Raw genomic sequence first — 55,732 nt, 5'->3', positions numbered from 1 at the left:
TACGGATGGGGCCATGGCGACCTCCGATCGGACCCGACCCGAGCTTTCAGAGTTCCTGCGTGCGCATCGCGAGCGGCTGACGCCCGAGGATGCCGGCTTACCCTCCGGCAAGCGTCGGCGTACGGCCGGCCTCAGGCGCGAGGAGGTTGCCGCGCTCGCCGGGGTGGGCCTGACTTGGTACACATGGCTCGAGCAGGGTCGCAATATCGGCGTCTCCTCCGGTTTCCTCGACAATCTCGCCAGGGTGCTGAAGCTCGATGGCGCCGAGCGACGGCATCTCTTCCTGCTCGCCCAGGAGCGCCCACCGGCCGAGCCGGGAAAGACATGGTGCACGGTTCCGTCTCTCGTGAACCGGCTGATGGGCGACCTCGCCCCACATGCGGCCTATATTCTCAACCTGCGCTGGGACGTGCTGGCCTATAACGAAGCGGCCGAAGCCCTGTTCCGGTTCGGCAGCCAGCCTTCAAACCGGCGCAACCTGCTGTGGATGCTGTTCTGCGATCAGCACCTCGCCGATACGCTTGTGGATTGGGAAAACCAGGCGCAAGCCATGCTGGCGAGCTTTCGCCGGGATTTTGCAGGCGCGCGCGGCGATGCGGACATGCGCGCCCTGGTCGCGGAACTGGAAGATGTCTCGCCGGAATTCAAGACATGGTGGCGCAGCCCGGACGTCCACGCACCCTGCACCGGCACGCGCACGCTTCGCGTCGGTGGCCACCCCGTCACCTTCGAACACACGTCGCTCACCGTCGATGGCGGACGGCATCTGAGATTGGTGGTCTATGCCGCCCTTGCCGCTCAAACCTCCAACGAACGGACCGAGTGCCTGCCTGCATTGGAGCAGAGCTGAGCGCTTCGCGCCCTCTGCGAAGCGTCGGTCGCGAACCAAGCCGCGGGCATGGTTTCCCGTCGGGCGAATGGACGGTTCAATATCCGTTTCTGTTTCCGCTGCGGGGATCGTCGGCCAGCTTCTCGCGATAGATCTCGCCTTCTCTTGCCCTGGCGCGCCAGKGCCGCGCCCTTTGAAGCGCAATTTCGTAGGCGGGGTCGTTCCGGTCCAGCGTTGCCATAGCTAGCCCAGGCTCCGGGGATGGCGACGATTGCGCGGCCCATGCCCCGTCCGGTCCAATGATGCCGGCGGGGCCTTTGGCGGCGTCCTGCGCGGGGGTAGCAGCAGCGATCCAGATGCAGTTCAGGCCGGCAGGGAAGGCCGTATGATGCGAACAGAACCCCATCGACGCCGAGACGCTCATAGTCGCTGAAGATCTCGGGGAACTGCGATTCGATGCAGATCGCACAGCCAAACCTGTAGCCATCGACGTCGACCATGACCGGCTCCGTTCCAGGCGTGTACCAGCCAGCAAGTTCGGTATTCGAGAGAAACCTCTTGTCGTATCGGGTGAGCAGGGCGCCGGTATCAGAGAAGACGTAGAGACTGTTGTGCGGCGGATATCCCCGACCGAGCCGATGGGGCCCGCCGACGACCGCGACGATGCGGAGCTGCCCGCACAGTTCAGCGATAGCGCGAAGCTCGGCCTCCTGAATGGCCCAATCGAAGGCCTGCCAATCCCCCTGTTTCAGGATCTGGCTCTTTGCGTAGCCTGACAGCGCCCCTTCGCAGAAATTGATCAGGCGAGCCCCCTCGCCCGCCGCACGCGCAATCATCGCGCGGATGGCGCTGCCATTGGCGGCGATGTCGGGGGAAACAACGGTTTGTGCGGCCGCTATCCTCAACACTCGCGCCCCCTTCCGTCTCGTCCCATAGACTTCGCAAGATGTGAAGCGGAGTGAAACCGCTTACCGCAGGGAGTGCAGTCCTGTGGCGCTTGCATCATGATGCCGGAACCCGGGCTGAGGTCAGCACCTGCCAAACCACACCGCGACGGAGCTCATGCCCGTGCTGAAATCGATCATCAGCTCTGTATGGCGCGTGCAGCTCCGCCCGAGCCTCGCCGTCCTGCTCGGCATGAGCGTGCTCGTCGGGCTCAATGAAATGACCGCACGGCACACCGGCGTCGTTGCATTCCTGCTGCTAAAGCATCGGCCCGAAAAGTGGATTGCGGTTTTCGGGAAAGCCGATGCAAACACAAAGGGTTAGATCATCGGTCCGGATATGATTTCCGGCMCGATGATCTAGCTGGCCTCGCAGGCGGACTGGCCTTTGTCTGCTGGGTTGCTCGCGGACCGCGCAATGACGACCGCCGCTGACACTGCCCTCCAATGGACAGCATCGGCGGCGGCCACTCTCTGCGCCGGCTAGTTCTTGGGCGTCAGCTTGCGCATGACGTCATCGAGGTTGAAGCTCGCCGGCTTCTGCCGGATCGGGAACTCCTTGAAGCTTTCCAGCCATTTCCCGACGACCGCCTGCGATGGGACCACGACGAAGGAACGATCGAAGAACCATTTCTCGTATTCCATCGAGGTGTCGCCGCGCTCGAAGGGGTCGGCCCGCAGGTTGAACAGTTTTGGCGCCCGCAGATTGGTGAACTCCCTGCGCCAGACGTCGATGCCCTCGTGCTCCTGCGCCTTGAACACGACCTTCCAGTCGGCGACCCGCACCGCCACCAGTTCGCCGTCGTCGTTCCAGTAAAGGAAATCGCGGCGCGGGGAATCCTTGGCGCTGCCGGTGAAGAACGGCATCAGGTTGTAGCCGTCGAGATGCACCTTGAAGCTCTTGCCGTTGGCCTGGTGCCCCTTCATGCATTTGGCGACCACATCCGGCTCTCCGCCCGCGGCGCAGAAGGTCGGGATCAGGTCGTAATGCGAGAACGCCTCGTTGTAGATCGTGCCGGGCTTGATCACGCCGGGCCAGCGAATGAGGGTCGGCACGCGATAGCCGCCTTCCCAATTGGTCGCCTTTTCCCCGCGGAACGGGGTCGAGCCGCCATCCGGCCAGGTCATCACCTCGGCGCCGTTGTCGCTGGTATAGACGACGATGGTGTTCTGGGTGATGCCGAGATCGTCGAGCTTCTTCAGGAGCTGGCCGATATGCCCGTCATGCTCGACCATGCCATCGGGATAGATGCCCTTGCCGGTCTTGCCCTCGGATTCCGGCTTCAGATGCGTGTTGACGTGCATCCGGGTCGAGTTGAAGTAGCAGAGCCACGGCTTCTGGGCCTTGTTCTGCCGGTCGATGAAGTCGATCGCCGCCGCCGTCGTCTCGTCATCGATGGTTTCCATCCGCTTCTTGGTCAGCGGCCCGGTATCCTCGATCTTGCCGTCGGCCGACGAGCGGATGACGCCGCGCGGTCCAAAGCGCTTCCTGAATTCCGGATCCTTGGGGTAGTCGGGGTTCTCCGGCTCTTCCTCGGCGTTGAGGTGGTAGAGATTGCCGAAGAACTCGTCGAAGCCGTGATTGGTCGGCAGGTGTTCGTCCTTGTCGCCGAGATGGTTCTTTCCGAACTGGCCGCTGACATAGCCGAGCGGCTTCAGCAGTTCGGCGACCGTCGGATCCTGCGGCTGCAGGCCGATATCGGCGCCGGGCAGGCCGACCTTGGTGAGGCCGGTACGGATCGGCGACTGGCCGGTGATGAAGGCGGCACGCCCGGCCGTGCAGCTTTGTTCCCCGTACCAGTCGGTGAACATCGCGCCTTCATTGCCGATGCGGTCGATATTCGGCGTGCGATAGCCCATCATGCCGCGGTGATAGATGCTCGGATTGAACCAGCCGATATCGTCGCCCATGATCATCAGGATATTGGGCTTGCGTCCGGAGGCCGGCGCCGGCGCGGGCTGCTGGGCCTGCGCTGTCTGGATCGTCGGGGCGGATGCAAGGCCCGACGCGGCAAGCGCGGTGCCGCCAAGAAGAATGCGTCTGCGAATAAGGTCCGGTCCATCGGTCGCCATGGTTTCCTCCTTGGTCAGGCAGAGAAACTCAGGCTAGTGCCGCATCGCCCGGGAGGCCAATCGGTATTTGCGCAAAGCTTGCGTGAGCGGGAACGGCCGGTCTGGACGGCCTTGGCGGATGGCCGCCCTCAGCACATCCAGTCGGTCACGCTGCGCGCATCGTGCTCGGCAGCCTCTGTGGTGGCAAAGAGTCCCGATCGCCCCTTGCCCGCGCCAGCCCACCATGACCAGGAGCCGTTCACGTCCACCTCGTGCCGAAGTGCCGCATGCTCGTAGGAATAGAGGCCGTCGGGACGTCGAAACAGCCAAAGGCAATGTAGCCCGTCCGCGCTCAAGACCTGGCTCACGAGGACATCGGGCTTTCGCCTCCACGCATCGCGTAGCCCGAGCAGCGCCCGCGCAACCCGTGTCGCCGGGACGCTCGCGGGAGCCAGCCCCATCATCTCGCTCTCGATCAGCAGGAGATGGGCCAGGATCTCGGCTTCGGACGCCGTCGTGCTCCGCACCAGCGCAATGAGGCCGGGCACATAGCTGTCATATTCATCGGCCGGCCCTTCCGCGCCGAGCCCGATCGGGTCCCAGATGTGGCGGAGCACATGTCCCACCTGCTCCGTCAGAGCCTTGTCGTCGGTTGCCGTGGCCTGCTCGCTCATCATCCGCGCATCGAACCCTCGATGCGCGCCGCCCGCAAGCGACACATCCCCACGCCCCGCATCATTTTGACCCCGAGCCGCAATCGAGCACCGCAGGAGGCAGGGCATCCGGGTCGCTGTTTTCAGCCTCAGCCGAGCTTCGCCGCCGACAGCGGCTCCATCAACTCGATGCGGTTCCCGAACGGGTCGTCCACATACATGCGGTCATATCCGTCCAAGGGCTGGTCCTCGGCCACGTGGTAGCCGCGCGCCTTCAGCGTGGTGACCAGCGCTGCGAGATCGCTCACGATGAAGGCCGGGTGCGCTTTGCGGGCTGGCTTGAAATCGGCGTCCACTCCCAAATGGACCTTCAACGCCCCCTGTTCGAACCAGCATCCGCGCCGGCCGGCGAGATGAGCGGGCTTGGCGACTTCGCTGATGCCGAGAATGTCCGCATAGAAGGCGCGCGCCTCGCTTTCGCCGCCGGCTGGCATGGCGAGTTGCACGTGGTCGAGGCGCGTAATGGTCATTGTCGCAGTTTAGTTTCGGCAGGGGCCGGAATCCACCGACGGAGAAAGCGCGACAAACCGCCTGTGCCGTGGCCAAGGCTATCGGGCGGCCCCGAGCAGTCACTATGCCCCCAACCCGTCCAATGCGGCGGCGAGATCGCCATAGCTGCCGACGATGCGATCGGCCCCCGCCATCCCCAGACGGTCGCCATGATTGCCGGCGCAGTGAGCGCCAGCGGTGAAGCCGATGACCTGCATGCCGGCGGCCTTGCCCGCCATGACGCCGTTGACGCTGTCCTCGACAACCACGCACTCACCGGGCTGCACGCCCATCGCGGCTGCGGCATGGAGAAACAGGTCGGGCGCGGGCTTCCCGTTCGCGACCATGTCCGAGGAGAAGATATGCGGATCGAACAGGCCGATCAGGCCGGTCTGCTGCAGCTTCCAGCGCAGCCGCGCGGACGGCGTGCTCGATGCGACGCAACGGCGCGCCTCGATGCCATCGATGGTCTGCCGGGCGTCCGGAAGGGCGGCCAGATGCACCTCTATGCGTGCCGTCGTGTGGTCATCCAGCCGCACGAAGAAATCGGATGGCAGGGGCGCGCTGCGCTGCTCCGCGATGATCGACTGGAGCCTTGCCTGCCACATCGGCGGGGACAGCCCCATGAACGTGTCCGTATAGACATCGCGTTCGAGGACGACGCCGACCGAGGCCAGGAACTCAAGCTCGGCAGCGAGATAGACCTCCTCGCTGTTCACAAGCACGCCGTCGCAATCGAAGATGATGAGCGTCATCGAGGGCCGTCCGGTTTCAGGCGATGTCCTCGCTAAAGCATCGCCCCGAAATGTGCATTGCGATTTTCGAGAAGGCCGATGCAACCATGGAAGGCTCGATCGGCCGCATTCCAGGACGAGCAGGTCCATCGGCCGGTTGACGGCGCTTCCCCCGCTGCCCCACAGCACCGGCATGAACGCAGAACCCCGCCCCCTGCCCGAGCCGTTCGATGCCGGGCTTCTCGCCGTCGGCGATGGAACCGAAATCTACTGGGAAATCTCGGGCAACCCCGACGGCAAGCCCGCCTTGTACCTGCATGGCGGCCCGGGCAGCGGGCTCCGCTCGGGCAGCTATCGCCGCCATTTCGACCCGGAACGCTACTGCATCATCGGGATCGACCAGCGCGGCTGCGGACGAAGCCGCCCCCTCGCCTCGGACGCTCCCGGCGAATTGCACCGAAATACGACGCAGGCGCTGATCGGGGATATCGAGGCCGTCAGGACGCATCTCGGTATCGCGTCCTGGCTCGTCTCGGGCGTCTCCTGGGGCTCGACGCTGGCGCTGGCCTATGCGCAGGCGCATCCCGGCAGGGTCTCCGAACTGGTGCTGGTCGCGGTCACCACGACCAGCCGCGAGGAGGTCGACTGGATCACCGAAGGCGTCGGGCGCCTGTTTCCCGAAGCCTGGCAACGTTTCGAGCGGGATTCGGGCCGGCGCCCCGGCGAGCGCGTCGTCGAAGCCTATGCCAGGCGGCTGGCCACCTGCGGCCTCCAGGAGCGCGTGCTCGCAGCCCGCGCCTGGAACACATGGGAAGCGACCCATATCTCGCTCGACCCGGGCTGGGAGCCGCCGAGCCAACCGCCCGACGACGAACGCGGCCTGGCGTTTGCGACGCTCGTCACGCATTACTGGGCCCATGACGGGTTTCTGCGGAATGGGCAGGAGATCCTGCGCCGTATCGCCGAGATCGCCGATATTCCCGCCGTTCTCATCCATGGCCGTCGCGATGTCAGCGGACCCGCGATCACCCCCTGGAACCTGCACCAGCGCTGGCCGGCCAGTCGCCTGGTCATCGTCGAGGCCGAAGGGCATGGCGGGCCACAATGCTACGAGCAGATGCGCCTCGCGCTCGATGCATTCGCGCAGGGTCGGTGACGGGCGCGGCAACCCTGCCCCGTCCATCTGCTTTCTGGTGCGTGAAGGCCTGTGGCTACGCGGCGGCCGCGTCTCCTACTGGATATGCGCCGCGTTCAATTGCGGCCAATGGCGCTCGGCCTTGGCGATAAACCCTGCGGGATCGCCGAGCCAGGTCTTCCGGACATCGCGATCGTAGTTGAGGTAGAGCGTGCCATCGACGATGGACCAGGCCTCCGGCTCGATCTTCACGAGATAGCCCCGCGAGGTGCCATAGGCGCAGAAGCCGCCATAGGCCGGCAGGTAGCGCGCCGGATCGGCTTCGAGCAAGGCCTTGTGCTCGGCGCTGGCGAAGCGCCAGGTGGCGCCGTGAAGGGCGACGGAAAATTCCGGCCTGCCCAGCCTCGGGCCGCCATCGTGGAAATAGGCGACGGGATCGTAGCCGCGGATCGCGAGCCCGTCCGGTGAGCCGAGCGTGTTGACCGGGCGGGGCATATCGGCCCGGACACCCGATGCTGCGAGCACCGCGCCAGCGAGCAGGATGAAGCTGCGCCTGCCGAGCATGGCGCGTCTCCCGTCCCTCTCGCCGTTCGCGACGAGCGCGCGTCCTGTGCCGAGATCGTCTTCGGCCGCCCCCGTGCTGCGGACCGGTGACATCGTTTCGTGGTGCATCTCGTCTCTCCGGCGCAGCCGCCCCAGGCGGCTTTGGGGAGAGATCGCTCGGCGGGGCGATTTGGTTACACCGTCACGCAGACGTGAGCGCCTGGCCGGGACGGAGATGAGTGCCGACACAACCATCGCCAGGCACAGCCCTGGGTCGCAGCTTCGACCATCGCGGCGTGGAAGGATCGGGTGCGCCCATTGTTCCCGCGGCACATGGAAACGGCCAGCCTCCACCCCAGAACTCTCTCGGCCCTTTCGTGATCTGCGCGCCCCCCTTCGCAGAAATCCCGCCGGAGCCGCCGAGCAGCTTTGTTTACAGTCCTGCGCTACGTCCCCAGCACCGCGATACGAGGAGATGGAATTGAGTTTTTCCAGGGTGGCAAAGGCCGTTGGTTCGGTGAGTTTCCTTTTGGGCATCCTGATTGCGGCCGCAAGCGTGCGATTCCCGGACCTGTTTCAAGACATGGGGCCCATTCAACACATCGGCGCAGCAAGCTTCTTCTTCGCAGGCGCGTTTGTCGCGATGCAAACGCTCGTCAAGCGAATGGAGGGCGGACATTCCGACGATGCGTCGCTCGCAGCGAGCTTGAAGGAGCTATCTGGGTCATTGCTCTATTCGCTTTTCGGCCTGACCGTTACGGCGATGTCGGTCTGGACGTCATTTGCGCAATAGGTTGGTTGTAGTTTCCGGTCCAATGACCGGTTTCATCTGGGAGCCCGCGCCGCCCTCGGTTTCAAAGAACAGAGCGTGGCGTGGTGCAGGAACTCAGAAGAGGAAAACCGGAATCCGCGAATACGACGCCCCCCATCTCCGGTGTCAGTTGAGCGCAACGGTACCGACAGCACTTCATGAGACCATATCGTGCACCTGATTGACGTGGACCTTCATGTCACGATGCCATGCTCACCCGGTTTCTCCTCCTGCCTTGCCCGCGAGCCGCGATGATCAACACCCGATATGCCCTTGTCATCGCGTCAGTTGCGGTTCTCTCGGGATGCATCGGGGAGACAATGTTCAGTGTCGAACTGCATCGAGAGAGCGACAACGCCAAGGCGACCTGCATGAGCAGCGTCTACTCGCCGGGCTTGTTGTTCGCGGAACGAAGCCAGATACGAGATGTTTCACGCTGCGTAACGGCTTGCCTGAACAAGGGTTTCACCGTCGCTCAGCGTCCCCAGGGCATCTCGATTGACACTCTCGCACCTGACGCAGTCGCGGAGGATGATTGCGCCCATCATGCGCAAGCGATAGCGGCCGGTTCGGCCCCTGGGCGGAAGGGCGGCGATTCCGGCGCCCCAACCCGCCCTCGCCGTCTCAGTCAATGACGAGTGCGCTGCAGCACAAAATCTTTCGCGACTGCGAGGTACTGTCATTCCTTGCGGCCTCTACTGTCGTGCCGGCTCGCTCGTGCAACTTAGGGAAGACATCTCCGGGCCGCTTGTCGCAAGCTCCGCTCACAGAACGCGTGCCTGGTTTGCCGCTCTCGCCGGTTTTATTTCACTCGACGAGAGGTCTGCCAGCAAAGACACGCAGTGCCGAAGTCTTGGCATCATCAAGTTAACATTTGTTAATGCTCTGTTCACAGAGATTTAATCCAAGATTGAATCCCACATTGAGGCGGCAATTTGCGTATTTGATGAATTTCGCAGGAAATCAGATCACGGTTATTTGCATGAACATTTCAGCTTCGCGACGGTAATATGGATACGAAGTCGGATTTCAACCCGGCCTCGTGCTTTGGAACGCAGGAGATCAGTCATGATCACTTACAGGATTGCCCTTGTCGGAGGCCTTCTCGCGCTGTTCGGGATGGCCAACACGGCGCAGGCCTACGAGTTCGGCCCCGAAAGCATCATCCACGAGCAGTACGAGAACCCGCTCGCCCTGCAGGAGCAGCAGCAGTATCGCGCCTATCATGAGCACATGAAGGAGCTGCGTGAGCATCAATATTACGCACCGGCGATGCGGCGCCATCACAGCTGAGAGGCAAGCACCTCTCGGAGGCAGGGGCCGCCCCAGCGGCCCCTCTTTTTTGGATGCCGGCTCTACGCCGGTGCCGAAGCGCGCGAGCCGGCCGCCGGCAATCAGGGCGCGGCGTGGCCGGCTCCTCCCTCCCCGCCAAGCTCGACCCAGTAGCCCGGCTGATAGGGCAGCGGCAGGAAGCGCTCGTGGAGTTCGCGCAGCGTGGCTTCGGGATCGAGATCCGGGAACAGATCGGGATGGAGCCAGCGGGCGATCCTCTGGATCGCCACGAACTGATAGGGATTGTTGTAGAACTGATGCCAGATCGCGTGGACGCGCCCGCTCTTCACCGCGGCCGTATGGGCGAAGGCCGGGCGTTTCGCGAGATTGGCGAGTTTTCGCTTCGCCTCCGCGAGGTCCGCGCCTGGCCCGAGCCCGACCCAGGCGCCGCCCGGCGCCAGCGCGCTCCAATTGCCGCCGGTCGCGATCACCACATCGGGATTCATGGCGATGATCGTTTCGGGGTTCACCGTGCCGAAGGTGCTGGGCAGCAGGAGGCTGCCGAGATTCCGCCCACCGGCGACCTCGACCATTCTGCCGAAATTCTCCGGCCCGAACGTCATGCAGCAATCGTCGGAATAGCCGGGTATCCGGTCGACCATGACGAGCGGCCGCCTGAGATCGGCCACCCCGGCCAGGCGATCGGTGACGCGCGCGATCTCGCGAGAGCGAAAGGCGATGAGTTCCTCGGCGATCTCCGAGCGGCCGAACAGGCGGCCCATCAGCCGGAGCGACGGTTCCGTGTTCACGAAGGGCGCATGGCGGAAATCGACATAGACCACGGGAATGCCGACGGAAGCGAGCTTTTCGACAAGCTTCGTCTCCGCGCTCGCGATCTGGGCCTCGACATTGAGGAACAGCACATCGGGCTTCAGGGCGATCACCGTCTCGATATCGAGATTACCCTCGCTCATGGCCCCGAGCGCCGGCAGCGCCGCAATAATGGGATAGCGCTCGAGATAAGCGCGGTAGCTGTCCGGATCGGCCTTTTGCAAATCGTCGCGCCAGGCGACGATGCGGCGGAACGGCGCCTCCCGGTCGAGGGCGGCGCCGGCGTGGATCTGCCGCCCCTCACCCAGGATCACGCGCTGGACCGGAACCGCCACCGTGACGACGCGCCCGAGCACATCGGTCACGGAGACCTGCTCGGCCGATGCCGGCACGGCACTCGTGATCACCACGAGTACCAGGGCGAGGCAGTGCAGGAGCGCCGCGAGCCCCTGCCCGCATGCGCCGATACCGGGGCGCCGATCGAGTTCGCCGCGACCCGCCATTACAGGTCGACCGACATCGAGAGCCGGAAGGTGCGCGGCGCACCCGCATAGAACGTCCCGAACGAGGCGACGCTCGACCAGTATCTGGTGTCGGCGACGTTCTGGACGGTGGCGCGGAAGGTCGTCTTGCGCCCGGCGATCTCGGTTGCGTAGCGCGCGCCGAGATCGACCCTTGTCCAGTCGGGCAGCGACTGGGTGTTGGCCGTATTGATGAACTGCTTGCCGGTGTGGATCAGCGCGCCCGTCAGGGTCAGCCCCTTCACCCAGGGCAGATCCCATTCGGCGCCGAGATTGAGCTGCATCGAGGGAACGCCGATCGGCCGGTTGCCGAGATTGGCCGCGAGCGCCGGCTTCGTCAGTTCTCCATCCAGCAGGGTGGCGCCGCCAAGCAGCCGAAGCTCGGGGGTGATTTCCCCGTAAACATTGAGCTCGAGACCGCGCACGCGCTGCTCCCCGCTCACCGAAAAGACTCCGCTGCCGCTCAGCTCGGCACTCGGCTTGGTGATCTGGAAGGCGCTGATGCCGGCGCCGAACGTGCCGAACTGCGCCTTCACGCCCGCCTCGTACTGCTTTGCCCGATAGGGCGCGAAGGCCTCGCCGGCATTGGTCGCATTGGTCGGCGCGATATCGCCGCGGCTCAGCCCTTCGACATAATTCGCATAGAGCGAGACGTTGCTCAGCGGACGCAGCACGAGTCCGACCACCGGGGTCGTGGCCTGCTCGTCATAGGACGAGGTCACGGCGCCGGTCGTGGTCGAGTAATTGTTCGTCTCCACCGATTGGCGGCGCACCCCCAGCGTCAGCAGGACGCGCTCGTCCAGGATGGAGAGCGTATCGGCCAGCGCAACGCTCGTGAGATCGCTGTCCGAGGTTCGCGCGCGGGGGACGCGGGTCGCATATTGTGGTTGGGTCAGGACGGGGGCGTAGATGTTCGAACTCACGGGCCGGCCGGCGGTCAATGCCCGCTCGATCTCGTCGTGATAATAGGACGCCTGGAAGGTCAGCTCATGCTTGATGAAGCCCGTCTCGAAGCGGGCCCGGAGGCCGCCATCATAGGTCTGCCGGCCGATCGCCAGATCGAGATATTGCGGGGTGTAGGTGACATCGCCTCGGCCGTTCAGGATCGTCGGCAAGGGCGAGTTGCCGAAGAACCGGTCGACATGGGATTGCGAGCCGCCGACATTGGCGAAAACCGTCACATTATCAGTGAGATCGTACTCGTTCTTCAACAGCACCGAGCCGTCGTCGATCCGTGAATGCTCCCAGGGCTGGATCACGTTGCGCCGCCCGCTCGGGGCCGCCGGCACCGCAACGCCGGGGCTGGCCAGGAAGGGTCGCGTGGGCGCGTCCCAGTAATCGCGCTGCGCCAGGACATAGAGCCAGCTGCGGAAGCGCTCGCCCTGGTAGTCGAGCGCGAGCGAGCCGATGCCCGTGCCGTTGTACTGCCGGTCGACGGCGGTATCGCCGCCGCGCAAGCTGCCATTGACCCGGACACCGAACTCGCGGCCCGCGCCATAGCGCCGGGCGACGTCGAATGTGGCGCCGCCATAGGCTTTTGACGCGAACTCCGCGCCGATCCGGGTGAGATCGCCCTCCGCCCGCTTCGGCACGATGTTGATGATCCCACCGATACCGCCATTCGGGGCGATGCCGCCGAGAGCCGCCGCGGGCCCCCTCAGGACCTCGATCCGCTCGGCATAATCGGTGAAGACGCGATAGTTCGGGGCAACGCCGAAGACGCCGTCAAAAGCGATCTCACCATTATTGCCTTCCGAGATCGGAAAGCCGCGAATGTTGAAGGAATCCACGATTCCGCCCGACGGGTGCGAACTGCGCACCGAGGGATCGAGGATCAGCGCATCGGCGACCGTCGCCGCCTGCAGGTTCCGGATCAGGGCTGCCGTGTAGCTCGTCATGTTGAACGGCGACTTCAGGGTCTGCGTATTGCCGAGCAGGCCGAGCCTGGCCCCTTCCGCCACCTGGCCGCCGGCAAAGGGGGGCGGGACCTCGCTCTTCGTGCCCTGCCCGTCCACGACGATCTCGTCGAGCTGCACGCGCGTCGGCGCGGCGCCCTGAGCCAGGGCGCCCGTTGCGCCCAGGCCGAACATCCCCATGCCCAGCAGCGCCGGGACCACGCGGCTCACCATTGGATCGCTTCGAAGCTTCATCACGCCCTCATGAAAATTCAAAAACATGCCGCATCGAACAATAGCGGCGTGGTTCATGGGGCTTCGTATCGATCAATCCTTATTAACCGTCAACAACACGGGAATGATGTACAAACATACATTTTAAACATCATTCGTAGTGTCGATTATTACTTTCGACTAATTCAAATATGACTTCGACATCAGGAAATAAATCTGACCAGACAACCACTTGGCGCGAGCCCATTTCAGCCCAAAACGGATCATGCACACCGGCGCAGGCCCCGGCTCGCGCCGGCCGGGCACTCGCACCGGATTCCCGAGGGCCAGTCGATTTCAATTTTTGCAGGCCGCCCGGACAAAATCAGAGGCAGCCGACCGACGGGAGGGCGGCAGCGTCAGGCCGCGTAGAGACGGACGAGATCGCGCGCCGACGAGATTTCGTCGCAGATCCATTCGTCGACCAGCTTGACCTCGCGCCGGCGCCGCATGTCGGGCGGACGGACGAGGTAATAGGAGGCGCCGGTCGGCACCGCCTTGCGCAGCGGCACGACCAGCCTGCCGGCCTGGATCGCCTCATGGGCCAGCACGACATCGGTCATGGCGACCCCGAGCCCGGCTTCGGCGGCGCTGAGCGCCATGTCGAGGGCGTCGAAATCGAGGCCGCTGCGCGGATCGAGATTCGTCCCCGATTTCTCCGTCCAGGTCGCCCAGTCCTGTCGATCCGGCAAGGGGTGGAGCAGCGTCGCCTGGGCGAGGTCAGTCTCGCTGGCCTGGCGCCCGGCGAGATAGCCCGGTGCGCAGACCGGGAGGATCCATTCCGCATAGAGCTCGGTCGTGTAGTCGCGCGGCCAGTTGCCGACGCCATAGCGGATGCCGAGATCGGCATCGGTATCGTTCAGCGTCATGTCGTTCAGGCGCGTCTGGACATTCACCTTGATCAGCGGGTGCCGCTCCTGGAAGGAGCGCAGCCGCGGCAGCAGCCAGCGCAGCGCGAAGGTCGGCAGCACCTTGATGGTCACGGCTTCGCGGTCGTTCTGGAACGGGTTCACCGCATTGGCGATATGATCGAACGCCTCCTTGACGCTGACCGCGAGACGCTGGCCCGCATCGGTGATCTCCAGGCCATTGTGAGTGCGCAGGAAGAGCTGGGCGCCGAGCTGCTCCTCCAGGATGCGGACCTGGCGGCTCACCGCGCTCTCGCTGACATGCAGAGCGAGTGCGGCCTTCTTGATGCTGAGCTCGGCCGCCACGATTTCGAAGCAGCGCAGCGCATTCAATGAGGGGAGCCTGCGGGTCAAAGCGACCTCCTGCTATGTGTCCGGGTCGCGGAGCCGGCCGCTGCCGGCCGCGCCAGAAGGCGTCACCACGCCCCGGCGACGTCTTCAGCTGATCTCCATGCGCGGGTCGAGGGCATCCCTCAGGCCATCACCAACGAAATTGAAGCTCGTCACCGCCAGTGTAATGGCGAGACCGGGCATGATGGCAAGCCAGGGCGCGCTCGACAGGTAGATCTGCGCGTTGTTGAGCATATTGCCCCAGCTCGCGTTGGGCGGCTGGATGCCGTAGCCGAGAAAGCTGACATAGGATTCGAGCAGGATCGCCTTGGCGACATTGAGCGTCGCTGCGACCACGATCGACGCGACCGCATTGGGCAGGAGGTTGCGCCACATGATCCGCAGGCTCGACGCCCCCATCGCCCTGGCGGCGACCGCGTAATCCTGGTCGCGCAGCGCCCTGATCTGCGCCTCGACGATGCGCGCGACATTCATCCAGGATGTCGCCGCGATCAGCAGCGTCATCGAGAGCAGGCCGGGCTTGACCAGTGCGGCCAGCGCCAGGAGCAGGAAGATCGTCGGAAAGCACAGGATCGCATCGACGAAGCGCATCAGGAGCGAGCCGATGATGCCGCCGTAATAGCCTGCGATCATCCCGACCCCGGTCCCTGCCGCGATCGCGATCGCCATGGCGGTGAAGCCGATCGCGAGCGAGATCCGCCCGCCCATCATCAGCCGGGCGAGGATGTCGCGGCCGAGTTCATCGGTGCCGAGGACATGGGCGCCGGACAGCGGCGGCGCGAAACGATGCATCACATCGATATGGGTGTCGTCGAAGGGCAGGAGATAGGGTCCGAGGAAGGAGCCGAGTACCAGGATCGCGATCGTCACGGCTCCGGCCATGGCGAGCTTGTGGCGCCGGAAGCGGCTCCAGGCGCTCTTGTGCTCGCTTCCCGCGCGGGTGTCGGCCAGGTCGATCAGGCTTGCTGCGTCGGTCATGGCTCACCCCATCCGGATGCGCGGATCAGCCACCGCGTAGAGCATGTCGGCCAGCAGCGACCCGAGCAGGACCATCACGGCCGAGAACATCAGGATGCCCATGACCACGGGATAGTCGCGGTATTCCACGGAATCGAGGAAGAGCCGCCCCATTCCCGGCCAGGTGAAGACCGTCTCGGTCACCAGCGCGCCACCGAGCAGCGTCGGGAACTGCAGGCCGGCAAGGGTGATGAGCGGCAGCAGCGCATTGCGCATCGCATGGCCGCGCAGCACCGCCTGCTCCGGCAGCCCCTTGGCGCGGGCGGTGCGGATATAGTCCTGGCCGATCACGTCGAGCATGGCCGAGCGCATGAAGCGGGCCCAGATCGCGGTCTCGACCAACGCCAGCACGAGCGCCGGCGCTATGAGATGATGCGCGACATCGAGGAAGGAGCCGTCGCCGATGGTCTGGCGATTGCCGGCCGGCAGCCAGCCGAGCTGGACCGAGAACAGGTAGATCGCGATCAGCCCGAACCAGAAGGTCGGGATCGAGAGCGCCACCATCGCGCCCACCGTCGCCACCATGTCGAAGATGGAATAGCGCCGGATCGCGCCCAGGATGCCGATCCAGCAGCCGAGCGCGATGGCAATCAGCGTCGAGACCGCCATCAGCTCGAAGGTGGCGCGCAGATGCGAGCCGATGACGCTCCAGACCGGGCTGTTGTCGCGGAAGGAGCGGCCCCAGTCGCCGCTCAGCATGCGCAGCAGCCAGTCCCAGTACTGCACCGGCAAGGGCCGATCGAGCCCAAGCTGGCGGGCGATGCGGTCGAGATCCTCCTGCGACATCTGGGCGGACTGGGCGAATTGCGACATCGGCCCGCCCGGCGCCAGATAGAGGATCGCAAAGCCGATCATCGAGACGATGGTCAGCAGGATCAGGGACTGCCAGAGCCGCCTCAGGAGAAAGGGGATCATCAGTGCCCGCTCACGAAGCCCAGAACCAGCTGCGCATGTTCCAGCAATTCGACGAGCAGTTGATATTGGCGGCGAAGCCCTGCAGCCCGTCCTTGATGCCTTCGGCCATCACCGTCTGGTAGATCGGCAGCAGGACGAGATCGTCGCGGATGATCTTCTGGATCTTGCCATAGGTCGCCTTGCGCTCAGCCTGGTCGAACTGGCTCGCGCCCTCGGCCAGCAGCCGGTCGATCTCGGGGTTCTGGTACTGATAGGTGTTCAGGCCGCTGCCGGCCTTGGCCGGGATCGCCCTGCTGCTGAAGCGCGGCGTCACGTCCGGATCGTTGCCGAGCATGAAGTTGGAGCCGACCATCACGGATTCGAATTTCGACTTCTGCCAGAACTCGCCCCAGATCACCGCTCCCGGCATGTTGTTGATGCGCATGGCCACGCCGAGCGCCCGCCAATCCTGCATCAGGAGCTGCTGCGACTGTTCGCGGCCGGGATTGCCGACCGTGGTCGAGTTGGCGAATTCGAGACGCGCGCCGTTCTTCTGCCGGATGCCGTCGGAGCCGCGGGCCCAGCCGCCGGCATCGAGCAGCGCGTTGGCTTTGGCGGGATCATGGCGCTGCGCCGGCAGGCTTGAATCATAGGCCCAGGATTGCTGCGGCAGGAAGGACTCGGTCGGCACCGGCAGGCCGTAATACAAGGCCTCGATCCGCGCCTGCTTGTTCATGCCGAGATAGAGCGCTTCCCGGACCGCCTTGTCGGCGAAGGGCGCGAATTCGAGGTTGAGCGCGATATGCTCGATGAAGGCGGTCGGCGACAGCGAGAGCTTGCGGCCGCGCAAGCCCTGCGCCTCCTTGACGAAATGGGCGGAGATGCCGCTGAGCCCGAGATAGTCGATCTGCCCGGTCCGGAACTGGGTGTAGAGCATCGTCAGGTCGGGGATGTATTTGAAGACGACGCGCTCGAGATAGGGGCCCTCGCCGTGATGGGCCGGGTTGGCCTGGAGCAGCAGGTGGTCGCCGGCGACACGCTCGCCCCAGCGGAAGGCGCCGGTGCCGACGGGCGCGCTGTTGAACGGCGCCGTATTCGGATCCTGCGCCTTTTCCAGGATGTGCCTGGGCACGATGAAGGTCAGCGCCAGGATCGAGAGATAGGGCGAATAAGCGCTTTCCATGCGCCAGTGGATCTCGTCGGGGGCGACGACGACGATATCCCTGACGAGGCTGTGGCCGACGCGGTTGCGGACCCTGAAGCCGGGGGTATTGATCAGGTCGAGCGTGTATTTGACGTCCTCGGCGGTGAACGGCGTACCGTCATGCCATTTCACGTCCCGGCGCAGCTTGATCTTCCAGATCAGCCCGTCGGCGGAAAGCCCGCCATTGCCGACGCTCGGAACCTCGGTCGCGAGATCGGCGACGAGCCTGCCCTGCGGATCGATCGACCAGAGCGGGTTGAAAAGCTGCCACCAGACGCCCTGGTCGACCTCGCTGCCGGGCATCAGCGGATTGAAGACGGTCGGTTCCTGCGAAATCCCCGCGATCACCTGGCCACGCGGCTTTTGCGGCGGCACCAATGGACGGGCCTGCGCCTGGGCCGCGTCGAGCCCGCCGAGCAGCGAGGCCGCTCCGGCGCCGAGGCCAAGGCCCAGAAGTTCACGGCGGCTGACGCCGCTGCCTGCCTTGCTATCGATCATCGCTTCTATCCCCTTTTATCGGCGCGGGCTGTGTTCAGCCTCGAATGATCGCCGGCTCCTGCCGGCATAGGCCTGGATCACGTCTTCTGCGGTCAGGAAAGGCCGTCAAAACGCTGAATACATGATAAAATACAATATCTTAGAGCGTCTTTCTCGTGAGAAACCGTCGCCACTTTTCGCAGCACGCTCTAGGCAGCTCGCTGCAGCCCATCCCGCATCGGTGAAAGATCCGCGGCGATGAGGCCGAGTGCGGAAAGGTTCGCCGGAAGGCTGCTTCCGGCCATGATCGCGGCGATCGCCTGCCCCATGGCCGGAGAGGTCAGGATGCCGCAGCCGCCCTGCCCCGCCAGCCAGTAGAAGCCCGGCGCGTCCGGCCGCGTGCCGGCCACCGGGTTCTTGTCGGCGACGAAGCTGCGCAGGCCCGCCCACTGGCTGAGCGGCCGACCGACCCGCAAGAGCGTATCCTGCTCGATATTCTCGATCGCCTGCGCGACATCCATGTCGTCGGGATAGACATCGCCCGGCTCCGTCGGCACCGCGTCGGCGAGGCTTCCCATCAGGCAGCCGGTTTCCGGCTTCACATACCAGCCGTAGCCGACATTGCTGACATGCGGCCAATCATGCGTGTCGAAGCCGGGCTGCAGCGCGAAGGTAAAGGCGGTCCGCCGGTGCGGCACCACACCCAGCGCGCCAAGTCCTGCCAGCCGCGTGACCTCGTCGATCCAGGCGCCGGCGGCATTGAGCAGCAGCGGGGCGCGCAGCTCGCGATCGCCCAGGCGCACGCTCCAGAACTCGCCCTCGCGGCAGATCGACTGGACATCGGCGTTGGTCAGCAGCGAGGCGCCATTGCCTTTCGCACCGCGCAAATAGCCCTGCAGCAGCGCATTGACGTCGATATCCATCGCATCGGGCTCATAGACCCCGGCATCGACCTTGTCGGCGACCAGCGCCGGGAAATGCGCGAGCGCGGCGCGACCGCCGAGATACTCGGCACGGGCGCCGACGGAGTGGAGATTGTCGCGCAGGCGGATGAGCGCCGCCTCCTGCCCCGCCTGCGCCACCGTCAGGCAGCCGCGCGGCGTCATGATCGGGTGATCGGTGAAGCCCTCGGGCGGCGTCTCCAGGAAGGCGCGGCTCGCCTGCGCCATCTTGCGCATCGTCGCGGCGCTGATCCCGACGGTGAACTGGGCCGCGGTGCGGCCGGAGCTGTGATAGCTGAAATGCTCCTCACGCTCGATCACGGCGACCGAGCCATGGGCGGAGAGGAAATAGGCCGCTGACGCGCCCGCTATCCCGCCGCCGATGATGATGACGTCAACCTGCATCGGCCGAACGCTTCCCTGCACTGCTGCCCGGCAACCGACGACCGGTTGCGCTGATCTGAAGGAGGGCACCGGGACGCCGGCTTGTCGATTTCAATAATTGGAGGTCGAGGGCTGAAAAACTGGGACCGCCCTCGCCCGATTTCCCGCCCCAAGTTCCCGGACCGAATTTCTGGCCCTCCGCCTCCAATAATTGAAATCGACAAGGCGCCCGTCGCCGCGCTCCCTCTTGGCGCAAGGCAACGTCATGCGAAAGCGATCATGAGCGACACCAGACCATCAGCGGGCGGCCGGCGCCTGATTTCCTCGGGCAGCGAATTCGAACAGACCTATAGCTACAGCCGGGCCGTGGTCGTCGGGCCCAATGTCATGCTGTCGGGCACCACGGGCTATGACTATGCCTCGAGCACGCTGGCAAAGGGCGCCCGCGAGCAGACCCTGCAGCTCTTCCGCAATGCCTCGGCCGCCTTCTCCCAGGCCGGTGCGACGCTTTCCGATGTCGTGCGGGTGCGGATGTATCTGTCGCAGGCCGCTCACTTCGAAGAGATCATGGCCGTCTTCGCCGAGATTTTCCGGGGCGTGAACCCGGCCTGCACGACGGTCGAGGCCGGGCTGTTCGATCCGGAGATCCTCGTCGAGATGGACATGGATGCCATCCTCGATGTCCGCGCTTAGCCTGTTCCCGCACGCCCCCGACGATGTCGTCGCGCAGCTCGGCGCCGAGCCGGTCGCGCTGCCGCGCCAGGCCGATGTCGTCGTCATCGGCGGCGGCATCATGGGGGCGGCCTCGGCCTATTATCTCGCCGGTGCCGGGCTCAGCACCATCCTGATCGAGCGGGACAAGGTCTCGTCCCAGCAATCGGGCCGCAACTGGGGTTTCGTGCGGACGCAGTATCGCGATCCGCTCGAATTGCCGCTGGCGATCGAGGCGCTCAGGATCTGGCCGGAGCTCGAACAGGAGCTCGGCCAGCCGATCGGCTGGCGCCGGACCGGCTGCATCTTCGTGGCGGAGACCGACGCGGAGCTCCAGAGTTTCGCGCATTGGCAGGATGTCACGCGCGACATCGCCGTCGATGCCCGGATGCTGTCTCGCCCTCAGCTCGCGAGCCTGATGCCCTCGCTGCGCGGCCAGGCGCCCGGCGCCCTGCACACACCCTCGGACGGACAGGCCGAGCCCGCGCTCGCGACCACGGCCTTCGCCCGGGCGGCGATGCGGCGCGGCGTCCGCGTGCTCGACGATTGCGGTGCGCTCGCCATCGAGGTCTCCGGCGGCCGGGTCAGCGGCGTCGTCACCGAGCATGGCCTGATCCGCTGCGGCACCGTGGTCTGCGCGGCTGGCCTGCAAAGCCACCGCCTGCTCGCCCCGCTCGGCCTCGTCCTGCCACAGCAGGGCGTGCGCAGCACGGTCTCGCTCACCGCCCCGCTGCCGTCGCTCAGCGACGCCTGTTTCTGCGGTTTCGGCATCGGGCTGCGGCAGCGCGCCGACGGCTCCTGCATCATCGCGGCCGATTCCAGCTCCGATATCGATCTCTCCCTCGATTCATTCCGGGCCTCGCGCTTCTTCCTGCCCGAGCTGCTGCGCTACCGCAGCGGCTTCGCCTTCAGGCTTGGGCGGCCGCTCCTCGACGATCTGCATGAGCGGCTCTCGGTGCCGAAACGCGAGCGGCCGGTGGCGCGCCGGCGCCCGCGCATCCCGGCCAATGAGGCGCGGGCGGCCAGGACCGGCGAGAGCGTCAGGCAGCTTTTCGCCGGAGCGGACGGCATCGAGATCGTGAAATCCTGGGCCGGCCAGATCGACGTGATGCCGGACGCACTGCCGGTCCTGGACAGCCCTGCCGAGATCGCCGGGCTGATCGTCGCGACGGGCTTCTCCGGGCACGGCTTCGGCCTCGGCCCGGCCGTCGGGCGCCATGTCGCCAGTCTCGCCAGCGGTGACGCTCCCGCCGCGATCCTCGCGCCGCTGCGCTTCGACCGTTTCGCGCGCGGCACCTATTCGCGCCCGCACGCCTCTCTCTGAGCCTCATCCGGGATGTCGTCATGAATTTTGAGACCGCGACCCCTTACCGGGCCATCGCCGACAGGCTGGCGCTGCCCGCCGGGGCCTTCATCGACGGCGCGCTCGCGGGCCCGGCCGACGGAAAGCTCCTCGAAACCGTCAATCCGGCGACGGGCGAGGTGCTGACCACGATCGCGCATTGCGGGCCTGACGATGTCGACCGGGCCGTGGCTGCGGCCCGTCGTGCCTTTCGCAATGGCTCCTGGTCGCGCGCCGCGCCCGAGCTGCGCAAGGCGGTGCTGCTGCGGCTGTCCGAACTGATCCGCAGCAACGCGACCGAACTCGCCGTGCTGGAAAGCCTCGACAGCGGCAAGCCGATCAGGGACTGCCTGAAGGAGATCGCGATCGAGGTTCCCGCCACCTTCCAATGGTATGCCGAGCTGATCGACAAGAGCTTCGGCAGGGTCGCGCCCACCGGCGAAGACGCCTGTGCCCTGATCACGCGCGAGCCGATCGGCGTGGTCGGTGCCGTCCTGCCCTGGAATTTCCCGCTGCTGATGGCGGCCTGGAAACTGGCGCCGGCGCTGGCCAGCGGCTGCTCCGTCGTCGTCAAGCCCGCAGAGCAGACCGCGCTGTCACTGCTGCGGCTGGCGGAGCTGGCGACTGATGCCGGTCTTCCCGCCGGCGTGCTCAACGTCCTGCCCGGCCTCGGCGAGACCACCGGCCGGGCGATCGGCCTGCACAGTGACATCGACGCCGTCTCCTTTACCGGCTCGACGCAGGTCGGCCGGCTGTTCCTGCGCTATGCCGCGGAGAGCAACCTGAAATCGATCGGGCTCGAGATGGGCGGCAAGAGCCCCTTCATCGTGCTCGATGATGCCGAACTTTCGCCGGAGCTGATCGAGAACGCCGTGACTGCGGCCTTCTGGAATGGCGGCCAGAACTGTTCCGCCAATATGCGCCAGATCATCGACCGGAAGCGCCAGGAGGAATATCTCCATCTGGTCACGGAACGCGCCCGGGCGCTGGTCGTCGGAGATCCGCTCGATCCGGCGACGGAGCTCGGCCCGATGGTCTCGGCCGAGCATCGCCGGACGGTGCTGGGCGTTGTCGAGGCCGGGCATCGCGAGGGCGCGCGCTGCGTCCTCTCCTCCTCGCAAGCGCTGCAGGCGCAGCCCGGGAATTTCCTCGGCCCGACCGTCTTTGGCGACCTGAGCCCACAGATGACGATCGCGCGCGAGGAGATTTTCGGCCCGGTGCTCGGCGTGCTCCCGGTCGACGGTCTGGATGAGGCGCTGGCGGTCGCGAATGACAGCGATTACGGGCTGCACGCGACGCTCTACACCAGGGATCTCGACCGGGCGCTGTTCATGTCCCGGCGACTGGCCTGCGGCACCGTTGCGATCAACGGCTTCACCGAAGGCGATCTCAAGACGCCGTTCGGCGGCTATAAGCGCTCGGGCTCGCTGGCGCGCGACAAGGGCCTGGAAGCCATGGGGCAGTACCTGCAGACGAAGACGACCTGGATCAGCATCAGCGCGCCGACACGGCAGGGATGATGTGGCGGGACAGGCAGGCCGGGATCTTGGCCAGGAACGGGCAATGGATAAGGCGATGAGCATGGACAGCTCCACCCGCGCGCAGATCGAGCGCTTCTATGACGGCACCTTGCTGCCCGACGAGATGGTCGCGACGATGTCGACCGATGGCGGCTGGTTTCCCTCGCGAACCATCGCACGCGCATCGACGCCGTCCGTGCTGAAACGATCTGGCCAGGCCCTGCCACCGCTCGCCATCCAGGACCACGGCACGAGCTTCGACCTCTACGACTATCTCTCGGTCAACCGCGTCGCCGGGCTGATGGTGCTGCGCGATGGCGAGGTGGTGCAGGAGAGCTATTCACTGGGCATCGGCCCGCAGACGATGTGGAATTCGTGCTCGCTCGCCAAATCGGTGGCCGCGACGCTGGTCGGCATCGCGCTGCGCGAGGGCGCCATCGCGAGCCTCGACGACCCGGTGACGCGCTACGCCCCGCTCGGCGGCGTCTATGCGCAGGTCTCGATCCGGCAGCTCTTGCGCATGGCGTCCGGCATCCGCTGGCGCGAGGCCTATACCGACCCGACCTCCGACCGCAGGCAGCTGCTGGACATCCAGATGCAGTGGCAGAAAGGCGGCATCGCCCGGCATATGTCCGGCCTCCCCGCCGAGACGGCGCCGGGGCAGTCCTGGACCTATAATACCGGTGAATCCTACCTCGTCAGCGCGGTGATGGAAGGCGCCACCGGCACGAACCTCGCCGATTACCTCTCCACCCGGCTGTGGTCGCGCATGGGCGCGGAAGCCGACGCGACCTGGTGGTCGGAGAGCCCGGACGGAATGACCGTGTCGGGCAGCGGCATGCACGCGACCATGCGCGATTACGCCCGTTTCGGGCAGTTCGTGCTCGATGGCGGGCGCATCGGCGGCGAGACCCTGCTGCCCGAAGGCTGGACCGGCGAAGCGGGTTCGCCCTTCCCGATCGGCGACACCCTCATCCCCTATGGCTATATGTGGTGGATTCCCGTCCTCGATGATCCCGCGCTCAAGGGCACCTTCCAGGCCGAGGGCATCTATGGCCAGTACATCCACATCAATCCGCAGAAGCGCCTGGTCGTCGTGGTGCTGAGCGCGCGCTCGAAGCCGAGCTTTCGTCAGCGCCTCGAGATCAATGACGACGCCCTTTTCGCGGCGCTTGCCCGCGCCTTGTGAGGGACAGGGCCGGAGTGCGTTTCCCGCAACGATGGACAAGGGCGTTCGCGCGGCATCCTGTTGCCCGAACTGGCACCATATTGGCCTGGATTGCGAGAAGAGGGCAGAGGCGAACCGACGAGCAGGTAGGTCTGCGACGACAGATCACGCAGCTTGTCCGGGCAATAGGCTGCTCATCGCATCCAGCGCCCGGGAGACCTCAAGGGAGTTTCAGGCCGCGCTCGGCATGCGCGAGATGAAGCTCGCCCGGGTGACCGAAATCTTCATGCCCCCGGCCCCGCTCTGCGCCTCCATGACGGCGTCGAGCTGCTTGACGAGCGCTTGCACGATGGCCGTGCCCAGTCCGGTGCCGGCGTCGCTTGCCGTCTTTCCGATGCCATTATCGGAGACGATCAGCTTCCAGTCGGCACCGTTGATCTCGTAGGTGACGAGGATCATGGCATCGGCCCGGACGACGGGGAATGCGTATTTGATGGCATTGATGACAAGCTCGGTGACGATGAGGCCGAGGCTCACGGCTTGATCGGAACGGATCGCTCCTGAATCCGCCATCACCTTGACCGTGATGGGCTGGCCCTCCCCGACCATTGACGAGGCGAGGCTGCCGCAAAGCTTGGTGAGGTAGGAGCTGACCTCGACCTGGTCGATCGCCTCGGAGGTGTGGAGATGCCGCTGCACTTCGGCGACCGACATGACGCGTTGATGCGCATCCTTCAGGTGCTGGCGGGTTTCCTCCGATGAGACAGCCCGCGCCTTCAGCAGCAGGATGCTGGCGATGATCTGGAGGCTGTTGGCGACGCGGTGCTGGATTTCCTGAAGCAGGACATCCTTCTGGCGCAGCAGCTCTTCGGTTTGCCTGAGAAGCTCCTCCTTCTCCCGCTCGACCGCCCGACGCGCCGTGACGTCGGTGCAGGTGAGAAGGATCCTTGTGGCCGAGCCGTCTTCGTCGACCATCTGCCGGGCATTCAGGAGAATGGTCCGCCGGCCGAGATCGGGACAATCATGCTCGACCTCGAACCCGTCCATGACGGCATGCGTGGGAATGATCCGTTCCAGAAGAACGCGAAGGGCAGCGATGTCCCATTGGCCGTCGCCCAGCGTGGAGAGCGGACGGCCCGGCGCTTCGTCAGGATCGATGCGGAAGGCGGTGCAGAAGGCGTTGCTCGCTGCCAGGACACGAAGCTGATCGTCGAGCACAACAAATGGCTCGGGGATCGTATTGACGATCGCCTGCGCCAATGTGCGTGGGTCTGCCATGTCTTGAGAAATCCTTCTGGGACGCGGCAAGCCCCCCGGCGGGGAGCACAAGCGCATTCTCGGGCCGGCGACCGGCCCGTTTCCGAGGGATAATACACCTTGCAGTCATCACTGTCGCAGCCCGAGCGGGGCTTTCGGGCTTCCAGAAGGGTCCAATGCCCTCATCGCGAATGACACCGCCGATGGCCGTCTTCGATCACCGCCGAGCCTGCGGTCTGGAGTAACTGACGTCCTGGATCATCGGACCGGAAATCGTATCCGGTTCGTTGATCTAACCCTTTGTGTTTGCATCGTCTTTCTCGAAAACCGCAATCCACTTTTCGGGCCGATGCCTTAGAGGGTCCAGTCCGGTCGAAGGGCGTTTGCGGATCGCCCCGCCGCGACCAGGGCTGACTGACCGACCGCAGCCTCCGCGCCATTCACTCACGCGGGGCAACCGCGAGATCCAGGGCTTCACATGCCGGGGCACCGGAGCGGGTTCGTTCCGGTGCCCTCTCCTGGGGATTACTGGCCCACCACGGCCGGAAGCCCCTGCGCCCTGGTGATGGCTGGGGGGTTCCATTTGCCGGTCAAGACCTCGGATTTCGGGCCGTAGAGCCGCATCGTCAGATTGAACTCGCCCTTCGGCGCCGGAAGCCAGTTCGCCTCCTTGTCCTTGCCCGGATTGGCATTCTGGAAATACAGGTCGAGCGATCCGTCGGCGCTGAATTTGAACGGCATCCAGCTGCTGACCGCAAAGCGATCGAGACTGTTGGCGACCTGAAATCCCTCCGGGTCGTAGAGCGTGACCGACCAGAAGGCGTTCACGGGTGGCAGGGCGCCCTTTTCAAAATGCAGCGTGTATTTGCCGGCGCCGTCGAGCGGCTTGCCAGATTCGTCACCGAGATTGAGGGGGTAGACCGCATCTTCGGGGAGATTGGCGCCCAGGCCTACCTGCGCAACGATAGCGCGCTTGAGATAGTAGTTTCCGTAGACGCCCATGGTATCGGTGTTCATCGACCAATGGTTCGCCACCCGGGCGAGCGTCGGGATCTTCCATTCCATGAGCTTCTGCCCGGCCTCGGGTGCAGCTTCGAGGCCCTTCTTTACCGCCGGCGGGAGCTTGTCGATATCGAAGCTCTCGCCCGGCACGATGCCGATGCGCTTCATCTGAGCGATGATCGGCTGATCCGTGGAATGCGGCGGATGAAGCTTCAACAACTCGGCGGCGTAGGCGAAGTATTTAGCCGCAGGCATGGTGTCGACCTGAACCTTCGGCGGCGTCTTCATGTCGATGCTGGGATCGATCTTCACCTCGACCGGCTTCGGCGCCTTGCCCCAGTCGGACAGGGCCGTAACCTTGTAGCCGGCCTGGACCTTGTGAACGGCCTCATAATCCGGCGGACCGTCCGTCTTCGTCCGGCCGATGATCCAGACATAGGGCGTCGGCGCGCCGATACGCGCCATCCCGGCTGGTACCGTCCCGGTCCAGCCAGGAGGTGTGATCAGGAAATTGCCGGCTTGCGTCCCCGTCGTCCGCCATCCCGGCGATGCGAAGACGTCGGTCCACATGTCGAGCATGGGCAGAAGATAGTAACGGCCGCCCGTGTCGGGTGCGGAGACGACCTGCGGTTCCTTGGTCAGATCGAGCCACGCAATGGAATAGAGCGTGTCGAAATTAACCCGGACGACGACCTTCATATCGGCCGGCGGGAACGCCGGCACGTTCACGAACATGTTCATCGGGCCCTTTCCGAATTCTTTTCCGGCCTCGATGTTCGTGGATTGCTTGCGGGTTACGTCCATGGAGAGCAATGGATAGAAGTAGAGATAGGCATCGACCCCAATGGCTTGAGCCTCAGCTTCGGTCAGCGCTGGCTGCGAACCCTGGGCCATCGCGATATGTACAGATCCAAAACCAAGAAGAACACCCAGAGACAATCCAATTGCAATTTTATTCATTTCAGTCTCCCGCTTCCGCTAGAGATGTCAGAACTTAAATTCGGAAGCCCAGAATTTATCTTCCGTAGATCAGTATACCGATGCACCGATTTATGTAATCATCGATTTGATATTCGGCGAACATTTGTTGTCGACAAAGGCCACGCAGAATTCATTGTGACTGAGAAGGAGACCGCGTCAATTCGTAATGGAGCGGGAGAGCCGACATGCTTGGCCTCTGCCATGAAGGCCGAACCTGGCCGTTACACGACGCGCCTCGGCGCCATTCCTGCTGGCCTCCTGCGCCAGTTCGCCATCCCGACCATCCGAATGCCCGGCTCTGCAGCCCTGCGAGAGCGGAGCACGTGCCAATGCCATGGATGACGTGGCCGTATAGTGCGCTAAGCTTGCCCTGCCGAGCTCGTGGGCTGCCCCTGCTGAATGGGTTCAGGGTCCGACTTATCCTGGCTTGCAGGGGCTGAGCCGACGTCTTCGAAGCGAGGCGCAGTTCGGGACATGTGCCATGAACATCTCGATGTCGCGTCTCCTGCTGATCGCCGCGGCGGCCTTCGCGCTGCTCACCGCCGCCGTCGTCGGCTATCTCTCCTGGTCCCAGCCCCTGCATCTGCGCGTCGCGGCCGGCCCCAAGGACGGGATCGATGCCAAGCTGCTGATCGCCTTCAATCGCCTGCTCGACGTCAACCGGGCCGGGGCGCGCCTGGACCTGGTCACGACGGCCGACATGCACGAAAGCAGTCAGCTGCTGGAGAAACGGGAGGTCGACCTCGCCGTGCTGCGGCTCGACGATCCCCTGCCGACCGGGGCTGCACTGGTCGCAATGCTGCGCACCAATCTCATGATCGCTGCAGCACCGGCCAGGCTCAAGCTGGAGACCCTCGCCGACGTGAAGGGCAAGCGCCTCGGCCTTGTCTCCCGCTCACCGCTCGACGAGCCGTCTTTCGTCCGGCTGCTCGACATGGTGGGCCTCACACCGGCAGATGTCCGCATGACGATCATCAAGCCCGAGGATGTCGCCCGGCTCGTCGCCGGCGGACAGCTCGATTGCGTCGTCGTGCTCGGCGTCCCCGCCGATCCCGTGGTCAGGGACGTGGTTGCCGCGGTCGGCGACAAGCGCAAGACTCCCCCGACCATCCTCAGCATCGAGCTTGGCGAGTCCCTGAAGCAGAACACACCGGCCGCCAGCTCCGAGACGATCGAGAAGAACGCCTTTCCGCGCCTGTCCATTCCCGACGACGATGTCGACACGGTCGGGGTTCCAACCGCGCTGGCCGCCAATCGCGCCTCGACCGGCCCCATGCGCGTGCGGCTCTACAACAACGCGATCATGGAGGTGACGCGCGGCCTGCTCGAACGGCGCAGCGAGCTGGCGCGCGAGATTCCGCTGGCCAGCCTGATCACCCCGCCCGACAGCGAAAAGGACGCACGCTTTCCGCTTCACCCCGGAACCGCCGCCTATCTGGAAGATACGGACACGAGCTGGTCGACCCTGTTCAGCGAACAGATCTGGAATGTCGTGCTGGTCGGCGGGGTCATCAGCTCGATGCTCGCCGCCGCCGGCGGCTTCCTCAACCAGGGCGGCGCCGATCCGATGGGCGGGATCCTGTCCCGCCTGAAGGACATCACGGAACGCGCCGGCGCCTCGACCGATCCAGCCGACGCGCAAGGGCTGTCGCAGGAACTCGGCGTCCTGGCGATCGACATGGCAGCCCTCGGCTACAAGCGCCGATGCAGCTACGAGGAGTTCGCGCCGCTGCAACTCGCCTATGAGAGCGCGCGGGACGCTGTCGCGGCACTGCGCGCCGGACCGCCGCCCACGGCTCGCGGCGACATGGCATCGGAAGCCGTGGCGCGGCCCCAGTCACTGCAACGGGAGCGCAGCCCGTGAGCCCTGCCCCTGTCGCACGGCGCTGATGGCCGCCCCGGCAAGGACGCTCGCGATGAATGCCCCGCCCACGAGCACCCGGACATTGCCCGCGCGAGCCGGATTGTGGGCGTCAGAGTTGCGAGTCGATCGGCAGGAGCTTCAACAGGTCGGCGACGAGGCGCCGGCGCAAACGGGTCTCGGGCTCGCCCCGATAGTGGACGCTTTGCCCCTCCCGCGCCGTCTCCCAGACGATCCCGCCATTCGGCTCGAGCAGAACACGGTAGCTGTTGGCGGGCCCGACGCCGGTCGCCATGTAGGCGACCAGCCTCTCCGCCAGCTCCGGGCTCTCGATATAGAGCCCGGCCTCGGTGTTGATCACGGCGGAGCGCGGATCGAGGTTGAAGCTGCCGATGAACACGGCCTGCCGGTCGAAGGCCATGGCCTTGGTATGCAAGGCTGCAGGTGACCGGCCGGAACGGAGCGACCAGCCCGGCCGGTAGGCGTCGGTATCCGGGCGCAGCTCGTAGAGCTCCATGCCGTTCTCCAACAGCCGCCGGCGGGTCTTGGCGTAGCCGGAATGCGCCGGCAGCATGTCGTTCGAAGCCAGCGAATTGGTCAGCACGCGCACCCGGACATGGCGCTCGTGCAGCGCCTTGACGGTTGCCTGCGCCCTGGCGGGAAGCACGAAATACGGCGTCTCGACGAGCAATTCCTGCTTCAGCTCGGCGACACGCCCGCGGATGAACGCAACCACATGGTCGCTCTCGATGCCCGGCGCGATGGTTTCCGGATCGTCGGCGATGACCCGGCCCTGTGCCCAGACGAGATTGTCGCGAAGCTCCGCGCTCTGGAGTGCCAGTTCGTCGAGGTCCTGGTCGATCGGATAAGGGTATTCGGCGGCGGCGATCTCCGCGCGCAGGCGAATGAGGATGGCATCGAGATCGGCGGCGCCATAGCTGCGCTCGACGATCGTCGCGATCGGCACGGTCGAGGGATTGTTCCAGAACCGGTCGAAAACATCGGACAGATTGCGCACGACAGGCCCGACCGCCAGCACGTCCAGATCGCGATAGTTGGCGATCGTGTTCACGCCATAATAGATGTCGCCGATATTGCGGCCGCCCACGATCGCCGCAGCATTGTCGGCAACCATCAGCTTGTTGTGCATGCGGCGGTTCAGCCGGCCGAAATCGACGATATAGTCGAGCGCAGACCAGCGCCGGTTTGTCACCGGATTGAACAGGCGGATCTCGACATTGGGATGCGCGTCGAGGGCGGCTTTGACGGCATCGCTGGCCTTGTAGAAGGCGTCGTCGACGAGAAGACGAACCCTGACCCCGCGATCGGCCGCCTTCATCACGCTGTCGACGATGATGCGGCCGGTGATATCGCCGTCCCAGGAATAGTACTGCATATCGAGGCTGCGCTCGGCCAGGTCGGCCAGCGCGAGACGGGCGATGAAGGCCTCACGCCCGTGGATCAGGAGGCTGAAGCCGGAGAGGCCGGGATGTTGATCGGCAGCCGCGCCGAAGGATTGTCCCAGCCTGGTCGAAGCGGGGTCGCCGAACGCCGTCGATATGCTGCGCTGGTCGTCGGACCAAGGGCGGGCAGCGCGGCCGGTGAAAACCCTACCCAGCCAATTCACGACCATGCGCGGGATTGCGCTCGCGCCGGGCGCCCGAGGCCGGACCGACCCTGCAGAACGGCTGGTTCCTTGCGTATCGGCGCGTATCGGGCTGGGCTTTTCGCGGCGCATGGTGCTCTCCACCATCCCTGGCTGGCAAGCAAGCGCGGCAGCGGGCAATCCGTCAAGCACAAGCCGCGGGCCAATTGGCCTGTGCCTCGAAAAATCACGGCCAATGCGGTGGGGGATACTGCAAGGACATTGGGCCATGCCCGGCCAGGCGCGGCGGTTGTGGCGTGGCGCTGCCCACACCGGAGAGACGACGCGCGGAACGAGCCGACAATTCGGTGCGATCAGGGCCTCAAAGGCAGTTCTCGAATTCGCGAAAAGGCGTACCTTACGCAAAGATTGCACCGGCTGTTTTCTGTGTGGGGGCGTCATGTCTGCAAGATCGAACAGGCTCGCGTCGCCAAAGAGGTCTGAGCTGGAGGTCCTGCACGGCGCCAGCGCCGACGAGATCCTCACCAATCGGCCGCTACCGGATGAATTCACGCGGGTGATGTCGTTGGCGGAGCGGATGGAGGCCGGAAAGGCGCTTCGCGATCGCGTCCCCCGCCCGCAGCATCGGACATGGGCGCCGAACGGAAGCCGCCCCGACCCGCTCGCCCTTCTTCAGGCGGCGGATGCCGATCGCATTCCCGAGCTCGTCCCCATCCGCTATGGGCGCATGCTGCAGTCGCCCTTTGCTTTCTACCGGGGATCAGCAGGCATCATGGCAGCCGATCTCAGCACCACGCCGAACACCGGCATCCAGGTGCAGGCCTGCGGCGACTGCCACCTGATGAATTTTGGCGGCTTTGCCACGCCCGAACGCAACATCCTCTTCGACATCAACGATTTCGACGAGACCTTGCCCGCCCCCTGGGAGTGGGACATCAAGCGGCTCGCGACCTCGTTCGTCCTCGCGGCCCGGTCGATCGGATTGCCGGCCAGGACCGCGCGGGACACCGCCATCGCCTGCGTGCGCAGCTACCGCAGGCACCTTGCGACTTACGCGGACATGCATCCGCTCGACGTCTGGTACGCGCGCGTCACGGGAGACGATCTCGTCTCCGTGGCGCCCGCGCGCGAACGCGGCCGAATTCAGAAGCGGATCGCGAAGGCGGCCCAGCAGGACGGCTCGGAAACCGATTTTCCCAAGATAACGGACATGGTTGGCGGTCGCGTCCGCATTCGCGACATGCCGCCCCTGATCTACCATCCCGAGGGATCGCGGCGTCCGGATTTCGAGGAGCAGTTGAAGCGGATCTTCCGCGATTACCGGGAGACCTTGTCCGAGGACCGTCGCGTCCTGCTGGACCGCTATCATCTGGTCGACGCAGCCATCAAGGTCGTCGGCGTCGGCAGTGTCGGGCGCCGCTGCTGGGTTGTCCTGATGATGTCCTCCTGCAACGACCCCTTGTTCCTGCAGTTCAAGGAGGCGGTGGCCTCGGTGCTCGAGCCCTATGCCGGCACGAGCGCCTATTCCCTGCACGGTCAGCGCGTCGTCGTCGGGCAGCGCCTGATGCAGCCTGCATCGGATCTGTTCCTGGGCTGGGTCACCGCCGAGCTTTCAGGCAAGCAGTTCTATGTGCGGCAGTTGCGCGACGCCAAGATCAAGCCGCTGGTCGTGACCTTCGACGCCGAGCTGCTCCTGAGCTACGCCCTCGCCTGCGGTTGGGTGCTGGCACGCGCGCATGCTGTTGCCGGCAACGCCGACGGCATCAGCGGCTATCTCGGATCGAACGACCAGTTCGACGAGGCATTGGGCGATTTCTCGGTGAGCTATGCCGACCAGGCGGAGCGCGACCATGCCGCCCTCAAGGCCGCCGTGCGCCTGGGCAAGGTCAAGGCCTATCTGGACGCCTAGCGGAACCGGTCACGGATGGCGCTTCAATGCATCACGACCGCCGCAATCAAGGCGAAGGCTCCGGCAAGGGTGAAGAGAGCGAGCCAGGCGGGATAGCGCGGTGCCATCCACAGCCCGAGCGCGCGGCAATGATCCAAACTCAGCCACAGGCTTGTCATGGTGGTCTCCATCGCATGTTGCCGGGATCGGACCATCCGCGGAGAGGCTGAACCTTAAGGCTGAGGCTAAAGCTGAGGCCAAGGCCGAGGCTGGTCGCCGCTTCGCGAGCGATCGTCCGGAGACCTGGGTCAGGCCGCCGGCGATATCATCTAAGCGGCATCGGACATGGCGCGGGATCGCGCCAAATGCCTGGCCTTGCCGGGCTCGACTGGAATTGCGGTGGGCCGAGGCAAGGTCGGCGTCGGGGCTGGTCTCAGTTCGGTCCGAAGCGAGACGGCCGCTTCACTGGACGCTCAATCGGCGGATTAAGCAAGCAGCCCGCCCGCGTCATCTTGGCCACGCCTCAGGCGCGGCCTGCCGACGGGCTGACAGGCACGACCGTGAAGCGATCGCGGGGGCGCCGCGGAGCGAAGCTCGTCCTTTGATTGAGGTCGCCGGTCTCGTAGCGCATATAGGCCTGAATAGCGGTCATCACGGCGCCAAGCGAGGCGTAGGGGCCGAACCGGATCATGGGGAGCGCCAGCACGCCGCGGTTCTGCGGGCCGATCCAGAAGTCGTCATCCCGCTCCGCGACAATCGTTCCGAAATGGCGACCGAGCCGGTCCTTCATTTCCCAAACGCTGTGCTCGAGCTGCGTGACGACGATGTCCATGAACGCCTCCGGCTGGCCGGTTGCGCGCTTGCGCCGGTCGCCAGGATATGGGGTTGCCGGGTCATGCCGATAAGGTCGCCAGCCGGGAATACAGCCGCCGCGACGAGGCCAGGGCGTTCACGCCCCCTGGCGCTGCCGGCCGCCATCGCCGTCAGAACCTCTTCCTGGTGATCAGGGTCAGCCGCCCATTGGCACCGGTCTCGGCGACGAGCACCTGCAGCGATGACAGCCCCTGCGCCCGAAGCGCAAGGGCGAGGAGCGGTGCTGCATCGATCGCCGTCCGGAGCTTCTGCAGTTCGTCATCGCCGCGTGCTGCGACGATCCGGGTGACGCGTAGCCGTTCCGGCTTTGGCAGCGCGCGGATATCGACGACGATCACCGACCGGTTCCTCAAGGGTCCCGATGCAGCCACGGGACTGAGCCCGACCTCGCGGTCGACAGCAGCTTCTTCAGGCGGAGCCTGGGCCTGGGCGACACCGGTGAGTGCGAGGGCGGAAACAGCGGCCACGATCGGGATCATGTGCATCGGCAGTCCTTCCATCCGGTCACGGGTCGGCGCAGAGTTCAGGCACGCCCGGGCGGTAACGCCCGTGCTGCGATCACCGCCTCGACGCGTTGCGAGCCCCCATCCTGCCCATCCGGTTTCGTGCAGGCCTCGTGATCGTCATCTCGCCGAGCAAGACTGCGCTGACGATCTCGCGATCCCGCGCGACGTTTCAGCAGAGCTGCGATGCCCTCTACCAGAAGTGGACGATGACCAAGAACTGCAACTAAAATACTCACTACAGTCAGATCTTTCCGATCAAACTTTAATCTCGGACAGATTTTATGATCAAAAAATCACCAGAGGAATGAATACCTTTTAAAAGCCTGATATCCTCTGAGAAAGCGGGGCAGTGAAACGTCAAATACGCAAATTTGTACAGGGTTTTCTCTACCCGATTACGCTTTTGTTACCCGCCCGGAGTCCACAAGGAGCAGGGATGCCACAGTCGATGCGATCACGGCATGGCGCCCGGGCCAATCGCCGCCGCGCCCTGCGCCCATGGAGCAGCCGGGTCAGAACGGGAGCCTCGCCTGGAGCAGCGGCGCCATCGACGGCGCCGCTGAGGGGCGTTCCCCGGCGTCGCGGTCGCCCTCGCCCGGCGGCATAACATTCCGGCATGAAGTCATGCCTGCCGGCGGATTGCCCGCCGGGGCCCGGTTCCTATGCTCGGCCCACGGACAGCTGAAGCAGACCTCCCTGAACACGGATACGGCCGTGGAGATGATCGGGGTCAACAAGTGGTATGGCGAGTTCCATGTGCTGCGCGACATCAACCTGAAGGTGGCGCGCGGCGAGAAGCTGGTGATCTGCGGCCCCTCAGGCTCGGGCAAGTCGACGATGATCCGTTGCATCAACCGGCTCGAGGAACACCAGAAGGGCCAGATCATCGTCGATGGCACCGAGCTGACCAATGATCTGAAGAAGATCGACGAGATCCGCCGCGATGTCGGCATGGTCTTCCAGCACTTCAACCTGTTCCCGCATCTGACGATCCTGGAGAACCTGACGCTCGCCCCGATCTGGGTGCGCAAGATGCCGAAGAAGGATGCCGAGGAGATCGGCATGCACTATCTCAAGCGCGTGAAGATCCCGGAGCAGGCGCTGAAATATCCGGGCCAGCTCTCGGGCGGCCAGCAGCAGCGCGTCGCGATCGCGCGCKCGCTCTGCATGAGCCCGAAGATCATGCTGTTCGACGAGCCGACCTCGGCGCTCGACCCCGAGATGGTCAAGGAGGTGCTCGACACCATGGTGAGCCTGGCCGAGGAGGGCATGACCATGCTCTGCGTCACCCACGAGATGGGCTTTGCGCGCCAGGTCGCCGACCGCGTCATCTTCATGGATGCCGGCCAGGTCGTCGAGATGAACGAGCCCAACGCCTTCTTCAAGAACCCGCAGCACGAACGCACCAGGCTCTTCCTGTCGCAGATTCTCCATTGAGGGCGCGCAGCCTTGCATCCACCGGAGGCCCGGCGCGTTCGAACGCGCCTCGCCATGGGGCGCGGCCGGTGTAATCTGCCGGCCCCCTGCCGAGGTGCCATGACTTGAATCACCGCCAGCTTGAGACGTTTGCCGCCGTGATGAAGTCCGGCACCGTCTCGCGCGCAGCCGAGTTGCTCGGCATCACGCAGCCGGCGGTCAGCCGCACCATCGCCGAACTGGAGCGCTCGGTCGGTTTCCTGCTGTTCGACCGGGTGCGCAACCGCATCATCCCGACGCCCGAGGCCAAGCTATTCTATGCGCAGGTCGAGGCCTCGTTTCGCGGCATGGACACGCTCCGGGCCACGGCTGCCCGCATCCGCGACCATGGCTCGGGACAATTGCGGATCGGCTCGCTCTCGGCGCTTGGCTCGTCGCTGGTGCCCCGCGCCGTCCGGCGCTTCCGCGAGGGCCATCCCGATATCGGCGTCACCCTGATGGTGTTGCCCTCGCGCGACGTGCGTGACGGCGTCGTCTCCGGCCAGTTCGATATCGGGCTCGCCGCCGACGAGATCGATGTCAGCGGCGTGCTGCACCAGCCCTTCGTCTCGCCGCGCGTGCTCTGCGCGATCCCGCGCGAGCATCCGCTGGCCGAGCGCGACCTGATCACGCCGCATGACCTGCACCGCCAGCCCTTCGTCGCCTATGTGCCGGAGGACCGGACCCGCCAGCGGCTCGACCTGGTCTTTCACCAGGCCGAAGTCAGCCCGCATGTCGTGGTCGAGACGATCTATGCCGCAACCGTCTGTGCGCTCGTCGCCGAAGGCGTCGGCATCGGCCTGGTCAGCCCCTATGCGGTCGCCGGCGCCGATATGAGCCGGATCGTGCTGAAGCCGTTCGAACCGGCAGTGCACAGCAAGAGCCTGCTGATCCTGCCGCTCGACCGGCCAAAATCGCAGCTGGTGCGCGATTTCATCGACTGCCTGCTCGCCTCGCGCTAGTTCGCCGTGCGTCCGTTCGGACGCAAGATGGGCGATCTAGCCCATTGTTTAAGCGTCGGATTTTCCGAAAACCGGATTCCACTTTTCGGTCCGATGCTCCAGGTCGCATCGAGCATGCTCTGAACGACGTGACCTGAGCCTGGGAGACATGAGGCCGGGATTGCGGCATCAAGCCGGTCAATCGCCTGCCTGAACCCGATAGGGATGAGAGATCACCGGATGCCTGCGATACCATTGCCCTTCGTGGTGGCGCTGTTGCTGACGATCCTGCTTATCCGGGTCTTCCTTCAGGACAGGCCCCTCCTCAAACCGGTCACTCTCTTCATCGGCACCTGCATTCTGCTGGTGGTCACGGTCGGCTTGCGCTGGACGATCGACGCCCCCTGGGTCCGGTTCCTGCAGCCCGTCATGGCGGCATTGCTGCCGCCCATCGCCTGGCTCTGCTTTGCAAGGCTGCGGCAGCCTCCCGCACTGCGATCCTGGCTGCATGTTCTGGCCCCGGTCGCGATCCTCATCCTGTCCTGCCTGTGGCAGCGCTGGCAGGCGCCGATCGACCTCATTCTCGCCCTGCTCTTTTTCGGCTATGGCGCGGCCCTGGTTCGCCACGGCCATGCCGGGCCCGATCAGTTCGAGAGCGTGCGTCTCTCCGATGCCCAGGGCGCGCGCAGGGCGGTTTCCGTCATAGGCCTGCTGCTGATCTGCTCAGGGATCATCGATCTTCTGATCGCCGCGGATTTCGGGTCCCATCAGGGCAGCCACGCGGCCGTGATCGTGGCAGTCGGCAACCTCCTCCTCCTTCCCGTCATCGCCTATGCAATCGCGGTGATCGGCCGCAGCGTCCCGGACGACGAGCCCCTCGATCGATCCGACCCGGCCCGCACCGAGGAGCCCGAGCATCGGCCGAACGAGGCGGCGTCGGCCTCCGCGACGGAGGAGGACGTCGGGATCATGGCGATGGTCGAGACCGCGATGCGCCAGAAGACGATCTATCGCGATCCGGACCTGACCGTGAACCGCCTTGCCCGCCGCCTCGGGCTGCCTTCAAGATCCGTGTCGAACGCGATCAACCGCACGCTTGGCCGCAATTTGCCGCAACTCGTCAATGAATATCGGGTTCGCGAAGCCATGCGCTTGCTCGGAGAAACCGACCTGCCGGTCACGGGGGTGATGTTCGAGTGCGGTTTCCAGACGAAATCGAATTTCAATCGGGAATTCGCGCGCGTGACCGGCACGACGCCGAGCGAGTATCGCCGCGCGGGCGGTGCGCCTGCCGGGGAGACCAGCCGTTCTACGGCCTGACCGGAATGGACCTGGCGAGAAAGCCGATCACGAGAAAGGCGATCTCACGGTGGATCTCGTCGCGGCCACGCGCTCCATCATCCCTGCAGATGATGCCGCTGCCGGGCTCGACCTTTTCGATGAGGGCGACGGCATCCGGCTTGCAGAGCCCGACAAAAGCGAAATGCGTCGCGTCGGGAATGGTGACCGAGGTCGCGGACGGCTTCGGCAGATGCTCCGCGAGATAGCCGGATTCAAACTTCGCGGGTAACCCGTCGATATCGATCCCTGCGCCGATCACAAGCGCCGGCATGTCGAGGCTCGCCAGGCTTTCGGGCGTAAAGCCTCTTGCAAGGCCGAGGTCGAGGGACACGAACGCCTTGAGGCGCGGGTCGGCCAGGTTGCCTTCGAGTTCGCGCTTGTCCAGGCCGAGCTCACCCCTGAGGACACAGGCACGCGGGCTGGTATTGGCCTTGCAATCGGTCTCGAACCGTTTCGTGTCGAAGCGTGCCCCGGCCAGTTCCGCAACCGTCCAGCCTCCCAGGGAATGGCCGATCGCGGAGACCCGGCTGATATCGACCTTGCCCGCGAGCGTCGGATCGCGTTCCACGGCGTCGATGACCCGGCTCAGATCACGCGGGCGCTCCCACAGCATCGCCGCCTGCGCGGGTGGCATGTCGAATGTCGTCGTGCCCGGATGGTCCGGAGCCGCGACGATGCTGCCGCGTGCGGCCAGCTCCGCAGCAAGCCAGGAGAGATTGCGCCAGCTCCCGCCATAGCCATGCGACAGGACGACAAGCGGCAGTTCACCCGAGAGCGGCGCGGCACCGCGAATGACGGGAACCCCATGGAAGGCGGGATTGTCTCCGACGATCTCGGTCTTGCCCTCCTGTTTCGTCGGATACCAGATGCTAACCTGAAGCGGCCGCTTCCCCTTCGGGTCGAGCGTCGTCTGCAGAAACCCAATGGCGTCAGCGGAATGCGCAAGGACCGTGGTCAGCAGCCATGACCCGGCCGCCAGGAGTGAGCGTTGAAGGAGTGAGCGTTGAAACATGGCAGTCTCCGATGGAATGAGCGGCCGGCATGTTTCAAAATCCGCTCTCCCGAGACCTCGAACGCGATCGAGAACGCCGCTTTCCGCCAGATTCCGCCTTCGCCCCGCCCCTCGCCCGTGCGGGCAGCCACGCGGAACCCCGGAGCGCTCGCGGATGCGTCCCGGCTGGAAGGGACCAGCAGGTATAAGATTTAGGCATCAAGCTATTTCCCCAGCCTGATTGTCGCGAACCGACCCGCCGCTATCGTGCCTCGCAGCAGGCTCGGCCTGCAGGGATGACCGGGGCCGCGCTGCAAACGGCCGTAGAGCGTGGCGCAGCCTCAGCCAATGACAGGGGATTTACCGATGAGCTTTCCTTCCCGGCGCCTGGCGCTCGGTGTCGCCGCCCTCGGACTGGCTGCGTTGAGCGGCTGGACCGCGCAGGCCCAGCAGCCGGATCTCAAGACTCTCTCGGGCAAGACCATCACCATCGGCATCCATAACCGTTCGCCCTGGGGCTATCGCGACAAGGACGGCAATGTCGTCGGCTATCACCCCGACCTCGTGCGCGCCGCGCTTGCCCCGCTCGGCGTCAAGGCGATCGAGTTCACCGTCGCCGATTTCGGCGCGCTGATCCCCGGCCTGCTCGCCAGCCGCTTCGACATCATCGCGTCGGGCGTCGCGATCACCGCGGCGCGCTGCCAGCAGGTGCTGTTCAGCGAGCCCGACCTCTCGGCCGGCGACGGCCTACTCGTGCTCAAGGGCAACCCGCTCAAGCTGCACAGCTACGAGGACATCGTGAAGAACCCGAACGTCAAGCTCGGCGGCGGGCGCGGCACGGAGAATGCGAAGAACGCGTTGGCCGCCGGCGTCCCCGAAGACCGGCTGCTGCTCTTTCCGAACAACGAGGCCGTGGTCAGCGCCATGCTGGCCGGGCGCGTCGATGCCGCGACACTGTCGGCGCCGAGCGTCGCCGGGCTGATGGAAGCCGGCGGCATGAACGCGATCGAGCGCGCCCTGCCCTTCAAGGGTTATGTCAAGCCGGGCGGGCAGGAATACATGATGGCGACCGCCGTCGTCTTCGCGCCGAAGGACAAGGAGCTGCAGGCGCTCTACAACGCCAGGCTCGCGACGCTGAAGACCGACGGCACCATGAAGACGATCATGGCGAAATACGGCTTCACCGATGCCGAGATGCCGCCCGAGGCCTCGACCGCCGATCTCTGCGCGGCAAAGCCGTGAGCACCGGCCCAAAAACGCCAGCCCGATCATGAGCTTCGCCGACGTCCTTGCCGGGATCTATCAGGGCTTTGGCGTCACCGCCTCGGTGACGCTGCTCGGCATGGCCTATGCCGTGCCCTTCGCCTTCATCGCCGGCGTGCTGCAGTTCAGCACGCGCGGCTGGCCCCATGCCGCGATCACCGCGGTGATCGAGTTCTGGCGCTCGTCGCCGGTGATCATTCTGCTCTACGCGTTCTACTACACGCTGCCGGGCTTCGGCATCCGGCTTTCCGGCCTCGCGGTCGGGGGGCTGGTGCTCGGCCTCAATATCGGCGGCTATGGCAGCCAGGCGGTGCGCGCCGCCCTGCAGTCGCTCGACCGCGGCCAGGCCGAGGCCGGGCGCTCGCTCGGCTTCCGGCGCTGGCAGATCCTGCTCTTGATCGAGCTGCCGCAGGCGCTGCTCGCAATGATGCCGACCTTCGTCAACCAGTTCATCCAGCTGGTGAAGAGCACGGCGCTGGTCTCGCTGATCACGCTCAGCGACATGACCTTCCGGGCCAAGGAAATCTCGCAGCTCCATTACGACCCGGTGAAGGTCTATACCGGCCTTCTCGTCGCCTATTTCGTGCTCTGCTATCCCGCGACGATCGTCGGGCGCTGGCTCGAGCGCAAGGTCGGCGCCGGGCGGAAATTCGCCCATGACGTTTGATCCCGCCTTCGCCCTCTCGATCGTGCCGCCGATCGGGCGCGCGCTGACCACGACGCTCGCTGTCACGCTGCTCAGCTGCGTATTTGCCGCCCTGCTCGGCTTCGGGCTGGAAATCACCAGGCGCTCCAGCAAGCCCATGCGCTACGCGATGCGCTTCGTCATCGACTTCATCCGCTCCACGCCGGTGCTGGTGCAGCTCTACTTTCTCTACTATGTGCTGCCGGTCTACGGCATCAAGCTGCCCGCCCTCGTCGTCGGCGTCGCCGCGCTCAGCCTGTATTACTGCGGCTATCTCGCCGAGGTGTTCAAGGCCGGGATCGACGGGATTCCCAAGGGGCAGTTCGAGGCCGCCAAGGCGCTCGGGCTCAACCGGACCAAGACCGTGCTGCTGGTGATCGCGCCCCAGATGCTGCGCAACATCGCCGCGCCGATGGGCAATTACTTCATCTCGATCTTCAAATCGACTCCCTATCTCGCGGTTATCGCCGTGCCGGAATCCTTCGGTTCGGCCCTCGACATCGCCTCCGACACCTTCCGCTATGGCGAACCGATGGCGGTCGTCGGCGCGCTCTTCCTCGCTATCGCCGTCACGCTCTCCTTCCTCATCCGCAAATTCGAGGCGCGTCTCGCGCTCTCGGCCCAGCGCTGAGTTCCGTCCAGGCCAAGAATCCTGCCCGAGCATTGAATCCTGCCCGGGCGCCGCGTTCTGCCCGGGCACGCCGCAACCCGCATCATCCGAGACCGATCATGGACCAGGCCTTTCTCGACCAGCTCACGCAATGGCGCCGCCAGCTGCATGCGCAGCCCGAACTGTCCGAGCACGAGCATGCCACCGCCCGCTTCGTGCAGGAGAAACTCACCGAACTGGGCATTCCCTTCGTCGCGGGCGTCGGCGGCACCGGTGTCGTCGCGACATTGTCCCGGCCGGGCTCGAACCGGACCGTCGGCTTACGCGCCGATATGGACGCGCTGCCGATCCAGGAGCTGAGCACGGCGCCCTACGCCTCGCAGGTTCCGGGCGCGATGCATGCCTGCGGCCATGACGGCCATACGGTCGCCTTGCTCGGCACGGCCGCGACGCTGGCGCGCGACGAAAGCTGGAAGGGCCAGGTCCAGTTCATCTTCCAGCCGGCCGAGGAGAACGGCGTCGGCGCCAAGGCGATGATCCAGGACGGGCTGTTCGAGCGCTTTCCGATGGAGCGCGTCTTCTCCTTCCATAACTGGCCGGGGCTCGAGGCCGGCACCATCGCGGTGCATGACGGGCCGGTCATGGCGGCGGGCGGGCGCTGGAGCGTCACCCTGCACGGGCTTGCCGGCCATGCCGCGATCCCGCACCAGACCCGCGACCCGATCGTTGCCGCCGGACACCTGATCGTCGCGCTCCAGACCATCGTCGCGCGCAATGTCGATCCAGTCGACGCGGTCGTGCTCTCGATCGGCCAGATCAGCGGCGGCGTCGTCAGCAACCAGATCCCGGAAAGCGTGACGCTGCTCGGCACCTTGCGGACCTACCGGCCCGAGGTGCGCGAGGCGGTGATCAAGCGGATGGAGAGCATCATCGCCGGCATCTGCGAGGCCTATGGCATGCAGGCCGATGTCGAGATCCTGTCGACCGGCAGGCCGATCATCAACACTCCGGCGGAAGCCGCGCTCTCGGTGCAGGCGGGACAGGCGATCGGGGCGCCGGTCCGGCGCGACGTGCGGCCGAGCACCACGGGCGACGATTTCTCCTTCCTGATCAAGGAGCGGCCGGGCGCCTATGTCTGGATCGGCAACGGCCCGGCCGGTCCGGAGGGCGAGCTCCACAATGCCCGCTACGATTTCAACGACGCGATCCTGCCGGTCTGCGTCGGCTGGATGAGCGAGGTCGCCAGGCGCGCGCTCGCGGATGCCGCGTAAGCCATAAGGGCCAGGCATCGTCTCATGCCCGCAGCCTGATTGTCTCGCTTTGCCAGCCGCCTACAGCTTGTCCCTCGAAAGGGATCAAGCCATGCACGACCTCACCCGCTGCGTTCACCACCCGGCCGTCAACGAGGAGGGCTATGCCAGCCTCGCCGTGCCAACGCATCGCGCCTCGACCATCGTATACAAGGATGCCGCGAGCTTCGCGGCCCGCAAATATCGCGGCTTCGACGGCTATACCTACGGGCTGCACGGCACGCCGACGACGCGCACATTGGAGGCGCAGCTCACCGCCCTGCATGGCGGGGTCCGCACCGTGCTGGTGCCTTCGGGGCAGGCCGCGGTCACCATCGTCATGCTCTCGGTGCTGCTGCCCGGCGACAAGGTGCTGATCCCCGACCATGTCTACCCGCCGGTGCGCAGCTTCTGCGAGGAATACCTGAAGCCGCGCGGCATCGATTACGGCGTCTATGACCCGCTGATCGGCGCCGGCATCGCCGACCTGATCGACGACGCCACCAGGCTGGTCTGGGTCGAGTCGCCCGGCTCCGGCACGATGGAGGTCCAGGACGTTCCCGCCATCGTCAAGGCGGCCAAGGCCAAGGGCGTGCTCGTCGGCTGCGACAACACCTGGGCGACGCCGCTGCTCTTCAAGCCGCTGGCCCATGGCGCCGATTTCGCCTGCGAGGCGCTGACCAAATATGTCGGCGGCCATTCCGACCTGCTGCTCGGCTCCGTCACCGTCTCCGACATGGCGCTGCGCGAGAAGATGAAGGAGACGCTGCGCGCCTTCGGCGTCGGCGTCTCGCCGGATGAATGCCAGCTCGCGCTGCGCGGCATCGAGACCATGGGCCTGCGGCTCGCCCATATCGGCAAGATCTCGGAGGATTTCGCCCGGCGGCTGACGCATTCGCCGGCGGTCGAGACGGTGCTGCACCCGGCCCTGCCCTCCTGCCCCGGCCATGCCTTCTGGAAGCGCGACATGGGCCGTTCATCGGGCGTCTTCAGCGTCGTCCTCAAACCCGTTGCCGAGGCGGATCTCGAAGCGGCGCTGACCGCGCTCAAGATTTTCGCGATCGGCGCCTCCTGGGGCGGCACGCGCAGCCTGATCGCGCCGATGGCGGTCAAGGGTGACCGTACCGTCAGCCCCTGGACGGCGGAGGGCACCGTGCTGCGCATCAGCATCGGCATCGAGGATCCCGACGACCTCTGGAACGACCTCGACGCGCTGCTCGTCGCGCTCGAACGCGGGCCGGCCGCCAGGGTCGCCTGAGACAAAAGTTCCGGACCGAAGACCGACGCGGCGGGAGCAGGCTTCCGCCGCCAGGGAGAACTTTGCCCAGAACCAGCCAGCACAAAGAACAGCAAGAAGAACAGCAAGAACAAACAAACAGAGAGGGAAGCTTCAATGACACGCCCATTCATCCGGCTTGCGGCCGCCGCGCTCGTCGCGACCTGTGCTGCGGCCTCCGCCCAGGCGGCGGACACGCTCAAGACCATTCGCGATCGCGGCAGGATCATCTGCGGCACGAGCAACGGCGTTCCCGGCTTCTCGACGCAGGATGCAGCCGGGCGCTGGCAGGGTTTCGATATCGACATCTGTCGCGCGCTCGCCGTGGCGGTCTTCGACGATTCCGAGAAGGCCGGCTTCGTGCCGTTGAGTTCGAAGGACCGCCTGATCCCGCTCCAGGCCGGCGAGATCGACGTCCTGCCGCGCACCACGACCTGGACGCTCGCGCGCAATTCCGGCCAGGGCGTCACCTTCACGGCTGTGGATTATTATGACGGCCAGGGCTTCCTGGTCCACAAGAGCCTGGGCGTGACCAGCGCGACCAAGCTCGACGGCGCCTCGATCTGCGTGGCGCAGGGCACGACCAGCGAGCTCAACCTCGCCGACTTCTTCCGGCGCACCGGGATGAAATACGAGGTCGCCGCCTTCGGCACCCCCGAAGAGGCGCTGAAGGCCTATGAATCCGGACGCTGCGACGCCTACACCACCGATGTCTCGGCGCTTTCGGCCAATCTCCTCAAGTTCCGCAATCCCGACGAGCATGCGGTGCTGCCGGAGATCATCTCGAAGGAGCCGCTCGGTCCCTGGGTGCGCAGCGGCGACGATGTCTGGTTCAACCTGGTGCGCTGGACGCTGTTTGCCCTGATCAACGCCGAAGAGCTCGGCGTCACCAAGGCCAATGCCAGGGAGCTTGCCGCGAACGCGACCAATCCCGAGATCCGGCGCTTCCTCGGCCGCGACGGCAAATATGGCGAGGCGCTCGGCGTCAGCAACGACTGGGTGGTGCGCGTCGTCTCGGCCGTCGGCAATTACGGCGAGAGTTTCGAGCGCCATCTCGGCCTGAACCCGCCGATGAAGCTGCAGCGCGGGCCCAATGCGCTCTGGACCAAGGGCGGCCTGCAATACAGCCCGCCCTTCCGCTGAGCGCAGGCGTCACGCCACCCTCGGCGGCGTGACGATGAGCCGATCACACGGCGCAAAGAGCGAGCCGCCTCGGGCCTGCGCCGGCAGACGAGGCGGTCCTGCCGCTTGCGCGCCTGACCCTCTGCGACAGCGCGGAATCGGGTTCAGCGCGGCAACTGCTCGGCCAGCTCGTCGAGACTTGTGACGCGGCGGACAAACCAATGCCGGACGGTTTCCCTGCTGGTCGACAGTTCGATCCCGTCCGGATCGAGGCCGCTGACGCGCCACTGGCCGGGGCCGTTTCCCGCAAGCGCAACGAGAGCAGCGAGGTCGGCCGCCGAGCTGTTCAGGCGATCGATCTCGTCTGCGGCGCGCGACATCAATGCTTCCGCCCCGGAAAGCTCCGTCTTCAAGGCGGCTGCCGTCACTTCATTGGCGTTCTGGGCCGGGCCGCCATTGATCTGCAGGGCCTCGACCTCGACGCGATAGAGGCAGGCATCGGGCAAATCGAGATAGAGCTTCGATTTGGGGTAGCGACGAGCATATCGTTCCTTCGCGTCAGTCTCCTCGGCAGCCGGCATCAGATGCGCGCGGCCGACCAGCGTCAGGCGTGGGCGCGTGAGCGCATCCGGAGCGCCGGCTTCGGCGAGCCCGAGCGAGACACGGTTGTCGGCTTCGATATTCCGAGCGTGAACGGCGAGCCTCGCGACGAAGAAGAACGGAGTGCCGTCCGGCTCGACCGCCAGGTTGGTCGCCATCGTATAGGGATAGCCGCTTTGCGGATCGAGCGTTGCCAGGGCGACGAGCCGCGCCGTTCTCAGCAGGCTCCGGGCTTCCTGCATGGCCTCGAAGGGGCGGGCAGCAGCCAGGTTGAGTTCGATGCCACGGGGCGTGATCGGGGTCGTCGGCTGCAGCTGCATGGTGCGTCTCGCGTGGGTTGAGCGGGCCGAGACCTACATCCCTGCCGCGCTCGACCGATAGCTCCGATGGCGCGAGCCGGCCCTGCTTCAAGGCACCTTGCCTACGGGCCATGGCGCCGTAAGGTCGATTCAACCCCGGCAGATGTGATGCGCCGCTCCGTTGGAACAGGCCCTCATCGGGCGGCCATCGGCGCCCTTCCTCGACCCCGCCCCCGAATAGCTGGCGCATGGGCCTGGCCGCCCCCCCGATCGCGCCGCATGTGACGACCGGCCGACCGGGAGAGATCGACATTCAGCTGGCGGGCCATGAAGCTGCCATGCTGGCCGCCGGTGCCGGCAACCGGTATTCCCGGCGCTTCGGATATCCGCCGCCGCACAAGCCAAGGGAAACAGGCAATGGTCAGCATTCTCGGGGTTTCAGGGAGCCTGCGACGCGGCTCGTACAACAGCGCCTTGCTGCGGGCGGCCCGGGCGTCGATGCCTGACGGGGCGGAGCTGGTCGAGGGCACCATTGCCGGTATCCCGCTCTACAACGCCGATGACGAGGCCGAGACCGGCATTCCGCCCGCCGTTCAGGTCCTGAAGCAGCAACTCGCCCAGGCTGACGGGCTGATCCTGTTCACGCCGGAATACAACAACTCGATCCCCGGCGTGCTGAAGAACGCGATCGACTGGCTATCGCGCCCGGCGAGCGATATCGGCCCGCTCTTTGGTGGCCGCCCCGTCGCGTTTCTGGGAGCCTCGATGGGTGGTTTCGGCACCGTGCTCGCGCAGGAGGCCTGGCTGCCGGTGCTGCGGACGCTCGGCACCCGTCCCTGGTTCGAGGGGCGCATGCTGGTCTCGCGCGCGCAGAATCTGTTCGATGAAGCGGGTGAACTGAGCGACCCCGCCACCCGGGATCGCTTGCGCGGATTTCTGGCCGGCTTTTCTACCTTCGTGGCGTCACAGGCTGGCTGAACGCCCCCGGCGGCGGCGGCCCCCGCGCGGGACCGTCACGCATCCCGAGCCTACAGGCAATCCAGCCGGGTGATAATCACCCCTGTCCTGGCGATCTCGAAACTGCGCCCGTCGACATAGTTCACCAGGGCGCCGGTATCGAGCGTATAGGAGGTGCTGCTCAGGCCCGGGTAAAGACGCCAGACAATCACCGTGTAGCGGTTGCCGTCCCCGTCCTCGCAGGGCTCGCGATAGAGTTCGGTCGGCATGGCCGCGATCGAGCGCGGGCGTGCCGGCAGGATCGCCTTGCGACCGAAAGACCAGCTGGGCCGCCATCTCGGATGATACGCTTTCGGCAGAACACCCATCTTCGACACCGCAACGCAACGATCTGGATCAACGGAACAACCTGGATTCAACGATTGGGCGGCGCGCATGTTCCCTGCCCTTTCGGCCCTCTCGCTGCCACGGCACCGGCCTTCCCGGGAGCCAATCCAGGTGGTTGCCTGGGAAGCCCCCTTGCAGCATCGCCAGCGAAGCCGGAATGGCGCCCCGCGCTCTCGGACGAGCCGCGCCCCGTGCTGTTCCGGCAGGCAATTTCGAAGGGTTGCCAGGAAGGGATCGATGGCTGCACACTGCCCTCGTTTTGGGGATGCAGCCACGCCGGAGGCCTCGCCTATGCCCGAGATTCCTGTCTTGCTCGCCATCCGGACCGATCGCGAGTTCCGCTTGATCTGCGAGCGGATCGGACAGCTTGAAAGCAAGCCACCAAGCCCGATCAGAACGATAGAATTGCGCAGGCTCAAGGCAGCCGTGCTGCGCTATGGGCCGCCTGCCTCGCAGCAGCACTGACGGGCTGGCGCGTCCGGGGAACGCGCTGGTGCGATCCAGTTTCGCAGTGGCGCTTCAGACCCGCCTGGCTGCGGCCTTGGGCTTGATGAAGACCGAGGTCACGGCGGGTTCGGTCGCCCGGATTTGTCTTTCGATCCGTTCGACGCTCGCCTCGATCCCGCTCGTGGTCAGATCATCCTCGAACTCGAGGCTCAGCGCGACAACGATCTCGTTGGGACCGAGATGGACCGTCGTCATGCCATTGACCGTCCTGACCTCTTCGTCGGCACGGACGATCTCCAGGATGGCGCGCTGAACCTCCGGAATGGCGGCCTCGCCGAGCAGCAGCGCCTTGCTTTCACGGGCGAGAAAGATGGCGGTGGTTCCCAGAACGGCGGCGATGCCGAGCGAGGCGACGCCATCCAGGATCGGCTGATCGAACCATGCGGCCGCCGTGATGCCGACGAATGCGATGGCAAGGCCGATCAAGGCCGCGGAATCCTCGAAGAGAACGGAGAAGACGGTCGGATCCTTGCTCTGACGGACAGCGTCGAGGTAGCCGAGCCTGCCTTTGGTCTTGCGGAATTCCTTGAGTGCGACGCGCCAGGTATAGCCCTCGAAGACGAGCGACAGCCCGAGCACGACGTAGTTCACCAGGAGATTTGTCGCGTGGTGGGGCTCGAGGATGTGAAGAACACCCTCGTAGAAGGACACGCCGGCCCCGACGGCAAAGACCATCAGGGCGACGATGAAGCTCCAGAAATAAAGTTCGCGACCGTGGCCGAGCTGATGCAAGGCGTCAGGCGGGCGCGCCGCGCGCCTCAGGCCATAGAGCAGGAGCAGGCCATTGCCGGTGTCGACCAGGGAATGAATGCCCTCGGACAGCATCGCCGAGCTGCCGGTATAGGCGGCCGCCCCGAACTTCGTCACGGCGATCAGCAGATTTCCAGCGAGGGCGGCGTAGATCACCCTGTGCGAGCCGGTATGCGCTGCCATGCCGGTGATTCCCGCCTGGTTCGGTCAGCGCCGCGAAGGGCTCGCCCGGCGCCGCCCTAATGGGTCAATGTACTCACTTCTTCCTGGGTCAGCGGCTGGCCATCGGCGGTGATCTGTTCCACCCGTCCTTCGAACAGGTCCTCTGCGACGGCCTCCAGGGCGTGTTCGATCGATGGATAATCCATCCAGTAGACAGTCTCGGCTTCGCCGGCATATTTGTCACGCGCACGGAGCAGCACGCCGATCTCGACGCCGGCGTATTTTGCGATCACGTCGACGGGTCTCATGGGGCTCACTCCTCCGTTGCGTGTCGAAACGGAACTGCCGGGGTGAGGCGCTGGTTCCGTATCGCCCGGGAGCGGGGCGCAAGCGCGCAGCGTCGAAGGCCAGCCAGGGGACGGGAGCGGACGCCAGGCCGGTCCATGAGCGACGCCGCACTGGGACCTGCTCGCAGGGGCGGAGTCCCGGTGCCGCCGCCCACCCTTCCCCTTCCATACTCCCGCCATGTTTTGGGGGCGCAGTCCGTCCTGCGATGACGCCCGATCGGCGAATATCATGCTCCGTCCCGTGCCTCTGATCAGCCAACGATTTGCCAACGCGCTGGGGAGACCGCCATGCGTGCCGATGGCTCCAGCGGTGGTTCCGGCCGCGGACTTCCGAGCCCCCGAAATTGGCATTCCCGGCGGTGTGGTGCCGGATAGACAGCTTCATCAGCACGACCAGGGCAGGCCGAGGAGGATGCGCGATGCATGATCTCACCATAAACGGCCACTCCCTCGCGGTTGATGCCCCCGACGACATGCCGCTGCTCTGGGTAATCCGGGATATTCTCGGCATGACCGGAACCAAATTCGGGTGCGGGATCGCCCAATGTGGCGCCTGTACCGTTCATATCGACGGCGAGCCGACCCGCTCCTGCATCACGGCGATCAGCGATGCCGCGGGCAAGTCCGTTACGACGATCGAGGCGATCAGTGAGACGCCAGCCGGCAAGGCGATCCAGGCGGCCTGGTTGAACCTGGAAGTCGTGCAATGCGGCTACTGCCAATCCGGGCAGATCATGTCGGCGAGCGCGCTCCTCGCCGGCAATCCAAAGCCCACGGACGCCGATATCGACGCCGCCATGTCCGGCAATATCTGTCGCTGCGGCACCTATTTGCGCATTCGCGAAGCCATCAAACAGGCCGCGGCCATCGCTGGCGCGCGGTGAGGGCCAGAGCCATGGCACATGCAGAGAATCTCGGGGATCACGTCGTTTCGCGTCGGGCATTCCTCCATGCCAGCGCTGCCGTCGGCGGCGGATTGATGATCGGTGGGCCCTTGCAGGTGGGTGCCCAGCCAGCCGATCCCGCGCAAGCGAAACCCTTTGCGCCGGGGGCCTTCATCCGCATCGACCGCATGGGAAAGGTGACCGTCATCTCCCCGATGATCGAGATGGGTCAGGGCACCTACACCTCGCTGCCGATGCTGGTCGCCGAGGAGCTCGACGTCGACATGAGCAATGTCGCGGTCGAGCCCGCCCCAGCGAATGCAAAGCTCTACGGCAATCCCCTGATCTCCGGCGTGCAGATGACGGGCGGCTCGACCTCGATCCGCGCATTCTATCTGCCGCTGCGCCAGGCCGGTGCGGCCGCGCGAAAGATGCTGATTGCCGCAGCCGCGACCAGGCTGAACGTGGATGCAGGCAGTCTGACGACGCAGCCGGGCTATGTCGTCCACGCCGCGAGCAGCCGCCGGATCGGCTATGGCGAGCTCGTGGACGCCGCGGCCAAGCTTACTGTCCCGAGCGATGTCACGCTCAAGGACCCCGGCAGCTTCCGGATCATCGGCACGCCGGCCAAGCGGCTCGATGCCTCGGCCAAGGTCAACGGCACGGCGATCTACGGCATCGACGTCAGGTTGCCCGGCATGAAGGTCGCCACCGTCTCCGCCTCTCCGGTGTTCGGCGGCACGGTCGCATCCTTCGATGAGGCGGCAGCGCTCAAGGTTCCGGGCGTCCATCAGGTCGCGAAGCTCGACAACGCCATCGCCGTCATCGCCGATCACTATTGGGCGGCGAAGCAGGGCCTGGAGGCCTGCGCTGTCAGGTTCGACGATGGACCGCATGCGGCCACCTCGATGGCCGACATCGTGGCCGCCCTCGCAACGGCTTCGGAAAGCCCCGGCGCCGTTGCCACAAGCGAAGGTGACGTGACTGCCGCCCTCGCCAAGGCGGCGACCAGGGTCGCGGCGATCTACGAGGCCCCGTTCCTGGCCCATGCCACGATGGAGCCGATCAACTGTACCGCCGAGGTCACGAGCGACGGCTGCGATATCTGGGTCGGCTCGCAGGTTCCCGATATCGCCCAGCTCGTCGTTTCGAAACATCTCGGACTGAAGCCGGAGCAGGTGCGGATTCACAACCACCTGCTCGGCGGCGGCTTCGGGCGCCGGCTCGAAGTCGATTTCATCGCCCAGGCGGCGCTCATCGCCAAGCAATCCAAGGGCCCGGTCAAGGTTGTCTGGAGCCGGGAAGAGGACATCCAGCACGACATGTACCGGCCCTATTACTACGACCGGATCAGTGCCGGGCTCGATGCCCGGGGCATGCCGGTCGCCTGGAGCCACCGCATCGCCGGCTCGTCGATCATGGCCCGCTACTTCCCGTCGGCCGTCAAGGACGGCGTCGATCCCGACGCGGTGGAAGGCGCAGCCGAAATCCCCTACGCAATCGCGAACATGCATGTCGATTATGTCCGGGTCGAACCCCCGGGAATTCCGACCGCATTCTGGCGCGGCGTCGGTCCGACCCATAATGTCTATGTGGTCGAGAGCTTCATCGACGAACTCGCCGCGGCCGCGAAGAAGGATCCGCTCGACTATCGACGCGCCCTTCTGGCTGGGAATCCGCGTGCGCTCCATGTGCTGGAACGTGCCGCGCAGAAGGCAGGATGGGCCAAACCGCTGGGGCCACGCCAGGGGCGCGGCATCGCCTTGTCGCAATCCTTCGGCAGCTATCTCGCCGAGGTCGCCGAGGTGACGGTCTCGAAGAGCGGCGATGTCCATGTCGACCGCGTCGTCGCGGTCGTCGATTGCGGGGTCGCCGTCAATCCCAACACCATCGCGGCGCAGATCGAAAGCGGCGTCGTCTTCGGCATCACCGCGGCCTTGTACGGCGAGATCACCCTCAAGGATGGCAGGGTGGAGCAGACCAATTTCGACACCTACCAGATGCTCCGCATCGATGCGGCCCCGACGATCGAGGTCGAGATCGTGGCGAGCAGCGAGGCGCCCGGCGGGCTTGGCGAGCCCGGCACGTCGGCGCTCACGCCCGCGGTGCTGAATGCGGTCCATGCGGCAACCGGCATCCGGCTCCGCAAGCTGCCGATCAAGCCCGAGATGCTGACGGCTGGGTGATCGCCAGCAGGTCCCGGCCCGATGCCCCACTGGTCGGCCGGGCCGTCGCCACGACAGCAGGGGCTGGCTGCCAACAGTCTCTCGAAAGTCACATCCCGCACGGCCTGAAGGTGCGGCGCGCAAGATTAACGGTCGTGTAACGCCGGATTAACGCCGGTAAATACGCCGCCTCGACTAGAGTTCTCCCAAAGCGCCTCGTTCCCAGCGATGGGCCAACGGGGAACCGCGGGGGGACATATGACTATCTCAAATCGACCCAGCGCAGCGCAGATCGCCCCGTCCCCATTCTCACAGGCTTCGGCATCTGGCGGCGCGATCGGCCGCCCTGTCGCGGGACGCCCCTGGCCGGCGCCTCTGCCCAGGCCCGAGACCCATTCGCAGACATGCGCCTCGCGCAGCATTGCCTGGCCGTTCCCCCCGGGCATGGAGTGTTTCGCGGCCTGGAAGACGGCGCTGTCGCGCCTGGTCGACTGCGCCATACCGGCCGATGCAGACCCGGCCCAGTTCGATTTCCACGGCCGCTCCTGGCAGCTCCCCGAGGCCTTCGTGCAGATCAATGGCGGATCGGCGATGTCCATGTCCCGGAGCCAGCGCGTCATTGACGACCGGCCGATCTCCCAGATGTCGCTCTATGTGCTGACACGCGGAAGCGCAGTCGCCGATTATGACGGTCGCAAGCGCAGCCATGGTCCAGGCGATGTCGTCGCCGTCGACTATTCGCTGCCCTATGAATCCCGTACGCCCGGCTATGAGGGGATCACGCTCACCTTCGACAGGGCCAGCGCGCCGGCCGGGCTTCAGGGCGATGTGCATGGCATGGTGCTGACGGCCCAAAGCAGTGCGGGCAAGCTTCTCGGCACCCTGATCCGGGCCCTGGTGGAGCATATCGACGGGCTCAGCGTCGACCAGGCGCAGTCGGCCGTCGACGGCATCCTGCGCTTTGCCGCAACCGCCCTTCCCTCCGGCGGGCCGAGAAAGGAACGCGAGGATGTTCCGCTCTTCGATCGCGCTCATCGGCTGGCCCGAGGCAGGCTGTCCGACCCGGATTTCGGCCCAGACGACCTGATGGCCGCGCTGGGCGTCTCGCGCTCGAAACTGTTCCGGTCGTTCGAGGCCCATGGCGGCGTGCGGCGCTGGCTGGTCGGGATCCGGCTGAGCGCCAGCCTGCAGGTGATGATCAGGTCTGCGGGAAGGCTGAAGATATCGGCGATCGCGCATCAGCACGGATTTCGCAGCGAGGCCCATTTCAGCCGTGCGTTCCGGAAGCGCTATGGCATGAGCCCAAGCGCGGCTCAGGCCTCGAGCCTGCACGCCCATGGCAATCTGGCATATCTGACCTGGGCGGAGCAGGATATCGCAGCCGGGGGGTCGACGGCCGAGGCCTGGCTCGCCTCCGCTCGCACCCGAGCGTGGGCGGGAGCAGGACGAGAGCGCTCATCGCGCGTCTGAACCGGCGATTCTGGGTCTGAACTCCCATCAGCGGCGCCCCCCTGGCCTCCCGGCGTCGAACTGCCCTCAAGCTCTACAGGAGCGGGCGACGCCGCACCTTGCCCGCCGATCTCATCTTGATGACTGGACGTCCCAATGCGCGGCTCCTCGCGGTTCGGGGCCGTGACAGCGCGATCGATACCGCGGATCGAGCGTTGCGGATGAGATCTGAAACCTTCCGGCTGGCCCTGGAAATCGCGACGATCTGCCCGAAGACAATCAAAGCCGGCCTTCGGCAAGAAGGCCCAAGCAAGAAGCACCGGGTGGGGCGCGACGATTTCATGCAGAGACCGCAAGATGGCGGAGCGCCGGGGGCGCATTCCGCGCCGACGCAGCCTTCCGCTCTGGGCCGGGTCCTACGCAAGGCCTGGGCGCTCGTGACGCTGGCGAAACGCCGCGCGCAGGAGGACGAAGCGTGGGATGGGCTGGAGGTCTTCGACATGCTCGGCGGCTGGCAGGGCACAGGCGCGAGGCGCCGTAATAGCGAGCGACGTGCGAACAGGAAACAGCCGCAGCGCCAGACGTCATGAGCCCAGGTCGGGCTCGGGATTCCAGGTTTCCATCGCGGTGGCGAACCGAATGCGGATGCGGCCGCTGAACCGGCAGTTGGACAGAAACATGTGAGGATGCCGCGACGTTCGGCTCGTCACGGCGCTACGGGAATGACAAAGGCTACTCTGTCACTTCAGGAGATTCGCCTTGTCTGCCCCTGCCCCTTCCTTCGCCTGGTCCCATCTCGCCGGGCGCGAAGTCTCGACCTCGTCGGAAGAGTGGCGGCACGAATGCGAGATCGCCTATCTGCTGGCGATGCCGACCGCGAAGCGCAACACCTTCCTCGATGGCGTTCCCGGCTCGACCGATCGCGAAGAGCGCGGCATCAAGGGCGTCCGCGGCGAGGCGGCGGTGGCCAAGCTTCGCGCCGAAATCATCCGCCTGCACGGTCTCAAGAACAAGACCTAAAGCATCGGCCCGAAAAGTGGATTGCGGTTTTCGGGAAAGCCGAAGCAATCACAGATCGTTAGATCACGCCGCATTTGGACGAAATCGTCAAAATGCAGAAAACATGATCGACACCAATGGTTCAGGGCATGCTCAGTGCGAAAGACCGTTGCCGCTTGTTCGCAGCATGCTCGGGCGGCGCGGCCCGTCGCCGCTCGTCTCAGCCGTCATTCGACGAGTTGAGATCCTCGGTCTTCAGCGTGTCATCGCCGACGAGGCCCGCGGCCTGGCGCAGCGCGTCGTTGACGCGGTCCTGCCAGCCTGGTCCGCCGCTCTGGAAATGATCGAGGACATCGCGGTCGATCCGCAGCGTCACCATCTCCTTGGCGCCGGGAAGCGCCGGCCGCTTCTCGATCACGGGTGGCGCTTTCGGCGCGGCCGGCTTGAACAGGGCTTCGGCCTGGTCGCGGGCGCTGGTCGGCCGGCGCGGTCTGTCGTGGTTCATGATGCGTCCCTGCTCTTGCTGCGGGCTTTCCTGACGACGTCAGGCTCGTTGGTCAATCGCTCGCGGCGTTCCGTCTTCTCTGCCGTGCTTGCGTCCATCTCGCTCATGGCGTGGTCCGCCGCGCGTGCGGCGCGGGCCCGCACCGTGCTGGCGCTGACCTTGAGCGAGGCATGTGACGCTGTCGGGACAGTTGTGGGCACAAAGCCCTTCCGCAGCCGCACGCCGGCCCCCTCGCCATTCTCGGCGATGAAGATGACGCCGGCTTCGGACAAGGCGGCCTGCATCTTCTCGACGCTGCTCATCCTTGCATCCTGGCCCGCCTCGAAACGGTTGACGGTATTGACGCCGACACCGGCCTTCTGCGCCAGCTCGGGCATGCTCCAGTTCAGGGCCGCACGGGCCATTCGGCATTGATATGATTTCATATGGTGATATTATCACCATATACGATTATTATCAAGTATGTTTGATGAGTGCACTCGCAGCCGGGTCTCTGGTTGGAAGGAACACCGTCGAAAAACAGGGAGCGCCCCGCAGCGCGCTCCCTTCTGCGTCAGTCCGTCTGTGTCCGAACCTGCCAGGCCATCGGACTTCCCGTGCCAGCATCGGCTGTCCCGAAAACCGGAAACCACTTTTCGGGCCGATGAACCTTTGCTGCCGGCATCGGCTGGCCCGAAAACCGGAAACCACTTTTCGGGCCGATGAACCTTTGCTGCCGGCATCGGCTGGCCCGAAAACCGGAAACCACTTTTCGGGCCGATGAACCTTTGCTGCCGGCATCGGCTGGCCCGAAAACCGGAAACCACTTTTCGGGC

54 protein-coding genes are annotated in these 55,732 nt (G+C 65.4%); 27 read left to right on the top strand and 27 right to left on the bottom strand.

From position 1 onward, the window contains the following. Positions 1-13 precede the first annotated feature (13 nt). Positions 14-850, top strand: a complete 837-nt coding sequence (locus tag AC1DGP_RS27450; protein WP_476832730.1) for a helix-turn-helix transcriptional regulator — start codon at positions 14-16, stop codon at positions 848-850. Here AC1DGP_RS27450 and AC1DGP_RS27445 read toward each other — a convergent pair. Further along, positions 799-1,737 (bottom strand): carbon-nitrogen hydrolase family protein, encoded by a 939-nt coding sequence (locus AC1DGP_RS27445; protein ID WP_476832729.1) that lies wholly within the window; start codon positions 1,735-1,737, stop codon positions 799-801. The two genes, AC1DGP_RS27450 and AC1DGP_RS27445, sit on opposite strands and share 52 nt — an antisense overlap. A 160-nt stretch (positions 1,738-1,897) precedes the next feature. Between AC1DGP_RS27445 and AC1DGP_RS27440 the strand changes: the two genes are divergently transcribed. Then, positions 1,898-2,098: a hypothetical protein gene (locus tag AC1DGP_RS27440; protein ID WP_476768195.1), complete on the top strand. Its 201-nt coding sequence runs from the start codon at positions 1,898-1,900 to the stop codon at positions 2,096-2,098. Between the two features lie 158 nt (positions 2,099-2,256). Here AC1DGP_RS27440 and AC1DGP_RS27435 read toward each other — a convergent pair whose 3' ends face one another. The 4 genes from AC1DGP_RS27435 to AC1DGP_RS27420 form a co-directional block, all read right to left on the bottom strand. After that, positions 2,257-3,846 carry an arylsulfatase gene (locus AC1DGP_RS27435; RefSeq protein WP_476768194.1) on the bottom strand — a complete coding sequence of 530 codons (1,590 nt, stop codon included), beginning with the start codon at positions 3,844-3,846 and terminating at the stop codon, positions 2,257-2,259. A 128-nt stretch (positions 3,847-3,974) separates the two neighbouring features. Then, positions 3,975-4,499, bottom strand: coding sequence for a hypothetical protein (locus AC1DGP_RS27430; RefSeq protein WP_441506857.1), 525 nt, complete (start codon positions 4,497-4,499; stop codon positions 3,975-3,977). A gap of 128 nt (positions 4,500-4,627) precedes the next feature. Continuing rightward, on the bottom strand, positions 4,628-5,008 hold the full coding sequence (locus AC1DGP_RS27425) for a VOC family protein (RefSeq protein ID WP_476832728.1): 381 nt from the start codon (positions 5,006-5,008) through the stop codon (positions 4,628-4,630). Between the two features lie 102 nt (positions 5,009-5,110). Then, a complete protein-coding gene (locus AC1DGP_RS27420; RefSeq protein WP_441506858.1) occupies positions 5,111-5,782 on the bottom strand; it encodes an HAD family hydrolase in 672 nt (223 codons plus the stop codon). 172 nt (positions 5,783-5,954) lie between these two features. Between AC1DGP_RS27420 and pip the strand changes: the two genes are divergently transcribed. Next, complete coding sequence (gene pip / locus AC1DGP_RS27415; RefSeq protein WP_441492238.1) at positions 5,955-6,917, top strand: prolyl aminopeptidase; 963 nt, start codon at positions 5,955-5,957, stop codon at positions 6,915-6,917. A 75-nt stretch (positions 6,918-6,992) separates the two neighbouring features. Here pip and AC1DGP_RS27410 read toward each other — a convergent pair whose 3' ends face one another. Next, the gene (locus AC1DGP_RS27410; RefSeq protein WP_441492237.1) at positions 6,993-7,568 is read right to left on the bottom strand and encodes a YHS domain-containing (seleno)protein; all 576 of its coding nucleotides are present in this window, start codon (positions 7,566-7,568) and stop codon (positions 6,993-6,995) included. A 346-nt stretch (positions 7,569-7,914) separates the two neighbouring features. Here AC1DGP_RS27410 and AC1DGP_RS27405 point away from each other — a divergent pair, with 346 nt between their 5' ends. Both AC1DGP_RS27405 and AC1DGP_RS27400 read left to right on the top strand, forming a co-directional pair. Then, positions 7,915-8,232, top strand: a complete 318-nt coding sequence (locus tag AC1DGP_RS27405; protein WP_476832727.1) for a hypothetical protein — start codon at positions 7,915-7,917, stop codon at positions 8,230-8,232. A gap of 1,086 nt (positions 8,233-9,318) precedes the next feature. Next, positions 9,319-9,543 (top strand): hypothetical protein, encoded by a 225-nt coding sequence (locus tag AC1DGP_RS27400; RefSeq protein ID WP_441492235.1) that lies wholly within the window; start codon positions 9,319-9,321, stop codon positions 9,541-9,543. A 101-nt stretch (positions 9,544-9,644) separates the two neighbouring features. Here the strand turns inward: AC1DGP_RS27400 and AC1DGP_RS27395 are convergent, their stop codons facing one another. From AC1DGP_RS27395 to AC1DGP_RS27365, 7 genes are all read right to left on the bottom strand, one after another. Then, on the bottom strand, positions 9,645-10,856 hold the full coding sequence (locus AC1DGP_RS27395; RefSeq protein ID WP_441492234.1) for an ABC transporter substrate-binding protein: 1,212 nt from the start codon (positions 10,854-10,856) through the stop codon (positions 9,645-9,647). Further along, the gene (locus AC1DGP_RS27390; protein WP_476769513.1) at positions 10,856-13,024 is read right to left on the bottom strand and encodes a TonB-dependent receptor; all 2,169 of its coding nucleotides are present in this window, start codon (positions 13,022-13,024) and stop codon (positions 10,856-10,858) included. Before AC1DGP_RS27390 ends, AC1DGP_RS27395 begins: the two co-directional genes overlap by 1 nt. Before the next feature lie 377 nt (positions 13,025-13,401). After that, the gene (locus AC1DGP_RS27385; RefSeq protein WP_441492232.1) at positions 13,402-14,304 is read right to left on the bottom strand and encodes a LysR substrate-binding domain-containing protein; all 903 of its coding nucleotides are present in this window, start codon (positions 14,302-14,304) and stop codon (positions 13,402-13,404) included. A gap of 84 nt (positions 14,305-14,388) precedes the next feature. Further along, a complete protein-coding gene (locus AC1DGP_RS27380; RefSeq protein ID WP_441492231.1) occupies positions 14,389-15,279 on the bottom strand; it encodes an ABC transporter permease in 891 nt (296 codons plus the stop codon). A gap of 3 nt (positions 15,280-15,282) precedes the next feature. Continuing rightward, positions 15,283-16,233: an ABC transporter permease gene (locus AC1DGP_RS27375; protein ID WP_069881350.1), complete on the bottom strand. Its 951-nt coding sequence runs from the start codon at positions 16,231-16,233 to the stop codon at positions 15,283-15,285. A 10-nt stretch (positions 16,234-16,243) separates the two neighbouring features. Continuing rightward, the gene (locus AC1DGP_RS27370) at positions 16,244-17,914 is read right to left on the bottom strand and encodes a peptide ABC transporter substrate-binding protein (RefSeq protein WP_441506861.1); all 1,671 of its coding nucleotides are present in this window, start codon (positions 17,912-17,914) and stop codon (positions 16,244-16,246) included. Positions 17,915-18,102: 188 nt separating this feature from the next. Next, positions 18,103-19,239 (bottom strand): NAD(P)/FAD-dependent oxidoreductase, encoded by a 1,137-nt coding sequence (locus AC1DGP_RS27365; RefSeq protein WP_441506862.1) that lies wholly within the window; start codon positions 19,237-19,239, stop codon positions 18,103-18,105. A gap of 258 nt (positions 19,240-19,497) precedes the next feature. Here AC1DGP_RS27365 and AC1DGP_RS27360 point away from each other — a divergent pair, with 258 nt between their 5' ends. From AC1DGP_RS27360 to AC1DGP_RS27345, 4 genes are read left to right on the top strand one after another with little or no spacing between them, the layout of a single operon-like run. Further along, a complete protein-coding gene (locus AC1DGP_RS27360; protein ID WP_441506863.1) occupies positions 19,498-19,911 on the top strand; it encodes a RidA family protein in 414 nt (137 codons plus the stop codon). Next, a complete protein-coding gene (locus AC1DGP_RS27355) occupies positions 19,898-21,253 on the top strand; it encodes an NAD(P)/FAD-dependent oxidoreductase (RefSeq protein ID WP_441506864.1) in 1,356 nt (451 codons plus the stop codon). The genes AC1DGP_RS27360 and AC1DGP_RS27355 overlap by 14 nt, the downstream gene beginning before the upstream one ends. Before the next feature lie 20 nt (positions 21,254-21,273). Further along, positions 21,274-22,791: an aldehyde dehydrogenase gene (locus AC1DGP_RS27350; protein ID WP_441506865.1), complete on the top strand. Its 1,518-nt coding sequence runs from the start codon at positions 21,274-21,276 to the stop codon at positions 22,789-22,791. Between the two features lie 55 nt (positions 22,792-22,846). After that, a complete protein-coding gene (locus AC1DGP_RS27345) occupies positions 22,847-23,980 on the top strand; it encodes a serine hydrolase domain-containing protein (RefSeq protein WP_476832726.1) in 1,134 nt (377 codons plus the stop codon). Positions 23,981-24,190: 210 nt separating this feature from the next. On the opposite strand, the gene AC1DGP_RS27340 is transcribed toward AC1DGP_RS27345, so the two are convergent. Continuing rightward, positions 24,191-25,237 carry a sensor histidine kinase gene (locus AC1DGP_RS27340; RefSeq protein ID WP_441506867.1) on the bottom strand — a complete coding sequence of 349 codons (1,047 nt, stop codon included), beginning with the start codon at positions 25,235-25,237 and terminating at the stop codon, positions 24,191-24,193. A gap of 504 nt (positions 25,238-25,741) precedes the next feature. Then, on the bottom strand, positions 25,742-27,178 hold the full coding sequence (locus tag AC1DGP_RS27335) for a DUF1254 domain-containing protein (protein ID WP_476769510.1): 1,437 nt from the start codon (positions 27,176-27,178) through the stop codon (positions 25,742-25,744). Positions 27,179-27,680: 502 nt separating this feature from the next. Here AC1DGP_RS27335 and AC1DGP_RS27330 point away from each other — a divergent pair. Continuing rightward, a complete protein-coding gene (locus AC1DGP_RS27330; RefSeq protein WP_441506869.1) occupies positions 27,681-29,063 on the top strand; it encodes a TAXI family TRAP transporter solute-binding subunit in 1,383 nt (460 codons plus the stop codon). A 109-nt stretch (positions 29,064-29,172) separates the two neighbouring features. Here AC1DGP_RS27330 and AC1DGP_RS27325 read toward each other — a convergent pair whose 3' ends face one another. Further along, on the bottom strand, positions 29,173-30,687 hold the full coding sequence (locus AC1DGP_RS27325; protein ID WP_476776911.1) for a phospholipase D family protein: 1,515 nt from the start codon (positions 30,685-30,687) through the stop codon (positions 29,173-29,175). Between AC1DGP_RS27325 and AC1DGP_RS27320 the strand changes: the two genes are divergently transcribed. Continuing rightward, a complete protein-coding gene (locus AC1DGP_RS27320) occupies positions 30,620-32,575 on the top strand; it encodes a DUF2252 domain-containing protein (RefSeq protein WP_476832725.1) in 1,956 nt (651 codons plus the stop codon). The two genes, AC1DGP_RS27325 and AC1DGP_RS27320, sit on opposite strands and share 68 nt — an antisense overlap. 23 nt (positions 32,576-32,598) lie before the next feature. Here the strand turns inward: AC1DGP_RS27320 and AC1DGP_RS27315 are convergent, their stop codons facing one another. From AC1DGP_RS27315 to AC1DGP_RS27305, 3 genes are all read right to left on the bottom strand, one after another. After that, on the bottom strand, positions 32,599-32,733 hold the full coding sequence (locus AC1DGP_RS27315) for a hypothetical protein (RefSeq protein ID WP_441506872.1): 135 nt from the start codon (positions 32,731-32,733) through the stop codon (positions 32,599-32,601). Between the two features lie 344 nt (positions 32,734-33,077). Then, on the bottom strand, positions 33,078-33,386 hold the full coding sequence (locus AC1DGP_RS27310; protein ID WP_441506873.1) for a BTB/POZ domain-containing protein: 309 nt from the start codon (positions 33,384-33,386) through the stop codon (positions 33,078-33,080). A gap of 151 nt (positions 33,387-33,537) precedes the next feature. After that, positions 33,538-33,906 carry a hypothetical protein gene (locus AC1DGP_RS27305; protein WP_476832724.1) on the bottom strand — a complete coding sequence of 123 codons (369 nt, stop codon included), beginning with the start codon at positions 33,904-33,906 and terminating at the stop codon, positions 33,538-33,540. A gap of 747 nt (positions 33,907-34,653) precedes the next feature. Between AC1DGP_RS27305 and AC1DGP_RS27300 the strand changes: the two genes are divergently transcribed. The 3 genes from AC1DGP_RS27300 (at position 34,654) to AC1DGP_RS27290 (ending at position 37,649) form a co-directional block, all read left to right on the top strand. Continuing rightward, positions 34,654-35,370 (top strand): amino acid ABC transporter ATP-binding protein, encoded by a 717-nt coding sequence (locus tag AC1DGP_RS27300; RefSeq protein ID WP_476832738.1) that lies wholly within the window; start codon positions 34,654-34,656, stop codon positions 35,368-35,370. A gap of 104 nt (positions 35,371-35,474) precedes the next feature. Continuing rightward, positions 35,475-36,350, top strand: a complete 876-nt coding sequence (locus AC1DGP_RS27295; protein ID WP_441492961.1) for a LysR substrate-binding domain-containing protein — start codon at positions 35,475-35,477, stop codon at positions 36,348-36,350. Positions 36,351-36,569: 219 nt separating this feature from the next. Beyond that, a complete protein-coding gene (locus tag AC1DGP_RS27290) occupies positions 36,570-37,649 on the top strand; it encodes a helix-turn-helix domain-containing protein (RefSeq protein WP_476832723.1) in 1,080 nt (359 codons plus the stop codon). Here the strand turns inward: AC1DGP_RS27290 and AC1DGP_RS27285 are convergent. Continuing rightward, the gene (locus AC1DGP_RS27285; RefSeq protein WP_476832722.1) at positions 37,639-38,682 is read right to left on the bottom strand and encodes an alpha/beta hydrolase family protein; all 1,044 of its coding nucleotides are present in this window, start codon (positions 38,680-38,682) and stop codon (positions 37,639-37,641) included. The genes AC1DGP_RS27290 and AC1DGP_RS27285 overlap by 11 nt on opposite strands. A 345-nt stretch (positions 38,683-39,027) precedes the next feature. On the opposite strand from AC1DGP_RS27285, the gene ehuB reads away from it, so the two are divergent. From ehuB to AC1DGP_RS27255, 6 genes are all read left to right on the top strand, one after another. After that, positions 39,028-39,903 carry an ectoine/hydroxyectoine ABC transporter substrate-binding protein EhuB gene (gene ehuB, locus AC1DGP_RS27280; RefSeq protein ID WP_441506877.1) on the top strand — a complete coding sequence of 292 codons (876 nt, stop codon included), beginning with the start codon at positions 39,028-39,030 and terminating at the stop codon, positions 39,901-39,903. A gap of 28 nt (positions 39,904-39,931) precedes the next feature. Next, positions 39,932-40,591: an amino acid ABC transporter permease gene (locus AC1DGP_RS27275; RefSeq protein WP_069881362.1), complete on the top strand. Its 660-nt coding sequence runs from the start codon at positions 39,932-39,934 to the stop codon at positions 40,589-40,591. Then, the gene (gene ehuD / locus AC1DGP_RS27270; protein WP_476832721.1) at positions 40,581-41,240 is read left to right on the top strand and encodes an ectoine/hydroxyectoine ABC transporter permease subunit EhuD; all 660 of its coding nucleotides are present in this window, start codon (positions 40,581-40,583) and stop codon (positions 41,238-41,240) included. The genes AC1DGP_RS27275 and ehuD overlap by 11 nt, the downstream gene beginning before the upstream one ends. A 98-nt stretch (positions 41,241-41,338) precedes the next feature. Continuing rightward, complete coding sequence (locus AC1DGP_RS27265) at positions 41,339-42,490, top strand: amidohydrolase (protein WP_441506879.1); 1,152 nt, start codon at positions 41,339-41,341, stop codon at positions 42,488-42,490. A 91-nt stretch (positions 42,491-42,581) separates the two neighbouring features. Beyond that, a complete protein-coding gene (metC, locus tag AC1DGP_RS27260; RefSeq protein ID WP_441506880.1) occupies positions 42,582-43,766 on the top strand; it encodes a cystathionine beta-lyase in 1,185 nt (394 codons plus the stop codon). A 135-nt stretch (positions 43,767-43,901) separates the two neighbouring features. Next, positions 43,902-44,927, top strand: coding sequence for an amino acid ABC transporter substrate-binding protein (locus AC1DGP_RS27255; protein ID WP_476832720.1), 1,026 nt, complete (start codon positions 43,902-43,904; stop codon positions 44,925-44,927). Between the two features lie 143 nt (positions 44,928-45,070). Here the strand turns inward: AC1DGP_RS27255 and AC1DGP_RS27250 are convergent, their stop codons facing one another. Then, positions 45,071-45,826 (bottom strand): HugZ family pyridoxamine 5'-phosphate oxidase, encoded by a 756-nt coding sequence (locus tag AC1DGP_RS27250; RefSeq protein ID WP_441506882.1) that lies wholly within the window; start codon positions 45,824-45,826, stop codon positions 45,071-45,073. A 396-nt stretch (positions 45,827-46,222) separates the two neighbouring features. On the opposite strand from AC1DGP_RS27250, the gene AC1DGP_RS27245 reads away from it, so the two are divergent. Continuing rightward, positions 46,223-46,783: an NADPH-dependent FMN reductase gene (locus AC1DGP_RS27245; protein ID WP_476832719.1), complete on the top strand. Its 561-nt coding sequence runs from the start codon at positions 46,223-46,225 to the stop codon at positions 46,781-46,783. A gap of 50 nt (positions 46,784-46,833) precedes the next feature. Here the strand turns inward: AC1DGP_RS27245 and AC1DGP_RS27240 are convergent, their stop codons facing one another. Continuing rightward, positions 46,834-47,031 (bottom strand): hypothetical protein, encoded by a 198-nt coding sequence (locus AC1DGP_RS27240; protein ID WP_441492949.1) that lies wholly within the window; start codon positions 47,029-47,031, stop codon positions 46,834-46,836. Positions 47,032-47,440: 409 nt separating this feature from the next. Between AC1DGP_RS27240 and AC1DGP_RS27235 the strand changes: the two genes are divergently transcribed. Continuing rightward, positions 47,441-47,614: a hypothetical protein gene (locus AC1DGP_RS27235; protein WP_441492948.1), complete on the top strand. Its 174-nt coding sequence runs from the start codon at positions 47,441-47,443 to the stop codon at positions 47,612-47,614. A 54-nt stretch (positions 47,615-47,668) separates the two neighbouring features. Here the strand turns inward: AC1DGP_RS27235 and AC1DGP_RS27230 are convergent, their stop codons facing one another. After that, positions 47,669-48,589 (bottom strand): cation diffusion facilitator family transporter, encoded by a 921-nt coding sequence (locus tag AC1DGP_RS27230; RefSeq protein WP_441492947.1) that lies wholly within the window; start codon positions 48,587-48,589, stop codon positions 47,669-47,671. A gap of 56 nt (positions 48,590-48,645) precedes the next feature. After that, positions 48,646-48,876: a hypothetical protein gene (locus AC1DGP_RS27225; protein ID WP_441506883.1), complete on the bottom strand. Its 231-nt coding sequence runs from the start codon at positions 48,874-48,876 to the stop codon at positions 48,646-48,648. 458 nt (positions 48,877-49,334) lie between these two features. Here AC1DGP_RS27225 and AC1DGP_RS27220 point away from each other — a divergent pair, with 458 nt between their 5' ends. The 5 genes from AC1DGP_RS27220 (at position 49,335) to AC1DGP_RS27200 (ending at position 54,433) form a co-directional block, all read left to right on the top strand. Continuing rightward, positions 49,335-49,799: a (2Fe-2S)-binding protein gene (locus tag AC1DGP_RS27220; RefSeq protein ID WP_441506884.1), complete on the top strand. Its 465-nt coding sequence runs from the start codon at positions 49,335-49,337 to the stop codon at positions 49,797-49,799. Positions 49,800-49,810: 11 nt separating this feature from the next. Beyond that, positions 49,811-51,985, top strand: a complete 2,175-nt coding sequence (locus AC1DGP_RS27215) for a xanthine dehydrogenase family protein molybdopterin-binding subunit (protein WP_441506885.1) — start codon at positions 49,811-49,813, stop codon at positions 51,983-51,985. Positions 51,986-52,408: 423 nt separating this feature from the next. After that, positions 52,409-53,434 (top strand): helix-turn-helix domain-containing protein, encoded by a 1,026-nt coding sequence (locus AC1DGP_RS27210; protein ID WP_476769922.1) that lies wholly within the window; start codon positions 52,409-52,411, stop codon positions 53,432-53,434. A gap of 98 nt (positions 53,435-53,532) precedes the next feature. Then, entirely contained in the window at positions 53,533-54,003 is a 471-nt protein-coding gene (locus AC1DGP_RS27205; RefSeq protein ID WP_441506887.1) for a hypothetical protein, read from the top strand. 169 nt (positions 54,004-54,172) lie between these two features. Continuing rightward, entirely contained in the window at positions 54,173-54,433 is a 261-nt protein-coding gene (locus tag AC1DGP_RS27200; protein WP_113518572.1) for a DUF7696 family protein, read from the top strand. A gap of 199 nt (positions 54,434-54,632) precedes the next feature. Here AC1DGP_RS27200 and AC1DGP_RS27195 read toward each other — a convergent pair whose 3' ends face one another. The 3 genes from AC1DGP_RS27195 to AC1DGP_RS27185 form a co-directional block, all read right to left on the bottom strand. Next, complete coding sequence (locus AC1DGP_RS27195; RefSeq protein WP_441506888.1) at positions 54,633-54,917, bottom strand: BrnA antitoxin family protein; 285 nt, start codon at positions 54,915-54,917, stop codon at positions 54,633-54,635. After that, a complete protein-coding gene (locus AC1DGP_RS27190; RefSeq protein ID WP_441506889.1) occupies positions 54,914-55,321 on the bottom strand; it encodes a helix-turn-helix domain-containing protein in 408 nt (135 codons plus the stop codon). Before AC1DGP_RS27190 ends, AC1DGP_RS27195 begins: the two co-directional genes overlap by 4 nt. A 149-nt stretch (positions 55,322-55,470) precedes the next feature. Continuing rightward, positions 55,471-55,732, bottom strand: a 262-nt coding sequence (locus tag AC1DGP_RS27185; protein ID WP_476832718.1) for a hypothetical protein, incomplete at its 5' end; no start/stop codon positions are given.

This window comes from Allobosea sp. 05T433, assembly GCF_056396065.1.
The sequence above is the reverse complement of the archived record's forward strand: the minus strand, read 5'-3'. Positions and strand labels throughout refer to the sequence as shown.

Bases quoted from the DNA above. Each gene is read 5' to 3' on its own strand.
- AC1DGP_RS27420 (WP_441506858.1), bottom strand. From the start codon at position 5,782: ATGACGCTCATCATCTTCGATTGCGACGGCGTGCTTGTGAACAGCGAG.
- AC1DGP_RS27225 (WP_441506883.1), bottom strand. From the start codon at position 48,876: ATGAGACCCGTCGACGTGATCGCAAAATACGCCGGCGTCGAGATCGGC.
- AC1DGP_RS27215 (WP_441506885.1), top strand. From the start codon at position 49,811: ATGGCACATGCAGAGAATCTCGGGGATCACGTCGTTTCGCGTCGGGCA.
- AC1DGP_RS27395 (WP_441492234.1), bottom strand. From the start codon at position 10,856: ATGGCGGGTCGCGGCGAACTCGATCGGCGCCCCGGTATCGGCGCATGC.
- AC1DGP_RS27355 (WP_441506864.1), top strand. From the start codon at position 19,898: ATGTCCGCGCTTAGCCTGTTCCCGCACGCCCCCGACGATGTCGTCGCG.
- AC1DGP_RS27290 (WP_476832723.1), top strand. From the start codon at position 36,570: ATGCCTGCGATACCATTGCCCTTCGTGGTGGCGCTGTTGCTGACGATC.
- AC1DGP_RS27450 (WP_476832730.1), top strand. From the start codon at position 14: ATGGCGACCTCCGATCGGACCCGACCCGAGCTTTCAGAGTTCCTGCGT.
- ehuB (WP_441506877.1), top strand. From the start codon at position 39,028: ATGAGCTTTCCTTCCCGGCGCCTGGCGCTCGGTGTCGCCGCCCTCGGA.
- AC1DGP_RS27230 (WP_441492947.1), bottom strand. From the start codon at position 48,589: ATGGCAGCGCATACCGGCTCGCACAGGGTGATCTACGCCGCCCTCGCT.
- AC1DGP_RS27330 (WP_441506869.1), top strand. From the start codon at position 27,681: ATGAACATCTCGATGTCGCGTCTCCTGCTGATCGCCGCGGCGGCCTTC.
- AC1DGP_RS27365 (WP_441506862.1), bottom strand. From the start codon at position 19,239: ATGCAGGTTGACGTCATCATCATCGGCGGCGGGATAGCGGGCGCGTCA.
- AC1DGP_RS27255 (WP_476832720.1), top strand. From the start codon at position 43,902: ATGACACGCCCATTCATCCGGCTTGCGGCCGCCGCGCTCGTCGCGACC.
- AC1DGP_RS27190 (WP_441506889.1), bottom strand. From the start codon at position 55,321: ATGGCCCGTGCGGCCCTGAACTGGAGCATGCCCGAGCTGGCGCAGAAG.
- AC1DGP_RS27405 (WP_476832727.1), top strand. From the start codon at position 7,915: ATGGAATTGAGTTTTTCCAGGGTGGCAAAGGCCGTTGGTTCGGTGAGT.
- AC1DGP_RS27435 (WP_476768194.1), bottom strand. From the start codon at position 3,846: ATGGCGACCGATGGACCGGACCTTATTCGCAGACGCATTCTTCTTGGC.
- AC1DGP_RS27350 (WP_441506865.1), top strand. From the start codon at position 21,274: ATGAATTTTGAGACCGCGACCCCTTACCGGGCCATCGCCGACAGGCTG.
- AC1DGP_RS27430 (WP_441506857.1), bottom strand. From the start codon at position 4,499: ATGAGCGAGCAGGCCACGGCAACCGACGACAAGGCTCTGACGGAGCAG.
- AC1DGP_RS27315 (WP_441506872.1), bottom strand. From the start codon at position 32,733: ATGACAAGCCTGTGGCTGAGTTTGGATCATTGCCGCGCGCTCGGGCTG.
- AC1DGP_RS27360 (WP_441506863.1), top strand. From the start codon at position 19,498: ATGAGCGACACCAGACCATCAGCGGGCGGCCGGCGCCTGATTTCCTCG.
- AC1DGP_RS27310 (WP_441506873.1), bottom strand. From the start codon at position 33,386: ATGGACATCGTCGTCACGCAGCTCGAGCACAGCGTTTGGGAAATGAAG.
- AC1DGP_RS27410 (WP_441492237.1), bottom strand. From the start codon at position 7,568: ATGCACCACGAAACGATGTCACCGGTCCGCAGCACGGGGGCGGCCGAA.
- AC1DGP_RS27265 (WP_441506879.1), top strand. From the start codon at position 41,339: ATGGACCAGGCCTTTCTCGACCAGCTCACGCAATGGCGCCGCCAGCTG.
- AC1DGP_RS27305 (WP_476832724.1), bottom strand. From the start codon at position 33,906: ATGATCCCGATCGTGGCCGCTGTTTCCGCCCTCGCACTCACCGGTGTC.
- AC1DGP_RS27345 (WP_476832726.1), top strand. From the start codon at position 22,847: ATGAGCATGGACAGCTCCACCCGCGCGCAGATCGAGCGCTTCTATGAC.
- AC1DGP_RS27320 (WP_476832725.1), top strand. From the start codon at position 30,620: ATGCTGCGCTGGTCGTCGGACCAAGGGCGGGCAGCGCGGCCGGTGAAA.
- AC1DGP_RS27390 (WP_476769513.1), bottom strand. From the start codon at position 13,024: ATGAAGCTTCGAAGCGATCCAATGGTGAGCCGCGTGGTCCCGGCGCTG.
- AC1DGP_RS27380 (WP_441492231.1), bottom strand. From the start codon at position 15,279: ATGACCGACGCAGCAAGCCTGATCGACCTGGCCGACACCCGCGCGGGA.
- AC1DGP_RS27285 (WP_476832722.1), bottom strand. From the start codon at position 38,682: ATGTTTCAACGCTCACTCCTTCAACGCTCACTCCTGGCGGCCGGGTCA.
- AC1DGP_RS27240 (WP_441492949.1), bottom strand. From the start codon at position 47,031: ATGCCGACCGAACTCTATCGCGAGCCCTGCGAGGACGGGGACGGCAAC.
- AC1DGP_RS27375 (WP_069881350.1), bottom strand. From the start codon at position 16,233: ATGATCCCCTTTCTCCTGAGGCGGCTCTGGCAGTCCCTGATCCTGCTG.
- ehuD (WP_476832721.1), top strand. From the start codon at position 40,581: ATGACGTTTGATCCCGCCTTCGCCCTCTCGATCGTGCCGCCGATCGGG.
- AC1DGP_RS27275 (WP_069881362.1), top strand. From the start codon at position 39,932: ATGAGCTTCGCCGACGTCCTTGCCGGGATCTATCAGGGCTTTGGCGTC.
- AC1DGP_RS27250 (WP_441506882.1), bottom strand. From the start codon at position 45,826: ATGCAGCTGCAGCCGACGACCCCGATCACGCCCCGTGGCATCGAACTC.
- AC1DGP_RS27220 (WP_441506884.1), top strand. From the start codon at position 49,335: ATGCATGATCTCACCATAAACGGCCACTCCCTCGCGGTTGATGCCCCC.
- AC1DGP_RS27340 (WP_441506867.1), bottom strand. From the start codon at position 25,237: ATGGCAGACCCACGCACATTGGCGCAGGCGATCGTCAATACGATCCCC.
- AC1DGP_RS27370 (WP_441506861.1), bottom strand. From the start codon at position 17,914: ATGATCGATAGCAAGGCAGGCAGCGGCGTCAGCCGCCGTGAACTTCTG.
- metC (WP_441506880.1), top strand. From the start codon at position 42,582: ATGCACGACCTCACCCGCTGCGTTCACCACCCGGCCGTCAACGAGGAG.
- pip (WP_441492238.1), top strand. From the start codon at position 5,955: ATGAACGCAGAACCCCGCCCCCTGCCCGAGCCGTTCGATGCCGGGCTT.
- AC1DGP_RS27210 (WP_476769922.1), top strand. From the start codon at position 52,409: ATGGAGTGTTTCGCGGCCTGGAAGACGGCGCTGTCGCGCCTGGTCGAC.
- AC1DGP_RS27335 (WP_476769510.1), bottom strand. From the start codon at position 27,178: ATGAATAAAATTGCAATTGGATTGTCTCTGGGTGTTCTTCTTGGTTTT.
- AC1DGP_RS27235 (WP_441492948.1), top strand. From the start codon at position 47,441: ATGCCCGAGATTCCTGTCTTGCTCGCCATCCGGACCGATCGCGAGTTC.
- AC1DGP_RS27425 (WP_476832728.1), bottom strand. From the start codon at position 5,008: ATGACCATTACGCGCCTCGACCACGTGCAACTCGCCATGCCAGCCGGC.
- AC1DGP_RS27245 (WP_476832719.1), top strand. From the start codon at position 46,223: ATGGTCAGCATTCTCGGGGTTTCAGGGAGCCTGCGACGCGGCTCGTAC.
- AC1DGP_RS27400 (WP_441492235.1), top strand. From the start codon at position 9,319: ATGATCACTTACAGGATTGCCCTTGTCGGAGGCCTTCTCGCGCTGTTC.
- AC1DGP_RS27195 (WP_441506888.1), bottom strand. From the start codon at position 54,917: ATGAACCACGACAGACCGCGCCGGCCGACCAGCGCCCGCGACCAGGCC.